The following is a 53,300-nucleotide window of genomic DNA, read 5'->3' on the forward strand; positions in this document are numbered from 1 at the left end:
TCGGCCTGCTTCAGGAAGGTGTAAAGCTCCTCGATCAGCGCGGGCACGCTGGTCTTTTCGTGCATGGATTGATCCGGCAGCGGCCCGAAATCGGACCGCAGCGCGGCGACCATCCAGCCCGAGAGATAGAGGTAGCGGCGCTTGGTGGAGCCGAAATGCTTCTTGATGGCGATCAGCTTCTGCTGGCCGATGAAGCCGTGCCAGCAGCCGAGCGACTGGGTGTATTGCGCCGGATCGGCATCATAGGCGGCCATGTCGCGGCGCATGATGGCGGCGGTGTAGCGGGCGATATCGAGGCCGGTGTTGAAGCGGTTCTGCAGCTGCATCCGGGCGACCGATTCGGCGCTGATGCCATCCCAGGTGCCGCCCTTGGAGGCGATCAGCTTCTGCGTTTCGGCGATGGCTTGCGAGTAGGTCGTCATCTTGATGGCTCCTTCGGCCCGGCTGAATTTGCCGGCTGAACTTTGACCACGCCCTTTACGGCCGCCCGACCGCCGCACTGAACCGCTGTTTCGTTCAGCTGTAAGACTTTACAAATTTGGCGTGTAATGTTGTAAGGATGCGCACCATGGCGCAGGACAGCAGATATATCGGCCCCCGCCTGCGCCGCATGCGCCGCGATCTGGGCCTCACACAGGCCAATATGGCCGCCGATCTGGACATCTCGCCCTCTTACGTCGCCCTGCTGGAGCGCAACCAGCGGCCGCTGACCGCCGATCTGCTGATCCGGCTGGCGCAGACCTATGATCTGGATATCGCCCGGCTGGCCGGCGACGGCGGGGCAGAGCAGCAATCGCGGCTGTCGGCGGTGCTGAAAGACCCGATCTTCGCCGATATCGACTTGCCCGCGATGGAAGCGGCGGACGTGGCCGCCAACTACCCCGGCTTTGCCGAAGCGCTGCTGCGCCTGCACACCGCCTGGCGCGAGGAGCAGCTGGCGCTGGCCGACCGCAGCGTCGAGCGCGAGGGGCCCACCGGCGGCGAGCCGCCGGACCCGGTGGCCGAATCCCGCCGCTTCCTTGCGGCGCGGCGCAACTGCTTCCCCGCGCTGGACGACGCGGCCGAGCGGCTGGCCGCCACCATCGCGCAGGCGGACGGACTGCAAGGCTATCTGCGCGCGCGGCATGGCTTGCGCGTGCGCCGCCTGCCGGCCGACGTGATGATGGGGGCGATCCGCCGCCTGAACCATCATGGCCGCGAAGTGCAGCTGGACGATCAGATGGACAGCGCCAGCCAGAATTTCCAGCTGGCGCTGCAACTCGCCTATCTGGAGCTGCGATCGGACATCGAGGCCCAGTTGCAGGGCGGCCAGTTCGAAACCGACAATGGGCGGCGGCTGACGCACCGCGCGCTCGCCAGCTATGCGGCGGCCGCGATCCAGATGCCCTACACGGCCTTCGCCCGCGCCGCCGACAGCCGCCATTATGATGTGGAGGCGCTGGGCCGCCAGTTCGGGGCCAGCTTCGAACAGGCCGCGCACCGGCTGACCACGCTACAAAAGCCGGGGCATGAACGGGTGCCCTTTTTCTTCCTGCGGGTGGATCAGGCGGGCAATGTCTCCAAGCGGCTGGATGGCGCGGGCTTCCCCTTCGCCCGCCATGGCGGCGGCTGTCCCCTGTGGACGGTGCATCAGGTGTTCCGCACCCCGCGCCAGATCGTCACGCAATGGATCGAACTGCCGGATGGGCAACGCTTTTTCTCCGTTGCCCGCACCGTCACGCAGGGGATCGGCGGCTTCGGCACCCCGCGCGCGGAACGCGCCATCGCGCTGGTCTGCGCGGAGGAGCATGCGGACCGGCTGATCTACACCCGCGCCGCCAACGCGCCCGGCCCCGCCATGGCGACGCCCATCGGCATCAGCTGCCGCCTGTGCCATCGCGCCGACTGCACCTCCCGCGCGGCCCCGCCCATCGGCCGTGACGTGCTGCCGGACGATTACCGCCGCACCAGCGCGCCCTTCGGCTTTTCCGACGGTTGATCCCGCGGCCATCGCCGGGGTATCGGCGAGGGAACTGGAGGCCAATACCCATGAAGACACGTGCTGCCGTCGCATTCGAAGCCAAAAAGCCGCTGGAAATCGTCGAGGTGGATCTGGAAGGTCCGAAGCCCGGCGAAGTGATGGTGGAAATCAAGGCGACGGGCGTGTGCCACACCGATGCCTACACGCTGGACGGTCTGGACAGCGAGGGCATCTTCCCCTCCATCCTTGGCCATGAAGGCGCGGGCGTGGTGGTGGAAGTGGGCGCGGGCGTCACCAGCGTGAAGCCGGGCGACCATGTGATCCCGCTCTACACGCCGGAATGCCGCCAGTGCAAAAGCTGCCTGTCTGGCAAGACCAACCTTTGCACCGCCATCCGCGCCACGCAGGGCAAGGGGCTGATGCCGGACGGCACCACGCGCTTTTCCTATAAGGGCCAGCCGATCTTCCATTATATGGGCTGCTCCACCTTTTCGAACTACACGGTGCTGCCGGAAATCGCCGTGGCGAAAATCCGCGAGGACGCGCCGTTCCAGTCCAGCTGCTATGTCGGTTGCGGCGTGACCACGGGCGTGGGCGCGGTGGTGAACACCGCCAAGGTGCAGGTGGGCAACAATGTGGTGGTGTTCGGGCTGGGCGGCATCGGCCTGAACGTGATTCAGGGCGCGAAGATGGTCGGCGCAGATCGCATCATCGGCGTGGACATCAACCCCGACCGCGAGGCGTGGGGCCGCAAGTTCGGCATGACGCATTTCCTGAACAGCAAGGGGATGTCCCGCGAAGACACGGTGGCGAAGCTGCTGGAACTGACGGACGGCGGCGCGGATTACAGCTTCGATTGCACCGGCAACACCGAAGTGATGCGCACCGCGCTGGAATGCTGCCACCGGGGCTGGGGTGAATCCATCATCATCGGCGTGGCCGAAGCGGGCAAGGAAATCTCCACCCGCCCGTTCCAGCTGGTGACGGGCCGGGTGTGGAAGGGCACGGCCTTTGGCGGCGCCAAGGGCCGGACGGACGTGCCGAAAATCATCGATTGGTATATGAACGGCAAGATCGAGATCGACCCGATGATCACCCATGTGTTGCCGCTGGACGAGATCAACAAGGCGTTCGACCTGATGCACAAGGGCGAGAGCATCCGGAGCGTGATCCTGTTCTGAAGGCTGTTCGGAAGAACGGGCGGCTGCGCGCCATCCTTCTGGCCCTTGCGCTAGCCGCGCCTTGCGTCGCGGCCGACGCGGGGCGACCGTTCGAAGCCGCCGATGTCGCCCGGCTGGTGGTGCTCGGCGAACCCGCCTTCACGGCGGACGGCGGAGAGCTGCTCTATTCCGTAACCGCCACGGACACCCCCGCCCGCGCGCAGAGCGACCTGTGGGCTGCGGGTTGGGCGGGCGGGAAGCGGCGGCTGACGAACAGCCGGGACCGCAGCGAATGGATGCCGCAGCCACTGGCGGGCGGGCGGGTCGCCTTCCTGTCGGACGGCGCGGCAGACGGCAGCGTGCAGCTATGGGCCATGCCGCTGAAAGGCGGCCGCGCCCGCCAGCTGACGCGCATCCCCGGCGGCATCGGCGACTACAGCCTCTCGCCAGACGGGCGGCAGGCGGTGGTGACGGTGGAGACCGGCGCGCCGGAATATCCCGCCGATGGCCCCGAGCCGCCGATCGTGGTGGACCGTTTCCAGAACCGGCAGGATGGCGCGGGCTGGCTGGACGCTCGCCGTTCGCATCTGGCGCTGGTGTCGCTGGCCGACGGCGCGGCACGGCTGCTGACGAGCGGCGATTACGACCATTGGCTGCCCAGCTGGTCCCCCGATGGCCACTGGATCGCCTTCGTCTCCAAGCGCTGCGCGGACGCGGACCGGCGCTATTGCTCGGACGTCTATGTGATGCCCGCCGCTGGCGGCGAAGCGCGGCGGCTGAGCCGCCACGAAGGCGCTGACGCGGACCCGGATTTCGAAGCCGGGCGACCTTCATGGTCCCCGGATTCCCGGCGGCTGGCATGGGTGCGCGCGGGCGACGAACGCCTCACATGGTACAGCCCGTTCCGGCTGGTGGTCGCCGATCTCGACAGCGGCGACCTCAGCGAACCCGGCCCGGCGGACCGCTGGGTCTATGCCCCGCGCTGGACGGCGGACGGGCAGATTCTCGCGCTGGTGGAGGAGGACAGGGCGACTCGCCTCGCCGCCATCCGCCCCGACACCGGCGACATCAGCTACCTCACGCCCGCCGACGCCACCGCCGTGGAGTTCGCCAGCCACGGGCCGCGCGTGGCGGTGCTGCTGGGGGGCAGCGCCGCACCGCCCGCGCTCTGGGCGCTGGACGCGCCGAAGCGGCTGCTCGCCAGCCACAATGAATGGCTCGCCGAGCGGCAGATCGCGGAAACCCGCCCCGTCTCGTGGGCCAGCGGAGACGCCGAAATCCACGGCCTGCTGATGCTGCCGCCCGATCACCGCGAAGGCCAGCCGCTGCCGCTGATCGTGCGGCTGCACGGCGGCCCCGTCTGGCAATGGTCCCACGAATTCATGGCCGACTGGCAGGCCTTCGCCGCGCGCGGATACGCCGTGCTGGCCCCCAACCCGCGCGGGTCCTCCGGCCGGGGCGAGGCCTTCGCCCGCGCACAGATGGCGGACTGGGGCAATGCCGACGTCAACGATGTGCGCACCGGTATCGACCATCTGATCGCCACCGGCATTGCAGACCCGGCCCGCATCGGTGTCGGCGGCTGGAGCTATGGCGGCATCCTCACCAACTATCTGATCGCCCGCGATCCACGCATCCGCGCCGCCGTCAGCGGCGCTGGAATGGGCAACTTCCTCGGCGGCTATGGTGTGGATCAGTACAGCCGCGATTACGAACTGGAACTGGGCCGCCCATGGGAAAACTCCGAGCTCTGGCGGAAACTCAGCTACCCCTTCTTCGAAGCCGACCGCATCCAGACCCCAACGCTTTACCTCTGCGCCGAAGCCGACAGCAACGTCCCCTGCTCCGGCAGCCAGCAGATGTTCCAGGCGCTGAAATCCCTGAATATCCCCACACGGCTGGTGATCTACCCCGGCGAAAACCACGGGCTGACGGTGCCTGCCTACCGCGTGGACCGGGTGGCGCGGGAACTGGATTGGTATGGGCGGTTTCTGGCAGAATAGCGGGATATGACGGTTCGCCCCGGCCGGGCCGGATCCGCTGACATTATGGCAACCGCAACATTCCGCCAATTGTTGCAAGGTTGACACGGATCAACGCCCTCCCCCATCCTTGCCGTCACTGCTGGCTCGGCGTTCCGCCATTCAAACCGGCGCTGACTGCGAGACAGGGAGACGAACATGGGCATCGAGGCCGACACGCCCTGGCATGGGCTGCCGGACTATGAGGTTCTTGCAAGGTTGCAGGCCGATATCGGCGGGTTGAGCGGCGCGGAGGCGGCGGCGCGGCTGGGTGTGCATGGGCCGAACAGTCTGCCGGTGTCGCGCGGGGTGCATCCGCTGCGGCGGTTTCTGGCGCAGTTCAACAGTGCGCTGATCTATTTCCTGCTGGCGGCCGCTGCGGGGGCGACGGTTCTGGGGCATCCGATTGATGCCGCGGTGATTCTGGCGGTGGTGCTGGTGAACGCCATTGTCGGCTTCCTGCAAGAGGGCAAGGCGGAGCGGGCGCTGAACGCCATTCGCGGGCTGATCGCGCCGCATGCGCATGTGCTGCGCGATGGCCATCGGCAATCCCTGCCGGTGGAGGGGCTGGTGCCCGGCGACATCGTGCTTCTGGAGGCGGGCGACAGGGTGCCTGCCGATGTCCGCATCCTGCATGCGCGCGGGTTGAGCATCGACGAGGCGCTGCTGACGGGGGAATCGGTTACGTCGGAGAAACAGGAGCAGGCGGTGGCGGCGGATGCGTCCATCGGCGACCGTTCCAACATGGGCTTTTCCGGCACGTTGATCGCCACCGGGCAGGCGAAGGCCGTGGTGGTGAAAACCGGCGTGCACACCGAAATCGGCCGCATCAGTGCGATGTTGCAACAGGTGGAGAGTGTTTCCACCCCGTTGTTGCGGCAGATCGACCGCTTCGCCCGGCGCTTCACATGGTTCGTGCTGGCGGGCTCTGTGTTGCTGTTCGCCTTCGCCGTGCTGGCGCGCGATTTTGAGTGGACAGAGGCGCTGATCGCCGTGGTGGCGCTGGCGGTGGGCGTGGTGCCGGAAGGCCTGCCTGCCGTGATCACCATCACGCTGGCGATCGGCGTGCAGCGCATGGCGGCGCGCAAGGCGGTGATCCGCAAGCTGCCCGCCGTGGAAACGCTGGGCGCAACCTCGGTGATCTGCACAGATAAAACAGGCACGCTCACCCGCAACGAGATGACGGCGCGGCACCTGCACTTGCCGGATCACCGGCTGGAGGTGAGCGGTTCGGGCTATGCGCCGCTGGGCAGTTTCGCAGCCATCGGCCATGACGATGATGCAGGTGCGCTGGCCGCTGCATCCGGGCTCATCCGCTGCGGCCTGTTGTGCGGCGATTCGCTGCTGCACGAACAAAACAGCCTCTGGCATGTCGATGGAGACCCGATGGAGGGCGCGCTGGTGGCGCTGGCGATGAAGGCGGGCCTCTCCCCGGATCATGTGCGCGCCGAATGGCCGCGCATCGACACCATCCCCTTCGACGCCGCCTATCGTTTCATGGCCACCCTGCACCGCGCGCCCGACGGCGGCGCGCTGCTGTTGGTGAAGGGCGCGCCCGAAGCACTGCTCGCCATGACGGGCGCAAGCGCGGATTTCTGGGAACCCCGGATCGCCGAAGCCGCCTCTCTCGGCGAGCGGGTGCTGGGCTTCGCCGCGAAGCATCTTCCCGTCGCGCCGGACCGGCTGGCCTTCACCGATCTGGATCGGGGAATCGACTTCCTCGGCCTCGTCGGCTTCATAGATCCCCCGCGTGATGAGGCTGTCGCCGCCATCGCCGAATGCCGCGCGGCGGGAATCGCGGTGAAGATGATCACCGGCGATCACAAGGCCACCGCACTCGCCATCGCCAACCAGATCGGCCTCGCGGATGACCCGCAGGTGGCGACCGGCGCGGAGATCGATGCGCTGTCAGACGAGGAGCTGATCCCCTTCGCCGCCGCCGTTTCCGTGTTCGCCCGCACCAGCCCCGAGCATAAGCTGCGCATCGTCCGCGCGTTGCAGGCGCGGGGCGCCATCGTCGCCATGACGGGCGACGGCGTGAACGACGCGCCCTCGCTGAAACAGGCCGATGTCGGCACCGCCATGGGCCACAAGGGCACCGAGGCGGCCAAGGAAGCCGCCGACATGGTGTTGCTGGACGACAATTTCGCCTCCATCGTCTCCGCCGTGCACGAAGGCCGCACCGTGCACGACAATATCCGCAAGGTGATTTCGTGGACGATCCCCACCAACGGCGGCGAGACGCTGGCCGTGGTGATCGCCATCGCCGCAGGCTTCACCTTGCCGATGACGGCGACGCAGATCCTGTGGATCAACCTTGTGCTCACCGTCACGCTGGGCCTCGTCCTCGCCTTCGAACCGCCGGAACCCGGGGTGATGAACCGGCCGCCCCGCAAGCCGGACGCGGGCCTGCTCTCCCCCTTCCTGCTGTGGCGCGTGGTGATCGTTTCCACCCTGCTCGCCGCTGCGGCGCTGGGCGTGTTCCACTGGTCGCTGAGGAACGGAGAGGATCTGCAAACGGCGCGCACCATGGTCGTCAACATGCTGATCGTGGGGGAGACCTTCTACCTGTTCAACGTCCGCTACCTGCATGCGCAATCCATCACATGGCGCGGCGTGCAGGGCACCCCCGCCGTGCTCGCCGCCATCGCCGCCGTCGTGGTCGCGCAGCTGCTGTTTACCTACTGGCCGCCCATGCACGACATCTTCGATACCCGCCCCCTCTCGCTGGCGGACGGCGCGCTGATCCTCGCCATCGGGGTGGGCATCATGCTGCTGCTGGAGGTGGAAAAGCACGCCCTGCGACGGCTGGGCTGGTTCGACGAGGTGCGGTGAGGGGGGGGGGCGCAGGTTCGTGGTTTTGAAGGGGCTCCGCCCCTTCATCCCGGCAGGGAAATGATTTCCCTGCACCCTCTAATTTTGCGTTGCGGCCCACCCGTCGCGCCGTGTGAGTGATCAGATTTCATTGCCTGCGGCGCTGCGGAGCGCTCTCCCCCGTGCCAAGGGGAGAGTAGGATAGGGGTGTCACCGCGGGGCCTAATCCGCTGATATTCCCATAAGCGCAACGAAAAGCGCCGCAGGCAACAACCATCATCCTCCCCCAACAACAGGCACCCCGGACTTGATCCGGGGTCCAGCTGTTCTTCGGCAATGCTGGAGCAGAAAAGCGGGACCCCGGATCAAGTCCGGGGCGATGTGAGGAGGTTCGTGAGGCACGCCCCAAAGCGCCGCAGGCAATCAAACCAACCGCCCGCACACCTAACCGATGAACCTACAAATGTGGGTGCAGGGAGCACGGCTCCCTGCCCGCCGGAGGCAAAAAACGCGGTGCATAAAAAAGGGGGGCACAAGGCCCCCCTTCCTCAGCGCATAGCGCCAGATATCAGTCGTCGTTCCCGGTCAGGAAGGCCGGCAGCGAGCCGTCGCCTTCCGGCTCGGAGCGTTCGCGGCGCGGGCCGCGATCACCCCGATCCCGGCCGCCATCACGGCGGGGGCCACGGTCACCGTCCCGGCGCGGGCCGCGGTCGCCATCGCGACGCGGACCACGGTCGGAGCGTTCGCCGCCTTCACGCGGTTCGCGCGGGGGGCGGGTGTCGGCCAGTTCTTCGCCGGTTTCCTGATCGACGAGGCGCATGGAGAGCTTCACCTTGCCGCGATCGTCGACGCCGATCACCTTCACCTTGACCTGCTGGCCTTCGGTGAGGACGTCGGAGACCTTCTGCACGCGCTCGTTCTTGATTTCCGAGATGTGGACGAGGCCGTCCTTGGCACCCAGGAAGTTCACGAAGGCGCCGAATTCCGGCATGCCGACGACCTTGCCGGTGTAGATCTTGCCGATTTCCGGCTCGGCGATGATGCCGATGATCCACTGGCGGGCGGCTTCGATCTTGTCGAGATCGGCGGAGGCGATCTTCACCGTGCCATCGTCTTCGATGTCCACCTTCGCGCCCGTGGTTGCCACGATTTCGCGGATCACCTTGCCGCCGGTGCCGATGATGTCGCGGATCTTGTCCTTGGGCACGCTCATCGTTTCGATGCGCGGCGCGTGGGCGGACATTTCCGTGCGGGTTTCGGTGATGGCCTTGGCCATTTCGCCCAGAATATGGGCGCGGCCGTCCTTCGCCTGAGCCAGCGCGACCTTCATGATCTCTTCGGTGATCCCGGCGATCTTGATGTCCATCTGCAGGGACGTGATGCCTTCGCTGGTGCCAGCCACCTTGAAGTCCATGTCGCCCAGATGATCTTCGTCACCCAGAATGTCGGACAGAACGGCGAAGTCCTTGCCTTCGAGGATCAGGCCCATGGCGATGCCCGCCACCGGGCGCTTCAGCGGAACGCCCGCATCCATCAGCGCCAGCGAACCGCCGCACACCGTCGCCATCGAGGACGAGCCGTTGGACTCGGTGATGTCCGACAGGAGGCGGATGGTGTAGGGGAACTCGTCCTTGCCCGGCAGCATCGGGTGGATGGCGCGCCATGCCAGCTTGCCATGGCCCACTTCGCGGCGGCCCGGCGCACCGAAGCGGCCCACTTCACCGACCGAATAGGGCGGGAAGTTGTAGTGCAGCATGAAGCGTTCATACTTCAGGCCATCCAGACCGTCGATCATCTGCTCGGCGTCGGCGGTGCCCAGCGTCGTGGTGACGATGGCCTGCGTTTCGCCGCGCGTGAACAGCGCGGACCCGTGCGTGCGCGGCAGGAAGCCGACTTCGCCGAGGATCGGGCGGATGGTCTTGGTGTCGCGGCCGTCGATGCGGCTGCCGTCCTTCAGGATCGCGCCACGGACGATTTCGCCTTCCAGCTTCTTGAACAGTTTGCCGGCCTTCTGCTGGGTGGCGGCGTCTGCATCGGCATAGAGCGGCTTGGCCTTCGCCTTGGCGTCTGCCAGCGCGGCGACGCGCGCGGCCTTTTGCGTGATCTTGTAGGCGGCGGCGATATCCTTGCCGACAGCCTTGCGGATCGTGGCGAGCATCTCGGTGTCGTCGGCGATCTTCAGGTCCCGAGGCTCTTTCGCAGCCTTTTCGGCGAGGCCGATGATGGCCTTGATCACCGGCTGGATCGACGTGTGGGCGAACATCACAGCGCCCAGCATCTCGTCTTCCGAAAGCTCCTGCGCTTCGGATTCCACCATCATCACCGCGTCATGCGTGCCGGCGACGACGAGGTCGAGGCGGCCTTCCTTAAGCTGCTCCTTGGAGGGGTTCAGCTGATATTCGCCATCCTTGAAGCCCACGCGGGCGGCGGCGATGGGGCCCATGAAGGGCACGCCGGAGAGCGTCAGCGCGGCAGAGGCGGCGATCATCGCCACGATGTCGGCTTCATTCTCGCCATCGTAGCTGAGAACCTGTGCGATCACGTTGATTTCGTTGTAGAAACCTTCCGGGAACAGCGGGCGCACCGGGCGATCGATCAGGCGGCTGGTGAGCGTTTCATGCTCGGTCGCGCCACGTTCGCGCTTGAAGAAGCCGCCCGGAATGCGACCGGCTGCGGAGAATTTCTCCTGATAATGCACGGTCAGCGGGAAGAAATCCTGGCCTTCCTTCACCGACTTCGCGGCGGTCACGGCGCACAGCACCACGGTTTCCCCGTAGGTGGCCATCACGGCCCCGTCGGCCTGACGGGCGACCTTGCCGGTTTCAAGCGTCAGCGTGCGGCCGCCCCATTCGATGGATTGCTTGGCAATGGTAAACATCAATATGCTTTCTCAAGCCCCTGACCCAGTGCCAGAGGCAGTTCGGACATGAGGCTCCTGAACCATTCAGGAGCCTCGGACTTGCCCCGGATGAAACGGGGCGGCGCATCAGCGCCGGAAATCCCGGATACGCCGGGCCGGTTACAGGAAGGGCGCCCTTTCGGGGCGCCCTTGCCGAATTACTTACGCAGGCCCAGCTTGGCGATCAGCGCCTGATAGCGGGCTGCATCCTTGCGCTTCAGATAATCGAGAAGCGAGCGGCGGTTGTTCACCAGCATCAGCAGGCCGCGACGCGAGTGGTTGTCTTTCGCGTGGGTCTTGAAATGCTCGGTCAGATTCTGGATGCGCGCGGTCAGGATGGCGACTTGCACTTCCGGGCTGCCGGTGTCGCCGGCTTCGCGGGCGTGTTCGGCAATGACGGCGGCCTTTTGTTCAACAGTGATCGACATCGTGGATCTCCTACTTACAAGTTGAATCCCCTCACGACTTTCACGTCGCCTTGCAAAATCTCGACCAGCGCAACCGGAACAGGCCCGAGGGTTGCGAGATATTGGCCGGGATTTCCACGGGGCCTCAGAATGCGCTGCCCTTGCTTCAGTGCAGCGGCTTCCTGAGGGTCGACAGCGAGGACCGGGATGTCGTCCAGTCCGGCTGTCAGCGGCAAAAGGGCCTGTTCAGGCGCGGGCCCTTGCACGAGTTCCACGCATTTGTCCAGCGAAACGGCCTGATCCAGCGTGAACGGACCGGCCGCCGTGCGACGCAACAGGCGGACATGCCCCACCGTGCCCAGCGCCAGCGCAAGATCGCGCGCGAGACTGCGCACATAGGTGCCCTTGGAGCAATGCACATCCAGCGTGGCGCTGTCCGCATCGGCTTCCACCAGCTTGAGGCTGTGGATCACAAGCTCGCGCTCTGCCAGTTCCACCGTTTCGCCCGCGCGGGCCAGCGCATAGGCCCGTTCGCCATCCACCTTCAGCGCGGAATAGGCAGGCGGGCGCTGGCGGATTGGGCCGGTGAAGCGCGGCAACATCGCCTGAATCGCCGCCGAATCGGGGCGCACCGGGCTTTCCGCCACCACTTCGCCTTCGGCATCGTCGGTGCTGGTGGCGGTGCCGAAGCGAATCGTGAAGCGATAGGCCTTCGGCCCGTTCAGCAGATAGCCGGACAGCTTGGTCGCCTCGCCCAGCGCGATGGGGAGCACGCCGGACGCCAGCGGGTCCAGCGTGCCGCCATGGCCAATTTTCAATTGGCCCGACCCGGACTGCCCGATTTTCGGCTTTCCATGGCCACCGTGGCGCAGCGCCCATTTCAGCTTGCCGACAACCTGCGCGCTGGTGGGGCCGATGGGCTTATCGACCACCAGCCAGCCGTGAAGGCCCGTCATAATAGGCGCCGGTTACTGGCCGCCGGCGCGGACCAGCATCAGCTCCACCGGTTGCTGCGGCTCGGCCGTTTCCAGCACGAAGGTCGCCGTGTCGGTGATATATTGCAGCTTGCCGTCCGGCCCCTCGATCCGGGCTTGCAGCCGATAGGTCTGGCCGCGCGGGGTCACCCGATCCACATCATAGGCGATGCGGAAATTCAGCGGCACCTGATTGCCGCTGGTCACAAGGCTGGTGGAGGCGATTTCCGTGGCGGGCGCATCCGCGCGGGCGGCATCCACCAGCAGCACGCGGGCCTTGGTGCCGGGCACCAGCGCCATACGGTCCAGCTTGGTCAGCGTGCCCCAGATCAGCCCGTTGCGCGGGGCATCGGGAATGGCGTGGCAGGTGGCCACGCGCTCGGCATTGCGGGTGACGCCGCGATAGATTGTGGCGGTTTCGCCATCCAGATCCAGCCGGCTGGCCCCCAACACGAAGCGCGGCGGCTTGTAGCCCACCTGTTCCTGCAGAACCAGCGTTTCACCGCCACGGATCACCCGCAGCACCCCGGCGGCGCGATCCCAGTCTGTCGTGGCCTTCTGCCCATCGTCGCAGATGTAGGAAACGGCGTTGTTCAGCGGCAGTACCGGGGCCTGCTGGGTGGGGCCGGGCACTGGCGCGGGCGCAGGGGCCGCCGGTTGCGCCACCGGCGGGGGGGGCGGAGGCGGCGCAGGCTCAGCCACGGGCGTTTGCGCCACAGAGGAGGAGGCGCAGCCCGCCAACAGCGCAAGCGCAAGGGGGGCGGCAATCGCGAACACAGGCTTCAATGGGCAGCTCCCCAATTGGCCCCGGTGCCGACTTCAACCCCCAGCGGAACGCTGAGCGCGAGCGCCGGACCGGCGGCGGATTCCATGACGGTGCGGATAACCCCTTTGGCCGTTTCGGCTTCCGATTCGGGGGCTTCGAACACCAGTTCGTCGTGCACCTGAAGCAGCATGCGCGTGCCCGTCAAGCCAGCCTCGGCAAGTGCCGCCTCCATGCGGATCATCGCGCGCTTGATGATGTCGGCCGCGGTGCCCTGCACCGGCGCGTTGATGGCGGCCCGCTCCGCGCCGCCGCGTTCGGATTGCACCTTGGATCGGATTCCGGGCACGTTGATGCGCCGCCCGTAGAGAGTCGTCACGAAGGCATCCTCGCGCACCTTCGCCACCGTTTCCGCCATGTAGCGGCGGATGCCGTGATAGCGATCGAGATAGCGTTCGATGAATTCCTGCGCTTCGCCGCGCGAAATCCCCAGCCGCTGGGCAAGGCCGAAGGCGGAAATGCCATAGATGATGGAGAAGTTGATGGTTTTCGCACGGCCGCGCAGGTCCCGATCGACGGGCGCGTCCGCTGCCAGCCCGAACACCTGCCGCGCCGTCAGCGCGTGGATGTCCTGCCCGCTGGCATAGGCCTCTTTCAGTTCCGGTACGTCGGCGATGTGCGCCATCAGCCGCAACTCGATCTGGTTGTAATCCGCCGAGAGGATCACATTGCCCGGCTCCGCCACGAAGGCGTCGCGGATGCGGCGGCCCATGGCGGTGCGGATGGGGATATTCTGCAAGTTGGGATCGGTGGAGGCCAGCCGCCCCGTCGCCGCCACCGCCATCGAGAAACTGGTGTGCACGCGGCCGGTTTGCGGGTTGATCTGCTGCTGCAGCGCCTCTGTGTAGGTGGAGCGCAGCTTGGAAACCTGCCGCCAGTCCAGCAGTTTGCGCGCGAGTTCGGTGCCGGGCAGGTCCAGCGCGGCCAGCCGCTCCAGCTCCGTCACGTCGGTGGAATATTGCCCGGTCTTGCCCTTCTTGCCGCCGGGCAGACCCAGCTTGTCGAACAGGATTTCCCCAAGCTGCTTGGGGCTGCCCAGCGCGAAGGGCTGCCCGGCGATGGCGTGCACCTCGCCCTCCAGCCGGGCCATCTCGCCCGCGAATTCGGTGGACATACGGGCCAGTTCCACCCGGTCCACCTTCACGCCATGGCCTTCCATGCGCGCCAGCACCGGCACCAGCGGCCGATCCTGCCATTCATAGGTGCGGGTGACTTTTTCCCGCCACAGCCGGGGCTTCAGCTTCTGCCACAGGCGGAACGTCACGTCCGCATCTTCGGCGGCATAACGGGTGGCCTTGTCCAGCGGCACCTGCGCGAAGCTCAGCTGCGCCTTGCCGCTGCCCGCCACATCCTTGAAGCTGATCGGCGTGTGGCCCAGCAGCTTTTCCGAAAGCTCGTCCATGCCATGCCCGTGCAGCCCGGCGGAGAGCGCGTAAGACAGCAGCATGGTATCGTCGAACGGGGCGATGCTGATGCCATGGCTGGCCAGCACCAGCATGTCATATTTCAGATTCTGGCCGATCTTCAGAACGCCCGCATCTTCCAGCAGCGGTTTCAGCAGCGGCAGGGCGTCTGTGGCAGAGAGCTGATCCACCGGCTCCGCCAGAAGTCCCTCGCCGGAGACATGGGCGAGCGGCACATAACAGGCCTTCCCCGGCTGCAGAGCCAGCGAAAAGCCCACCAGATCGGCGGACACGGCATCAAGGCTGCTGGTCTCGGTGTCGAACGCCACCTTGCCCAACCGCCGTGCCTCATCCAGCCACCAGTTGAGCCGCTCTGTGCTGGTCACACATTCATAGGCGTCCAGATCGAAGGGCACGTCGGGCGCGCCCTCATCCTCCTCGTCCTTCGGCTTCGCGATGGTCGCCGCTGCCGCGCGGCCCTGTTCGCCCAGCTTCGCCAGCAGGGTGCGGAAGCCGTGTTTCGCAAGGAAGGGGGCCAGCTTGTCCCGATCCTGATTGTCGTCCAGCTTCAGCGCGTCCAGCGGCGGCTCCAGCGGCAGGTCGCGCTTCAACTCCACCAGCACCCGGCTCAGCCGCGCGGCCTCGGCGTGCAGTTCCAGATTCTCGCGCAGCTTCGGGCGCTTGATCTCTGGAATCGCGGCCAGCACGCCTTCCAGATCGCCATATTGGTTCACCAGATCGGCCGCCGTTTTCGGCCCCACGCCGGGCACACCCGGCACATTGTCCACGCTGTCCCCCATCAGCGCCAGCACCTCGGCCAGCTTGGCGGGCGGGACACCCCATTTTTCCAGCACTTCCGGATCGGAAAAGCGCTTGTTCTGCATCGTATCCAGCAGCGTCAGCCCCGGACGGATCAGCTGCATCAGATCCTTGTCGGAACTCACGATCGTCACCGTCATGCCCGCGGCAATCGCGGCTTCGGCGTAAGAGGCGATCAGGTCGTCCGCCTCGTACAGCGGCTTTTCGATGCAGGGCACGCCCAGCGCGTTCACCGCATCGCGGATCAGCGGGAACTGCGGCCGCAAATCTTCCGGCGGCTCGGGCCGGTTCGCCTTATACTCGGGGTAGAGATCGTTGCGGAAACTGTGCTTCCCGGCATCCAGAATCACCGCCAGATAATCATCTTCGGGCGATTTGCGCGCCGCCTCGATCAGGTTCCACAGCATGGAGGTGAAGCCGAACACGGCCCCCACCGGCGTGCCTTCCGGGTCTGTCAGCGGCGGCAGACGGTGATAGGCGCGGAAGATGAAGCCCGATCCATCGATCAGCGTCAGGTGCGGCGGCTTCGTCATCGCCGCTCACTAGCCGTCAATTCAGGGGATTGCGAGGGGGCGCGGAGCCTGCTGGGATCAGCGCCGGAGGATTGCACATGACTGAGACTTGGCCGGCGATGAGCATCGCCCAGGCGAATGCCCTGCTGACGGCACCCGGCGCGCCGTTCGAAATGGAAGTGGTGGAGATCGAGGGACGCCCCACCCGAAGCTGGAAGAATGCGCCGCCCACACTGCAACATTGCTTTGCCGCCGGGCGCGCGCACGGCGAGCGCATCTTCCTTGTGCACGAGGAGGAACGTGTCAGTTACGAAGGCTTCGCCCGCGCTACGCTGCGGCTGGCGGATCATCTGAAATCGCTGGGTGTGGGGCGCGGCGATCGTGTCGCCATCGCCATGCGCAACGTGCCGGAATGGCCCGTCGCCTTCTATGCGGGCCAACTGCTGGGGGCCATCGTCACCCCGCTGAACGCATGGTGGACGGGCCCGGAACTGGAATATGGCCTCTCCGATTCGGGCGCTAAGCTGCTGATCGCCGACGGCGACCGGTGGGAGCGGATCGCCCCGCACCGGGCCGCGCTGCCCGATCTTCAGCATGTGCTGATCAGCCGGAGCGGCGACGGCTCGCTGGAGGCGGTGATCGGCGCGCCCGGCGCATGGGGCAGCCTGCCGGACCTGCCCACCCCCGCGCCGTTCCTGCACCCGGACGATGACGCGACCATCTTCTACACCAGCGGCACCACCGGAAAGCCCAAGGGGGCGCTGGGCACCCATCGCAACATCTGTTCCAACGTGATGTCGGGTGCCTTTTCCGGCGCGCGCAGCTTCCTGCGCCGGGGCGAAATGCCGCCGCAGCCGGACCCCGCCGCGCCTCAAAAGGCCACGCTGCTCTCCGTTCCCTTCTTCCATGCCACCGGCTGCCACGCCATCCTGAACCCCAGTCTTGTCGGCGGCGCGCGGCTGGTGATGCAGCGCAAGTTCGATGCCGGAGACGCGCTGCGCCTGATCGAAGCGGAGCGGATCACCTCGGCCGGTGGCGTGCCCACCATCGCCTGGCAGATCCTGACCCATCCGGATCGCGACAAATATGATCTCTCCAGCCTGGAAACCATTTCCTATGGCGGGGCGCCATCCGCCCCGGAACTGGTGCGGCAGATCGGCGCGGCAGGCTCCGCGCCCGGCAACGGCTGGGGGATGACGGAAACCAGCGCCACCTTCTGCCACCATATGGCGGAAGATTATCTTCACCGGCCAGACAGTTGCGGACCCGCAGTGCCCGTGTGCGACGCGGAAATCCGCGATGCCGATGGGAATGTGCTGCCGGTCGGCGAAGTGGGCGAACTGTACGGCTTCGGCCCCAACATCGTGAAGGCCTATTGGAACAAGCCGGAAGCCAGCGCCGAAACCTTCCCCGGCGGCTGGGTCCGCAGCGGAGACCTCGCCCGCATCGATTCGGAAGGCTTCGTGAGCATCGTCGATCGCGCCAAAGACATGCTGATTCGCGGCGGCGAGAATATCTATTGCGTGGAAGTGGAAGGGGTGCTGTGCGAACATCCCGCCGTGATGGACGCCGCCCTCGTCGGCCGCCCGCACCATGTGCTGGGCGAAGAACCCGTCGCATTCGTGTCCACAAAGCCGCACATGCAGGTCGGCGAAGCGGAATTGCAGGCCTTTGCGGCGGAAAGGCTTGCGCGTTTCAAGGTGCCGGTGGAAATCTTCGTCCGCCACCAGCCGCTGCCGCGCAACGCCAACGGCAAGATCTTGAAGAATGAACTGAAGAAGGAGGTCGCATGATCGCAGCCGAAGCCCTTTCCCAGCTGAAGAACCGGCTGGCGGAAGCCCTGCAATCCCCGGTGGAACTGGGCGAAGGCGATATGGGCGGAGGGCCGGGGCTGCGCATGCTGATCCACTCCATGGCCCCCGTGCCGGACGTCTCCAAAATGACGGGCCGCCACCTCGCAGACCAGACGACGAGCATGTCATGGGTGTTTCTGCTGATCCTGAAAGGCGAAGCGGAAAGCCAGCTCGCCGCCATCCGGCTGGTGGAAGCCACCGCCGGAAACATAGACGCACGCCCCGTGCTGGGCGGCGAAGGCTGGCGCGCCGACATGGCACTGGAAGACGGGCCGGAGTGGGCGCGCGGCCGGGGCGCAGCGATCGGGCTGCGGCTGCGGGTGGCGGTGGCCTGAGGCCGCTGACGGGTGGATAACGCCGGAGGGGGATTGCCCCCCTCAATCACCCTCCGCCGCTTGCCCCCGCCCATCCGATCGGCAACTCTGCGCGTATGAGCACCGCGCCCACCGGCACATTGGAAACCGCCCTTGCCCATGCAGCCCGGCTGCTGGGGGAAAACCCGGCCATGGCCGAGCAGCAGGCGCGGGAGATTCTGCGCGTGGTGCCGCACAGCGGAGCGGCGAAGCTGCTGCTGGGGCAGGCGCTGGCGGCGGGTGGGCAGCCGGATCTGGCGGTGCGGGCGCTGGGGGAGGCGGTGCGCGCCATGCCGGATTCGGCGGTGGCGTGGCGGACGCTGGCGGAGCAATTGCTGCTGCTGGGGGACGAGGCCGGGTCGGATCGGGCGCAGGCGGAGGCCATTCGCGCCTCGGTGAATGATCCGCGCTTGCGGGATGCGGCGGTCGCACTGGCGCGGGGCGACCTGCCGGTGGCGGAGAAGGCGCTGAAGGCGCATCTGAAGGCGGACCCGACCGATGTGGCCGCCATTCGCATGCTGGCGGAGTTGGCCGCGCGGATCGGCCGTTATCCGGATTCGGAGGCGCTGCTGCGCCGGGCCATTGAACTGGCCCCCGGTTTTGCGCCGGCGCGCTTCAATCTGGCGACTGTGCTGTATCGCGGCGGGCGGGCAGAGGAGGCGCTGATCGAGCTGGACCGGCTGATGGCGGAGGAGCCGGAGAATCCCGCCTATCGCAACCTCGCGGCGGTGGCGCTGACACGGACGGGCGATCTGGACGTGGCGCTGGTGCATTTCGAAAAGGCGCTGGCGCGGCAGCCGGGGCTGACGAAGGTGTGGCTGAGCTATGGCCACGCGCTGAAGACGCTGGGTCGGCAGGCGGACAGCGTGGCGGCCTATCGCCGCGCCATCGCGCTGGAGCCGGGCTTCGGAGAGGCGTGGTGGAGCCTCGCCAATCTGAAGACGGTGCGCTTCGAACCGGCTGATCTTGCCACGATGCAGCAGGCGCTTGCCGATGAGCAGGTGCAGGGCGAGGACCGCTTCCACCTGCATTTCGCACTGGGCAAGGCGCTGGAGGATGCGAAGCAGTTCGAGCCTGCCTTCCGCCACTATGAACAGGGCAACCGGCTGCGGCTGGAGGCGGTGCCGCACGATCCGGCGAAGCTGAGCGAGCGGGTGGAGCGCACGATCCGGCTGTTCACGACGGAATTCCTGCAATCCCGCGTGGGGCAAGGCTGCGCCGCGCCGGATCCGATCTTCATTCTGGGCATGCCCCGCGCCGGATCGACTCTGGTGGAGCAGATATTGGCCAGCCACCCGCAGGTAGAGGGCACGCAGGAGCTGCCGGACATCCAGATGATGGCGACGCGTCTGGGCGGCGAAGCGGATGCCTATCCGGAATTGCTGGCCAGCCTGCCCCCCGACCGGCTGCGCGCGCTGGGCGAGGAGTTTATGGAACGCACCCGGCCGCAACGCAGGACGGACAGGCCCTTTTTCATCGACAAGATGCCGAACAACTGGCTGCACACCGGCTTCATCCGGCTGATCCTGCCCAATGCGAAGATCATCGACGCCCGCCGCCATCCGCTGGCCTGCTGCTTTGCCAACTACAAGCAGCATTTCGCGCGTGGCCAGAGCTTCGCTTACAGCCTTGAGCATATGGCCGGCTACTATCGCGATTATGCGCGGCTGATGGCGCATGTCGATCGGGTCGCGCCCGGGGCTGTGCACCGGGTGATCTACGAACGGATGGTGGACGATACAGAGGCGCAGGTGCGCGCGTTGCTGGCGTATCTGGGGCTGCCGTTCGATCCCGCCTGCCTGCGCTTCCACGAAACGGAACGCGCCGTGCGCACCGCCAGTTCGGAACAGGTGCGCCGCCCGATCTACCGCGACGGGGTGGAGCAATGGCAGAATTTCGAGCCATGGCTGGGGCCGCTGAAACAGGCGCTGCAGGCGGAAATCGCGGGCTGGCCCGCCTGAGTGCTGCACCGCCGCATAACCACTTGACGCCTGTCCAACAAAGAGAGAGTTTCCCATCTTCCGGATCAATCAGAGGGCGCATCGGGGACGCCCCGCCGGGGAAAGGGGTCTATAGTGATGAAGCGGGTGACAGCTCCGTGTATCGCGCAGATTCTGCTGGCTTCAACCGCTCTTGGCTGGGCACTTCCGGCGGCGGCCGGGGAAACGGCCACAGCGGATGAAACGGGCAATGCCGACATTCTGGTGACGGCGCGGCGGCGCACCGAAAGCCTGCAGAATGTGCCGCTGAGTATTCAGGCGCTGGGCACGGAAACGCTGCAGCAGCAGAATGTCAGCTCGTTCGACGGCTATGCCCGGCTGCTGCCCAGCCTCAGCTTCCAGTCGTTCGGGCCGGGGCAGGCGCAGATCGCCTTTCGCGGCATCAACAATGCCGGAGACGGGCTGGACGCCGGTTCCACCCCCACCACCGGCACTTATATCGATGAAATCCCCATCACCACCATCGGCGGCACCCCCGATCTGCACATCTATGATATCGCCCGGGTGGAAGCGCTGGCCGGGCCGCAGGGCACGCTGTTCGGCGCCAGCTCCATGTCCGGCACGCTGCGCATCATCACCAACAAGCCCGATCCGACGAAGTTCGAAGCGGGCTATGATGTGTCGCTCACCAAATATGGCAAGGGCGATCCGGGCGGCAGCCTTGAAGGATTCGTGAACTTCCCCGTGGCCGAAAACGCCGCCATCCGCCTTGTGGGCTATTACCAGAAAGACGGCGGCTATATCGACAATGTGTTTGGTGAGCGCACCTACACGCTGGACCAGCCGGACCCGGAAATTTCCAAGACGGTGAACAACGCCAAGCTGGTGAAGGACAATTTCAACCCTGTCACCAACTATGGCGGCCGCGCCGCGCTGAAGGTGGATCTGGACGAGGATTGGGCGATCACGCCGCAGTTCATCTACCAGAAGTCGGAAGCGAAGGGGGCCTTCCTGTTCGATCCGCGCGTGGGCGACCTGAAGGTGCGGGATTTCAGCCCGTCTTACAATAATGACGAATGGTGGCAGGCGGCGCTGACGATCGAAGGCAAGATCGGCAACTGGGATCTCGTCTATTCCGGCGGCTACTTCAAACGCCACCTCGAGAATGAGATCGACTACAGCTATTACACCGTCGCCTATGACACCTATGGCTATTACGCGACCTATTTCCCCGACGGGAACGGCGGCTTCCTCGATCCCACGCAGCGGCAGAAGCTGAATTATCACTACACCAAGCACACGCAGGAAGTGCGCATCTCCTCGCCCAGCGATCAGCCGCTGCGCTTCACCGGCGGCCTGTTCTACCAGCGGCAGACCAACGATATCGACGCGCAATATTTCATCCCCGGAATCGGCTCTGTGCCGCCCGAGGGGCTGATCTGGTTCCAGCCGATCATCGACGACACCGTCTATCTGAAGCGGCTGGACCGGGTGGACAGCGATTACGCCATCTATGGCGAACTCAGCTATGACATCACCCCCGACCTCACCGTGAACGGCGGCATCCGCGGCTTCCGCGCGGAAAACTCGCTCGTCGGCTTCTCGGGCTTTTCCTATAATATCGACGAGAATTGCCTGCCGACGGACAATCCCGACATCCCCTGCGTGAACGTGCACGCCTATGGCGCGACAACGCCCATCCCGAACAAAACGCGGGAAACCGGCGAAACCCACAAGCTGAACATCAGCTGGCGGGTGGAGCCGGGCAAGATGGTTTATGCCACCTATTCCACCGGATTCCGCCCCGGCGGCGTGAATCGCAAGCCCGCATACGGGGCCTATAAATCCGATTCGCTCAGCAACTTCGAGGTCGGCTGGAAAACCGGCTGGTTCGACGGCACGCTGCGCTGGAACGGCGCGATCTTCTACCAGAAGTGGAAGGATATGCAGTTCGCCCTCGCCCGGCCGGGCGACGCAGGCGTCACCAGCCTCACGAACGTCGGCGGGGCGGAATCCAAAGGCATCGAATCCGATATCCTGCTGCGGTTCGGCGCAGTCGAACTCAGTGCCGCCGGCAGCTACACCGACGCCAAGCTGACCAGCGACTTCTGCGAGGAGGGCGGCGACGGCAGCATCAGTTGCACCCCCAAAGGCACCCGCCTGCCCATCCAGCCAAAACTGAAAGGCAATGCCAGCGTCCGCTACAATTTCCCCATCAACACGTCAGACGCCTTCGTGCAGGGGGCACTTCAGTTCCAGAGCAGCAGCCGATCCTTCCTGATGGACCGGGACGTTGCAGCCGTTGGCTACACCGGCGGCTTCGCCACTTTCGATTTTTCCGCCGGGGCCAAATTCGCCAGCGGAATCACAGCGGAACTGTTCGTGCTGAACGCCTTCGACAAACGCGGCGAACTCAGCCGCAACACCGCCTGCGCGCCATCCTATTGCGGGCCATTCTACCGCTCCTACCCGGTGCGACCGCAGTTCTTCGGCATACGCGTGGGGCAGCGTTTTTAGCGGGCTGGCGGGGTTCGGGGGGGCGTTTCTGAGGCCTCGTTGCGTGGGCGGGGCTGTGGAGGCCTCCGGCGGCTCGGGCTCTGCCCGAGACCCGGCAGGGGCGTGACGCCGCTCGCACCCCCGGAGTTTTTAGCCCCTCCCCTGGAGGGGAGGGGTTGGGGTGGGGGCCATCCGCTTGGCGCGAGGTTGGGCGTTTATTGCCTGCGGCGCTCTGGGACATGTCCCACCCACCTCTCCACACGTCACCCCGGATCAAGTCCGGGGTGACGGTTGTGGTTGTGGAGAGGGTGGTGGGTTTTCTCAGGGGCCTTCGACAAGCTCAGGCTGAGCGGGTGGGTAGGTTGGGGAGTTTGGTGGATCGGACCCGGCGTTGCTCCCCTCTCTCCAACTCTCTCCCCAGCGGGGAGAGAGAGCCTTCGTTGCGCCGCAGGCAATCAAAGCTGATCAGGTGCACGACGTGGGAGTTGCGGCGCAACGCCAACTTAGAGGGTGCAGGGAAATCATTTCCCTGCCCGCCGGAGGCAAAAAAAAGCCGCAGGCCGGGTTCCAAGGACAAAGCCCTGCCCGCGCGGCGCGCAAAAACCGCCGCCCGCCTACTCAGCTCCGAACAGCAGGTCCGCCGCCCCGGCCTTTGGTTCGCAGCCTTCGCCCGGCTTCACCGGAATTGCTGTCAACACCAGCGGCGCGCCCAGCGCTTTCAGCTGGTGGGCCACGCCGTGGCCGTCTGCGACATGGCCCCAGCCCATGATGGCGGCGACGTGGGCACCGGGGTTGTCGCGGAGCGCGGTGACGATGGCTTCGGCCATGGCGCGGTCCCACACTTGCTGGGCGTCGATGAAGCGGGCGATGGCTTCGGGGCTGGCTTCGCGCATGTGCTCGCGGAAGGTGTCGGCCAGTTTGGCGGCGTAGGCCGGGTCTGCGGCTGCGGGTTTGCTGATGGGCGATTTGCCGTCTGCGGCGGCTTTGTCGAAGCCTTCGCGGCCCACTTTGCGGACGAAGGCGCGATCCACGTTCAGGGCTTTCATGGGGATTTTGCGCGCGCGCGCCAATTCGAACACGGGGCGGTAGGCGGTGAAATCATGGCCCCAGCGCTCGGCCCATTTGCTTTCGGAGAGGAAGGCGGCTTCGTCCAGTTCGCCCGCCACCCAGCGGTCCAGCGCGGGCTGGGCTTCGCGGGGGAGCTGTTCCAGCCCGATCACCACGGGGCCTTTGGCGGCGAGCGCGGCGATAGTGTCTGCCTGCCATTGGTGGTGTGCGGGGGTGGCGTGGCGTTCGCCCAGCAGCACGGTCTGCGCGGCCAGCGCTTTGTCCAGCACGGCGCTGGCGGAAACCGGGCTTCCGGCGGCGTCGATCCACTGGCCCGGCGCGGGGCAGGTGGCCGCGAAGGCGGGGGTGGTGGCCAGCAGGGCAGCGGAAAGCGCGAGGCGATACAACATGGCAGGCCTTTTATTCCGCCGCGAGGCGCAGCGGGAGGGGGGATCGGCCGAGGCCCAGCAGCAGGGCGGCTTCGGCGGGATCGATGGCATAGACGTCTGCGACCAGCGCCGGGTCCAGCTGCTCGGGCGGCACGTCTGCCAACAGGGTGCCGCGCGCGAGCAGCAGCAGGCGCGTGGCGAGGCGGCAGGCCAGCGGCAGATCGTGCAGCGAGGCGATGATGGTGGCCCCGGCTTGCGCCTCGGCCTTCAGCACTTGCAGCAGCGCCAGCTGGTGGCGGTAATCCAGCCCGGTGGTTGGTTCGTCCAGCAGCAGCAGGCTGCGTTGCTCGCCTGCGCGCAACTGGACGAGGGAGCGGGCGATGTGCACGCGCTGGCCCTCCCCACCGGACAGGCGGGTGGCGGAACGGTCTGCGAAGGCGGACAGGTCCATATCGGCCAGCGCTTCGGCGATCAGCGCGCGGCCGTGCGGCGAATCGGCGCTGATGCCGTGCGGGTGCAGGCCCATCGCCACCACTTCGGTCACGGCGAAATCGAAGGCGATCAGCGATTGCTGACGCAGCATGGTGCGCAATTCGGCCCGGCGCGGCAGCGAGAGATCGGTGATGCGCTGGCCATCCAGCCGGATCTGCCCGGCGGTGGGCGGCAGATCGCCCGCCAGCGTTTCCAGCAGGGTGGACTTGCCCGCGCCGTTTGGCCCGGCGAGCACGGTGATGCTGCCCGGTTCAAGGCTGAGACTGAGGCGATCCAGCAGGGTGCCACCGCCGCGCGTGACGCAGAGATTTTCGACGGAGAGGATCATAGCCACGCCCGCCGGGTGCGAATTAGCATGGAGAGGAACACTGGCGCGCCCACCAGCGCCATGATGACGCCGACCGGCGCTTCGGCGGGGAGCGCCACCAGCCGGGCGGCAAGGTCTGCGGTGGCGAGCAACGCCGCGCCACCCATGGCGCACAGCGGCAGCAGCGCCCGGTGCGCCGGCCCCACGGCCATGCGCAGCATGTGCGGCACCACCAGCCCCACGAAGCCGATCACGCCGGACAGGGAGACCGCCGCACCCACCGCCACCGCCGTGAGTAAACCGAGTTTCAGCCGCAACCTGTCTGTATCGATGCCCAGATGCCGGGCGGGGGCTTCGCCCAGCGCCAGCAGGTCCAGCGCGCGGTGGGTGCGGATGAGGGCGGTCGTGGCCAGCGCGATCAGCAGCAGCGCGGGCGCGAGCACGGCCCATTCCGTTTGCGCGAACGAACCGAGCATCCACATGGAGAGCGCGCGCATTTCGGTATCGGTGGAGATATAGGTGGCCAAGCCGATCAGCGCCGCGCCGATGGCGTTCACGCCGATCCCCACCAGCAGCATGAGCACGGTGGCCCCCGGCCCGCCGGATCGGCCGAGCCACAGCACCAGCGCAACCGAGGCGAGCGCGCCCGCGAAGCTGAGCAGCGGCAGGATGAAGGGGCGCAGCAAGTCCAGCGAGGCGAGGCCCGCGAACAGCCCGGCCCCGAATACGAACCAGATCGCCGCACCCAGCGCCGCCCCGGTGGAAACGCCCAGCAGCCCGGGTTCCGCCAGCGGGTTGCGGAACAGCGCCTGCAACGCCGCGCCGGAAACGCCCAGCGTGGCCCCCACCGCCAGCGCCGCCAGCAGCCGGGGCAGGCGGATGCCTGTGAGCACCGTCAGCGCACCGGGGTCGCCTTCACCGATGCCGATCAGCGCCAGCAGGTCGCGCCATTCGATGGGCACCGCCCCCAGCCGCAGATTGGCGACGATGGAGACGAACAGGGCAAGCGCCAGCAGCAGCGCCGTGCGACCCACGCGGCCAAGCCGGGCGGGCGCGCTGGAAGCCGCCGCGACGGCCGCCGTCATTTCGCCAGCCCGAGCCCGCCGCGCAGCTTCGCCACCGCTTCGGGCAGGCGCGGGCCGAAGTTCAGCGCCATCAGGCTGTCCACCACGAACACACGGCCGTTGCGCACGGCGGGCGTGCGGGCCAGCACCGGGTCTTTCGTCAACGCCTCCAGCCCGCCTGCGATGCCCAGCACATGGCTGGGTATCAGCAGCACCTCGGGTGCGGCGACCACGGCGGCTTCGGCGGAGAGCGGCTTATAACCTTCGGCCGTGAAGCTGTTTCGCCCGCCGGAAAGGCGGATGAAACTGTCGCCAGCCGTCCCTTGCCCCGCCGCCATGATACGGCCCGGCGCGCTTGCCAGCACCAGCATCATGGACGGGCCTTTATCCGGCTGGGTCTTCGGCAACCGGGCGATGATCGAGGCGGCGAGCTTCTCGCCCTCGGCCGGTTTGCCCAGCGCGGCGGCGATGGTGCGAATCTTCGCTGCCAGCCCGGCGGCGCTTGCCTCGTCTGGCACCATCACCGGTTTCAGGCCGCTGCGCTCCAGCTGGCGCAGCACAGCTTCAGGCCCGGCCCCGGCGCTGACGAGCAGCAGGTCCGGCCGCTGCGCCAGCACCGGTTCGGGTGCGAGCTGGCGCAGATAACCCAGCTTCGGCAGCTTGCCGGTTTCCGCCGGGTACATGGAGGTGTCGTCCACCGCGACGACCTTGCCGCCTTCGCCCAGCGCGAAGACGATTTCGGTGACATCGCTGCCAACGGAGACGATCCGCTCCGCCGCATGGGTAGCCGTGGCCCCCAGAATCAGCGCCAGCAGCGCCAGCAGTCGGGCGATCATGCGGCGGGCACTTCCTCGACGATCTGCTTCCAGCCTTCCAGTTCCGGCTGGCCGGGCTTCCGCTCGCCGAAGAACTGGGCGATCAGCAGGCCGTCCTTGTCGAACAGCTCGATGGAATGCACCGCGCTGTCTGTCTGCGGCTTCCACACGGCATAGGCCTCTGCGATCAGGTCCGCGCGCAGGTGCAGGTTGAAGCCGGGATCGAGGATGTTCAGCCACGGACCCATCGGCACCACCCGCCTGATCGGGCCGCTGTGAATCTGGATGCAGCCATTGTTGCCCACGAAGCACATGATCGGCACGTCGCGGGCGACGGCCTGTTCCAGAATCGCCTGCAGCGAATCCGTGGGGATCGCACGGGAGAAGGGGCCCCCGGCCAGCCGCATCGCCTGCCGCCGCCCCACACCCTGCTTGCGCAGCAGCGCGAAGAAATCATGCACGTCGGCCAGCTTCCACCAGCCGTCGCGAAGCGCTTCCACGTCGATTTCGGCATCCGGGCGGTCGGCTGCCGGGGGCGCGATGGGTTCGGCCAAGATCGGCTGCAACGGGCCTTCCACCGCGAAGCGCGACACAAGGTCGCGCCAGGCGGCCATGTCCGTTTGCGGGCGGGCGAAAATCTTGTGGATGGCCACGCCCGCCTTGTCGAAGAACTGCAGGCTGTGGCGGATCGCGCCATCGTCCAGCGGCGTTTCCACCGCAAAGGCATGCGCCCACTGGCCCATGAACAGCCTCAGGTCGATCTCGTGGTTCAGCACCAGCCCCATGCCGCCGTTGATCTCGATATTGGCGTAGGCGCCGTCCTTCTCATGCACGCAGGCATGGTTCCGCGTGAGCGCCATCACTGTGCCCAGCGGCGGCAGCGCTTCGATGATGGCGGCGGCCGGGAGAGCGAGGCGGATGACGCGCGCGTCTGACTGGTGCGCGGTGAGCCACACCCCTTCGGACACACCAAGCGCAGCGGCCTGATCGATGGGGCGTTTTGGGGCCGGGCGGGGTGCGTCGGCGGGGGTGCCGGAAGCGGCAGGGGCGAGGTTTGTCATGTCGGTTGAATAGATTTGAATGCGAGTCACTTGCAATATCAAAATTGTCACGGCATTGCATTTGCGAGTCATTCGCAACCCAAAAACAGGGACACATCAGGGATCGTCATGCCGAGCAATCTTTCAACACCCGCTAAAATCATCGCCGCCGCCCTCGCCGGCAGCTTCCTCTCTGCCGTCGCCGTCGCTGCGGAGGCGGACGACTCGGACGCCGCGCTGGGCGGCGGCGCGCCTGCCATCGTGGTAACCGCCACGCGCACGCCGCTGTCGATCCTTGAAGCGCCCGCCACCGTCACCCTGTTCGATGCCGACAGCATCGCCGACAATCTGGTGACGGACATCCGAGACCTCGTGCGCTTCGAACCCGGCGTCAGCGTGCGGCGTGCGCCCACCCGCTTTGGCGCGGCATCCGGCAGCACCGGGCGCGACGGCAATGCGGGCTTCAACATCCGCGGCCTTGAAGGCAATCGCGTGCTGATGCTGGTGGATGGCGTGCGCGTGCCGGACGGCTTCGATTTCGGCGCGCAAGCGGCCGGGCGCGGCGATTATGTCGATCTGGGCCTTGTGAAATCGGTGGAAATCCTGCGTGGCCCGGCCTCTGCCCTTTATGGCAGCGACGGGCTGGCGGGCGTCGTCAGCTTTGTGACGGCAGACCCGGAAGATCTGCTGCGCGGGCAGGCTTTCTCCGTGCTGGGCCGCGCGGGCTATGCCTCTGCGGATCAGGAGTGGAGCGGCACCGGCATCGTCAGCGGCAAGGCAGGGGCCTTTTCCGCCATGGGCGCAGTGACGATCCGCCGCGGCCATGAGCTGGACAATCAGGGCACGAACGATGCCCCCAACAGCACGCGCACCCGCCCCAACCCGCAGGACACGCGCACCGACAGCTTCCTTGGCAAGCTGGTCTATGATCTGGGCGGCGGCCACCGGCTGCGGTTGACAGGCGAACATCTGGAAGACCGGGTGGATACCGACGTGCTGAGCGGAATCGCGCCCGTGCCCAGCGCTGCCACCAGCGTGATCGGGCTGACAGCGCAAGACAAGATCAAGCGCGACCGGGTGGCGCTAGACTGGCGCTATGACGGCAGCGGGCTGGTGCAACACGCCAGCGTGACCGGCTTCTGGCAGCAATCGAAGAACCGGCAATCCTCGTTTGAGGATCGCAACACCGCCGCAGACCGTATCCGCATCAACAGCTTCGACAACCGGGTGTGGGGGGCCGCCGCAGACGCGACGCTGGGCTTCGAAACCGGCCCTGCAAAGCACCGGCTGACGGCGGGCGGAGACGTCTCTATCACCCGGCAGGAAGGCCTGCGCGACGGCACCGTGCCGACTGCGCCCGAAGTCTTCCCCACCCGCCCCTTCCCCATCACGGATTACACGCTGGCCGGGCTGTTCGCCGGAGACGAAATCCGCTTCGCCGACGGGCGCTTCATCCTGTTCCCGGCGCTGCGCTTCGATCATTATTCGCTGCGCCCGAAGCAGGATGCGGCGCTGCCCTCGTTCGAAGGCGCGCGCTCGTCCGGCTCGCGCGTGTCGCCCAAGCTGGGCGCGACCTTCCGCGTGACGGAAGGCGTCAGCCTCGTCGCCGGTTACGCGCAGGGCTTCAAGGCCCCCGCGCCGGGGCAGGTGAACCAGTTCTTCGAAAATCTGACCTCGCCCTTCTTCGCCTACCGGTCGATCCCGAACCCCGACCTGAAGCCGGAGACGAGCGAGAGTCTGGAAGGCGGTGTGCGCATCGCCAGCGGACCGGTGCAGGCGGCTTTCACCGCCTTCACCGGCCGCTACCGCAACTTCATCAGCCAGGAGCAGATCGGCGGCATCGGCACTGTCGCCAACCCGATCATCTTCCAGTTCGTGAACCTCGCCCATGTGGATATCGACGGGCTGGAAGCGAAATTCGCGGTGGAACCCGTGGCGGGGCTGACGCTGGACGGTGCCATGGCATGGTCGAAAGGCCGGGTGGACCGCGACGGCGTGCGCGGGCCGCTGCTGACCATCGATCCGCTGAAGTTCGTGGCGGGCGCGGGCTACCGCGCGCCGGACGGCCGCTTTGGCGGGCAGCTGATCGCCACCTTCGGCAGCCAGAAGGAACGGCGCGAGACGGAAGGGCTGTGCACGCCCAGCTGCTATATCCCCGGCGGCTATACCGTGCTGGACGCCACCGTCTTCTTCCGCATCAACGACAATTTCACCGTCCGCGCCGGGCTGTTCAACCTGCTGGACGCCACCTACACCGAATGGGCCGATGTGCGCGGCCTTGCCGACACGACGGCGAACCGCGCCATTGCCGACGCATGGACGCAGCCGGGGCGCAACGTCAGCGTTTCGCTGACCGCTCGCTTCTAACCGCCCGATTCTGACAGCCTGCCTTCCGCCCCGCCTTTGAGGAATACTCATCGGCGGGGAGGACAGGTTATGCGCACGAATGGGATCAACCATATCGCGCTGGTTGCGCGCGACATGGCGGAAACGGTGAAATTCTACACCGAAGTCCTGCAAATGCCGCTGGTGAAAACGGTGGAGTTGCCGGGTGGCGGGCAGCATTTCTTCTTCGATTGCGGCGGCGGATCGGCGGTCGCCTTCTTCTGGTGGGCGGATGCCCCACCGCCCGCGCCGGGCATCGCCTCTGTGCGGAAATTCCCCGGAGACGACCGCACCGCCATCGGATCGATGAACCATCTGGCCTTCCATATGGATCAGGATGAATTGCAGGCCGTCATCGCCCGGTTGCAGGCGGCGGGCGTAGAGGTGCTGCCGATCGTGGTGAACCATGACGACAGCGAGGCGACCGTGAGTGCGAAAATGCACCCCGGCGTGTTCGTCCGCTCCGTTTATTTCACCGATCCCAATGGAATCATGCTGGAATTCGCCGCCAGCACCCGCGAATTCGGGCCTGCGGACGTGCGTCACGTGCCAGCCGGGGTGGCGGCCTGATGCCACGCCTGCGCCCCGTCCCGCGCGCCGAAGCCACGGATGAAACCGTGCTTCATGCCTATCGGCTGCTGTTCGGGGATCGCGATCCGGTTGCCGAACCCGGCACCGCCACCGGCACGCGGGGGGACTGGTGGCCGGTGTTCGCCAATTCGCCCGACACGCTGCGCCACGCCATGCAGGGCTTCGGCTATTACCGATCCCCCAACCGCAAGCTGGACCCGGTGCTGCGCGAACTGGCGCAGACATGGGCCGGGTGGGCGGTGGGCAGCCAGTTCGTCTTTTCCCAGCATTGCAAATCGCTGCGCGGCGCAGGCGTGAGCGAAGCGAAGATCGCCGCCATCCCCACATGGCAGACGGCGGATTGCTTCGACGTGAAAGAGCGGCTGGTGCTGGCCTATGCCGACCGGCTGGTGACACATCGCGGCCGCGTGCCGGATGCGTTGTTCGCGGAACTGAAGGCCAGCTTCAGTGACGAGGAAATATTGGAGCTGACCTACATCAGCTGCCTGTACGACATGCACGCAGTGATGAGCAAAGCGCTGCGCACCGAGTTCGACGACCGCGACGACCCGGTGGTGGAAGTGGCCGCACCGGAGGCGTTCTCCGCAAGGGATTTCATGGACACAGGCCGAACGTAAAACCAGCGCCGCAGGCCATCAAACCCGATTACACCTGTGTCGCACCGGCTGACTTCCACCCGCTCAGGCTGAGCCTGTCGAAGCCCCATGCAGCAATCCACCATCGGCCCAGTCATGGTGCCGCCACGTCCGGGGCTTCGACAGGCTCAGCCTGAGCGGGATGAGAGGGCAGGCAAGCCATGCCTGTTTGCAGAGGGTGCAGGGAAATCATTTCCCTGCCGGGTGCAGGGCAGAGCCCTGCCCACGCGGCGCGCAAAAAACGCCCGCGCGCTACCCCAACCGCGCCGCGTGCCACTCCAGATGCGAGGTCATGAAGCTGGAGATGAAGTAATAGCTATGGTCATAGCCGGGCCGCAGGTTCAGCGTCAGCGGGATACCAGCGGTGTCGCAGGCGGCGCGCAGCAGCTCCGGCTTCAGTTGCGGCTGCAGAAACGAGTCTGCGTCGCCCACGTCCACCAGCAGATCGGGCAGGCGCGCGCCGGCGTCGATCAGCGCGACGGCGTCGTGGGCGGCCCACAAGGTTTTGTCCGGCCCCAGATAGGCCGCCAGCGCTTTCTCGCCCCATGGCACTTGCGAGGGCGCGACGATGGGAGCGAAGGCTGAGACAGCGCGATAGCGGCCAGGGTGGCGCAGCGCCATGGTGAGCGCGCCATGTCCGCCCATGGAGTGGCCGGTGATCCCCTGCCGCGCCATATCCAGCGGGAAGTGCGCGGCGGCCAGCGCGGGCAGTTCCTCGGTGATATAGCTCCACATGCGGAAGTGCGGAGCCCATGGGGCCTCGGTCGCGTCGACGTAGAAGCCTGCGCCCTGCCCCAGATCATAGGCGGGATCGTCGGCCACGTCCGAACCGCGCGGGGAGGTGTCGGGCGCGAGGATGGCGAGGCCCAGCCGGGCGGCGGCTTCGCGGAACTCGCCCTTTTCGGTCACATTGGCGTGGGTGCAGGTGAGGCCGGAGAGATAGGTGATCAGCGGGAACGGCCCCTCGCCTTCGGGCAGGAAGATCGAGAATGTCATGTCGGTGCCGGTCGCGCTGCTGGCGTGCGTCCACACTTGCTGCCGCCCGCCGTGGCTGCGCCATTCCGATTTCTGTTCCATCGCCTGCCCGTCCTTGCATCCAGCCTGATCGGCCCGCCATAGAGCGGGGCAACAGCCCGGCACAAGCAGGGCGAACAGGGGGAGGGAACATGCCCGCGATCAGCCACCACAACGGAATGGACGAGGCCAGCTTCACGGCCTTCGCCGATCAGTTGGACCGTTATGTGCGCGACAGGTTGATCCCGGCCGAACCGCGCATGATCGAGGCGAATGCGGTGCCCGCCGACATCCTGACCGAAATGCGCGACATGGGCCTGTTCGGCATCACCATTCCCGAAGACTATGGCGGCGCGGGGCTGAACGTCTCGCAATATGTGGAGACGATCCGCCGCCTCGCCTATGCCGCGCCCGCCTATCGCTCCACCATTTCCATCGGTGTCGGCATGGTCACCTCCGCGCTGAAAACGGGCGGCACGGCGGCGCAGAAGCAACGCTGGCTGCCGCAGCTGGCGGCAGGGATGATCGCCAGCTTCGGCCTGACGGAACCCGGCTCCGGATCAGATAGCGCAGCGCTGCAGACGCGGGCAGTGCGCACGGCGGAGGGCTATGTGCTGAACGGCACCAAGCGCTACATCACCAACGCCCCCAACGCCGGACTGGCGCTGATCATGGCGCGCACCAGCGCGGAGAACCTGCCGCGCAACGCCCATATCTCGGCGTTTCTGGTGCCGCTGGACACGCCCGGAGTCACGGTGGGCAAGCCCGACCGCAAGATGGGGCAGGCAGGTGCCACCATCGCCGACATCATCATGGACGACGCGACCATCCCGGCCGACGCACTGCTAGGCGAGGTGGAGGGCAAGGGCTTCGAACATGCCATGCGCAGCCTCGACAACGGTCGCCTTTCCGTCGCGGCGGCCTCGGTAGGCTATGCCAGACGCGCGCTGGATACGGCGCTCAGCTATGCCACCGAACGCAAGGCGTTCGGCGAACCCATCGCCAGCTTCCAGCTGATCCAGGCCATGCTGGCAGACAGTCGCGCCGAACTCTACGCAGCCGAATGCATGATCGCAGACGCCTGCCGGCTGGCCGACGAAGGCCGCCGCACCACCATCGAAGCCTCCGCCGCGAAAATGTTCGCCTCCGAAATGTGCGGCCGCGTGGTGGACCGCTGCGTGCAGATCCACGGCGGGGCCGGATACCTCAGCGAATATGAAGCCGAACGCTTCTTCCGCGACGCCCGGCTCTACCGCATCTACGAAGGCACCACGCAAATCCTGCAATTGCTGATCGCGCGTAACATGCTGAAGGAGTTTGCGGCGGGGGTGTGAGTGGGGGCGGTATGGTTGGAGGCCTCCGGCGGCCAAGGGCTCTGCCCTTGGAACCCGGCAGGGAAATGATTTCCCTGCACCCTCTGACTTTGCGTTGTGCGGCCACTCCAGCGCCGTGTGAGTGATCAGATTCGATTGCCTGCGGCGCTACGAGGCTCTCTCTCCCCGCCGGGGAGAGAGGTGGAGAGAGGGGAGCAACGCCGGGCGTAACCCACCAACCCTCCCACACCCCGAACCGTCACCCCGGACTTGATCCGGGGTGACGTGGGGAGAGGCGGGTGGGACATGCCCCAAAAGCGCCGCAGGCATTAAACCCCCAACCTCGCGCTAAGAGGATGGCCCCCACCCCAACCCCTCCCCTAAAGGAGGAGGGGCTAAAAGTCCGGGGGTGCAGGGGCGTCACGCCCCTGCCGGGTGCCGGGCAGAGCCCTGCCCGCCGGAGGCAACACCCGCTCCCCAAGACACCCCTCCACCGCCCCTTCCTCGCGATTCGCACAGTAGAGGGATCGGCTGCACAGCCTATCGCTCTCCGGCGAAGGAGATCACCGATGGCAGACGCTTATATCATCGACGCAGTCCGTACCCCGCGCGGCGGGGGCAAGCCCGGCAAGGGCGCGCTGTCGCACCTGCACCCGCAGCATCTGGCCGCAACCGTGCTGAAGGCGCTTGCCGAGCGGAACAAGCTGGACACCGCCACGGTGGACGACATCATCTGGTCCACCAGCACGCAGAAGGGCAAGCAGGGCGGCGATCTGGGCCGCATGGCGGCGCTGGATGCCGGTTATGACATCCGTTCTTCGGGGATGACGCTGGACCGTTTTTGCGGCGGCGGCATCACGGCGGTGAATCTGGCGGCGGGCATGGTGATGTCCGGCCTTGAAGATTGCGTGATCGCGGGCGGCACGGAAATGATGAGCCTGACGACGACGATGGCCAATGAGGAGCGCGCGGCGGGCATGGCCCCGATGATGATGGGCTCTGGCAACGCGCATCTGCAGAAGATTCACCCGCAGTCGCATCAGGGCATTTGCGGTGACGCGATTGCCTCGATGGAGGGGATCACCCGCGCCGATGTCGATGCGCTGGGTCTGGAAAGCCAGAAGCGCGCTGCGGTGGCGATTGCGGAAGGCCGTTTCAACAAGTCTCTGGTGACGGTGTTCAACGAGGACGGCTCCGTCGCGCTGGATCATGAGGAATTCCCCCGCCCGCAGACGACCGCCGAGGGCCTTGCGGGGCTGGAAGCCAGCTTCACCAAGATCGCCGACATGCCGCTGGATGAACGCGGCACCACCTTCCGCGGCCTGATCAACCAGAAATATCCCGATCTGAAGATCGAGCATGTGCACCACGCGGGCAACTCGTCCGGCGTAGTGGATGGCGCGGCCGCGGTGCTGGTGACGAGTAAGGCCTATGCCGAGAAGAACGGCCTGAAGCCGCGTGCGAAGATCGTGGCCATGACGAACATGGGCGATTGCCCCACGCTGATGCTGAACGCCCCGGTTCCGGCCGCGAAGAAGGTGCTGGAAAAGGCCGGCCTCACGGTGGACGACATCGACCTGTGGGAAATCAACGAAGCCTTCGCCGTGGTGGCGGAAAAGTTCATCCGCGATCTGAAGCTGGATCGCGACAAGGTGAATGTGAATGGCGGTGCGATCGCGCTGGGCCACCCGATCGGGGCGACGGGCTCCATCCTGATCGGCACCATCCTTGACGAACTGGAGCGCCGCGACCTGAAGCGCGGGCTGGTGACGATGTGCGCCGCCGGCGGCATGGCGCCTGCCATCATCATCGAGCGGGTTTAGGGCCACAGCGGTGAGGGGGCTTTGCCCCTTCACCGATGGGGTTAGCACGCTGATACGTGCGGAGGTAATTGAGCAATCCGATCGCTTCCGCATCGAACAGCGGAAGCTGCGCTGACTTGCAACGAACGGATATCCCGGTATTTTCGAGAAATGCTGAAGCTGTTCGAACGTGGTGATCGCGTGGCCCGAAAGCTCTATCGATCTTCACCTTCCCCAGGTGCGGGGCTGCATGGTCTGCTTATGGTGGTTCCACTGATTACACTGATTGGCGTCGGTGTAGCCACTGGAACCGAGTGGAAGTATCGGATGTGGTTGGTGTGGCCAGCGATACTATGGATAACTGTGATAACAGCATTTTGGTTTTATGGCATGGCAGTGGTTGGGGCCCAAGGAGGCCGCTACAACCCCAGATTTCGCAAAATGCTCTCTAAAGATTATCAGAAGCAAGGCAAACCAGCCCGCTTCCAGACCGATACAACGACGCCTGACGCATAACGAATCCGGACAGCACTGCGAAATCACATGCAAAACGGCCCCGCCTCTCACAGCTATATTTCGCAGCGGCTGAAGCTGCATTATGCGGATTGGGGCAACCCGGATGCGTCGCCGTTGCTGTTGCTGCACGGCGGCCGCGACCATTGCCGCAACTGGGACTGGACGGCCGAGGCGCTGCGCCACAAATGGCATATCCTGACGCCGGACTGGCGCGGCCATGGCGACAGCCAATGGTCTGCCGATGGCGAGTATAAGATGCTCCCCTACATTTATGATCTGGCACAGCTGATCCACCAGCAGGGGCTGGCCCCTGTGACCATCGTCGCCCATTCGATGGGCGGCAATATCGCCCTGCGCTATTCGGGGCTGTTTCCGGAGCATGTGCGCAAGATCGTCGTGATCGAGGGACTCGGCATGAGCCCGACGATGCAGGAGGAGCGCAACAGGATCGATTTTGCCGAACGCACGCGTGAGTGGATCGACAAGAAGCGCGCCGCAGCCGGCCGCACGCCGCGCCGCTATCCCACGCTGGAGGCCGCGCTGGCCCGGATGATGGAGGAGAACAAGCATCTGAGCGAAGCGCAGGCGCGACATCTGACGATCCATGGCGTGAACCGCAACGAAGACGGCAGCTTCAGCTGGAAGTTCGACCCCTATCTGAACATCTGGGGCGATTCCGACATGACTCAGGAGCAGGTCGAAACGCTGTGGTCCCGCATCACCGCCCCGGCGTTGTTGCTGTATGGCGCGAACAGCTGGGCCTCCAACCCGGCGGTGGACGGCCGCATCCGCCATTTCCAGAACGCGGAGGTGAAGCTGTATGAAAACGCCGGACACTGGCTGCACCATGACCAGTTCGAACGCTTCATCGGGGATCTTGAGAGGTTTCTGTAGACGCGGCCCGCCGCGCAGGCCCGGTATCGTTCAACGACCGGCAGATCGCCGATATCATCGGCTGGAGCGAATTAAGCGTGTCTCGAATCCGCAAGCGCTACGTCGACCAGGCCCGCGGTAACGTTGCCCTCGGGGAACGTCTGGCGAACAGGAATGTAAATGATCCGGTAAATAATACCCCGTGAAACGGGGCTAAGTGCTGGAGCGGGTGAAGGGAATCGAACCCTCGTATTCAGCTTGGGAAGCTGCTGCTCTACCATTGAGCTACACCCGCGGAACCAAGCGGCGGCGTCCCTGCCACGACCTTGGGTTGCCGGTCAACTATATGGTCAGCCGGGAATGACGATCTGGCGGATGGCGCTGCCGTCTGCCAGCCTGTCCATCAGGTTGTTGATCTCGCCCAGCGGGCTTACGGAGGACAGCAGCCGCTCCACCGGCAGGCGGCCTGCTTTCCACAGGGCGATGTAGCGCGGGATGTCCCGCGCAGGGATGGAGGAACCCATGTAGCTGCCCGTCAGCGTCTTGGCGTCCGCCACAAGAGAGACGGCCGGGATGCTCAGCATCTCCGCCGGGTTGGGCAGGCCAACCGTGATCACCCGGCCGCCGCGCCGGGCTGCTGCATAGGCTTGCGCCAGCACGGCCGCGCGGCCCACCGTTTCGATCACCACATCCGCCTTGGGAAGCGCCCCGGCTTCAGATGGGTCCACGGCCTGCGCCGCGCCCAGTTCCAGAGCCAGCGCGCGCTTCTCAGGCGACGGATCCACCGCCATCACCGGCTGCGCGCCGCCCGCAACGGCGCCCAGCACGGCCGACAGCCCCACCCCGCCAAGGCCATAAACCAGCAGCGATTCGCCTGCGCGAAGCGCCGCCGTGTTCAGCACCGCGCCAACGCCGGTCAGCACGGCGCAGCCGAACAGCGCGGCGATTTCCGGCGGCACGTCCGGGTCGATCTTCACAGCGGATCGCCTGTCGACCACGGCATGGCTGGCGAACGCGGACACCCCCAGATGGTGTCGCACCGGCGCGCCATCGTCGTGCAGCCGCACGCCACCGCTCAGCATCCGCCCTTCGCCGTTCGCCGCCGCGCCATTGGGGCAGAGATAGCCTTGCCCCGACTGGCAGGGGACGCATTCGCCGCAGGCCGGAAGGAAGGCGAGCACCACTTTGTCCCCCACGGCGAACAGACGGTCTGCGCCGTCGCCCAGCGCCAGCACGGTGGCGGCCGCTTCATGCCCCAGCGCCATGGGCATGGGGCGGGGGCGGTCCCCGTTGATCACGGAGAGATCGGAATGGCACAGCCCGGCCGCGTCGATCCGCACCAGCAATTCGCCCGCGCGCGGCGGGTCCAGCTCCAGCGGTTGAACCGCCAGCGGCGCGCCCGCGCCATAGGGCCGCTGATGCCCGCCGCAGCTGTGTAGCACCGCCGCCATGATCTTCATCCGCGCCGCCCTCCCCGAAATGCGATTCCCGCTTGCGTTCCGGGGCTGTCTTTCTCCAAGCTGCGGCGGGCGTCAAATGTCGCGAAACTGACATGCCTGTGGACAAAGCGAAGCTCCCGCTTGCGCTCCACCAGATATGGTATCACTAGGGAATGTCGCGACAATAAATTGTGATTGCAGTGGCAATTTGCCATTCGCCCCGGGGGATTGGGGGCAGTCCGGCAGGAGCGAAGTCAGGGATGAGCCAGTCAGGGTTGGAAGCGAAGCGGCAATGGCCCTTGTGGGTTCTTGCGGTCGCCGGCCTTGCCTGGCTGCTGATCGCCGTGGCGGCAGGGGCGAACCTGCCGGTTGCGCCATCCGGCCTGCTGCAACAGTTGGCGAGTCTCGCCGCGATGATCGCGCCGCCGCTGATCATTCTGCTGCTGTTCCTCGCCTTCGCGCCGCTTGGCCCCCGCCGCATGGATCTGGACGAGGTGGAAGCGCGGGTGGAAGGCGCGACACGTGCCACCGCCGAGCTGGAAGAGCAGCTGGGCCGCATCCGCGGCACCCTGTCCGATTGCGTGGAGCGGGTGGAGACGCTGCGCCTGTCTGCCTCTGCGGAGGGTGAGGGGCTGGCCGCGCGGGCGCAGGCGCTGGAAGTGGCGGCGGGCACCATGGCGCTTTCCACCGCAGACATGGGCCGCGCTGCCGGGCAATTGCAGGATGTGATCCCTGCGCTGTCCCGGCAGGCGCAGGAGGCGGAAGCCGCGCTGAAGATCGCGGGCGGCGACGCGCGCCGCCATATCGAGACGGTGGAAACCGCCCTGTCGCAGATCGCCTCGCACGGGCGTGATGCGGGCCGCGAGGCCGAAGCGATGGTGTCCACAATGCAGGGGCTGATCGCGCAGATCGACCAGAGCGCGGCGGAAACCACGAAAACCATCGCCGGGCGCGCCTATACGCTGGACGCCGCCGTGACCGGGGTGCTGGATCGTTCGGCCGAGGCCTTTGCCTCCATCGGCGAAACGCTGGCGGCGCAATCGCGCAGCGTGGAGCAGATGGTGGCGGCGGCGCGTGCCGATCTGGACGGCTTCGGCTCCGAAGGCACCCGCCTCGTCGGCCAGCGGCTGGACGTGCTGATGAGCGCGGCCAGCCAGCTGAAGGGCCAGTTCGCGGATCAGATCGCGCTCTCTGCCCAGTTGCAGCAGTCGGCGGCTGGCGTGATCGCCGATATCGAAACCCGGCTGGCGGCGCTGGCAGAAGCACAGCGGCAGGCCTCTGAGGGGATCGCCAGCGAAACCGACGCGCGCGCGCGCCAGTTCGAAAGCCGGCTCGCCGATCTGGCGGAGCGGCAGCGCGTGGCCGACATTACCCAGCAGGAACGCATGGCCGGGGGCATCACCGCGCTGGAAAACCAGCTGGTGGAACTGGGCATGCGGCAGGCCGATGCGGCGGCGCGGATGCAGGATGCGCTGTCCACCGCGATCGCCGAAGTCGAATCGCGGCTGGACGCGCTGAAGGCTCGGCAATCCGCCATGGGGCTGGAGATGGAGCAGGAAGCCGGGCGGCTGGTGGAGGGCGTGGAACTGCGGCTGGGCGAACTGCGCGTGCGCCAGCAGGAACTGGCCGCCAGCATGGCCGCCGAGGCCTCGCAGAGCCTCGATCAGGTCGAAGGCCGTTTCGTGGACCTTGGCGCGCGCGCGGCGGAAAGCCATGCCGAAACAAGCGAACTGCTGGGCCGTACCCTCTCCGCCATCGCCACGCTGGGCGAGGCGCTGGATGAAAAGGCCTCTGCCATCGGCGGGCTGGAGCAGCGAATCGCAGGGCTGACCCCGGCGTTCGACAGCTTCGCCGACAGCAGCGAAGCCCGTGTGCCCGATCTGGCGCGCGGCTTCGACAGCATCAGCGAGCGCGGGCGCGGGATGCAACAGCAGCTGGACGCACTGGCAGACAGGATCGAAAGTCAGGTTGCCCTGCTGCGCGACAGCGCCGCCCAGTTCGAACGTGACCATGGCGCGGTCGTGGGCCTCAGCCAATCTCTTGCGGGCGAGTTCGAAACCGCGCGCGGCGTGGTGAACGAAATTCGCGACACCACCGAACAGACCGCCATCGCCGCTGCCGCGCGCATGGTGGAAAATGTGATGCAGGTGCGCGCCAGCGTGAACGCCACCGCCAGCGAAGTGCAGTCGCTGCTCTCCTCCGTCGTCGCCGAGGCGGAGCAAAGTCTGAACGAATTCGCCACCACCCGCGCCGAAGCCGCCTTCGGCGCGCCGATCCGGCTGCAGATCGCCGCGCTGGAAGATGTCTCGGTGAAAGCCGCGGACGCCGCGGGCGAGGCCTCGGAAAAGCTCACCGGGCGGCTCGTCGAGCTGATGAAGGTGATCTCCGAAACGGAAGCCCGGGTGGACGAGGTGGACACCCGCATGGACATCCGCGCCCGCGACACGCTGGCCGCCCGCTCCGTCCGGCTGGTGGAGAGCCTGAACACCGCGTCCATCGACGTCGCCCGCCTGCTTTCCGTCGACGTGGGCGAGAATGCGTGGAAACGCTACCTCGACGGCGACCGCACCCTGTTCGCCCGCGCCACCGTGCGGCTCGCCGACAAGGAAACCGCGCGCAAGATCGCCCGCCATTATGTGCATGACGCCGAATTCGAAGCCGAAGCCTCGCGCTACCTCGACCAGTTCGAACAACTGATCCGTCGCATCCTGAAAGACCCGGATGGCGAAAGTTTCGCACTCGTGCTGCTCTCCTCCGACATCGGCAAGCTGTATGTGATGCTCGCCGAGGCCATCGGCCGGCCGATCGCCCGTAAGGACGATTAGCCGCGCCGGGGAGGCCGCAAGGCGGAGCCCTGCGAATAGGCGCCTTTCGTCACAGCTTCGGCCGGGTTTACCCGACGGTGTGAACAAGCGCGCCTTTGCTGCACCCATGCTGCGCAGGAAATGTGGCGCAAAAGCCTCGGCCGCAAAAATTTCTTTCTATTGTATGACAAGCCATGGACAGTCGAAAATGTCAGTGATAACGCTACCAGAAAGGACGAAGGGGTCTGGCGGATGCCGGTCTGAACCTTCGGGAGCAATTTGGGGATGGAAAACGGATGGGCCGTTGCGCCTCCCCTGAATCATATGCGCGTGAAGCGTGAAGGGGAGAGATGCAGATGATCCGCGAGCCTCGGTTCGGTTCTGATTCCAGCGCCATGTGGCGCAATATGCTGCTGGGCGGCACGTCTTTGCTGGTGCTGGGGGCGGGCTTTGCTGCGCCGGTTCGTGCGCAGGCCGCGCCGGCAGCGGAAGCGCCGGCCGACGAATCGGAAATTGTGGTGACGGGCCTTCGCGAATCCGCGACTCAGGCGCGCAACATCAAGAAGAATGCGGAAGTGATCGTCGATTCGATCACCGCCGCCGATATCGGCGCATTGCCGGACCGCTCCGTTTCGGAAGCTCTGCAGCGGATCCCGGGCGTCACGCTCCAGCGCACCAACGAAGCGCGCGATCCGGCGCGGCTTGCGGCGGAAGGCGGCGGCATCTTCGTTCGCGGCCTGAGCTGGGTGCGCTCGGAACTGAACGGGCGCGACGTGTTTTCGGCCAGCAACGGCCGGGGCCTCAGCTTCGAGGATATCTCCGCCGACCTGATGGCGGGCGTGGACGTCTATAAGAACCCGTCTGCCGACATGATCGAAGGCGGCGTGGGCGGACTTGTGAACCTGCGCACCCGCAAGCCGCTGTCTGAGCCGGGGCAGATCATCGCGGCGTCGGGCGACTATAATTATGCCGATCTGCGCAAGAAGGGCTTCTGGTCTGCCAGCGGCCTGTACACCAACAAATGGGACGTTGCCGGCGGCGAGTTCGGCGTTCTGTTCTCGGGCAGCATCAACAACATCGGCAACCGCACCGATTCGATCCAGCTTGGCCGCTATGATCCAATCACCCCGACCGGCGGTGAAGGCGGCAACGCGCTGCCGAATATGCCGGCCGGAGAGACCTTCTATATCCCCAACACCGTCGGCTATCGCCGAATCGATTGGGAGCAGCGCCGGATTGCGCTGAACGGTGTCGTCCAGGCCAGCCCGACGCCCGGCATGACCTTCACCTTCGAGGGCGTCTATGCCCGCGCCACCCCGCGCGATCTCGAATATGGCGTCGGTGCCGTCACCAATCCCGCCACCGGCACCAGCCCCAGCTATGTGTTCGATGACCGCAACGTGCTGGTGGGCGGCGAGCTGACGGCGGAGCCGCTGGTGTTCAACACCCGCAACACACGGCAGACGAAGGTCACGCAGGACTATTCGATCAACTGGCACTACGAAGTGGATGATCGCTGGACGCTCAGCGCGGATTTCCAGCGTGTTTATTCCACAGCGAAGATCATGAGCATGACAGCCTTCACCCAGTTCGGGGTGCAGGAAGGCTGGTACAACGGATCGCGTCCGAACCTCAGCTGGGACACCTCCGGCAACAGCCCGAGCATGAGCATCACCGAGAACGGCGCGTCGCTGTCTGACAAGAGCAATTATTGGTGGTACGCCGCGATGGACCACCTTGAAGACAATGAAGCGGGCTCCTGGGCGCAGCGCGCCGATGTGGAATATAAGTTCGACGACAATAGTTTCCTGAAAAGCTTCCGCGCGGGGGTTCGAGCCACGCAGAAAAACGCCATCACTCGCCAGACCGGCTGGAACTGGGGCCTGCTGAGCCAGGCGCAGTGGGGCGGCGGTCCGAATGCCGTGTTCCTCGATCAGACTGGGAACCCGTCCAACGCAGGACTTCCCGATCAGGCAGCATGGGTTGGCTATAGCAATTTCTTCCGTGGCAAGATTGCCGCGCCCACCGGCGGCTGGTTCGCCACGCCGGGGCTCACCTCCAACAACATCTCCGCCTATGACTATCTGAAGAGCACGCGGACGGTGGACTGGAGCTGGCGCCCGCTGACGGAAGACAGCTACACCAACGCGACACCGGCGGTCGACAACGTCAGCGCCGGCATCACCAGCCAGAACGAAAAGACCAAGGCAGCCTATGCGCTGCTTCGCTTCGGCTCCCCCGATTCCGGCGGCGCCGGCTCGTTCGACGGCAACATCGGTGTGCGCGTCGTCCGCACGGAGAACGACACGTCGGGCGTGCTGCTGCTGAACCGGCCGACTGTTACGATGCAGACCTGCCTCGACAACCACCCCGGGAACGCGGCTGCCTGTGCGCCGCTGGCGCAGGCCTATGCCTTCACCGATGGTCAGTTGCGTTTCCCGGATCAGAAATTCTCCAACACCTATACCAACTGGTTGCCGACCTTCAATTTCCGCTACTTCGCAACCGACGAGGTGCAGCTTCGTTTTGCGGCCGGTCAGGCGATGGTGCGGCCCAGCTTCGCGCAGATGGTGCCGTTCAACTCGCTCAGCTTCACCTTCCTGGCCGATGGCACGCCGGACCCGACGCTTCCGCGTGTGGGCGTTGGCGGCAACCCCTATCTGAAGCCGACCATCTCGACGCAGGTCGACCTCAGCGCTGAATGGTATCACGGCACCAGCAACAGCGTGACGCTTGCACTGTTCTATAAGGATATCAAAGACTTCGTATACGCCGGATCGGTCGAGGAAACCTTCGTCAACAACGGCGTGTCGATGGTGTTCGATGTCACCCGCAACATGAACGGGCCGAGCGGCAAGGTGAAGGGTCTGGAACTTGCAGTCCAGCAGTTCGCCGACTTCCTGCCGGGCGGCTGGTCGGGCCTTGCGGTGCAGGCCAACTACACCTTCGTCGACTCGTCGGGCGGCGCGAACCTCGCGGTCAACTCGCTCGACCCGAACCAGACAACGGCTTCGAACAAGCCGCTGCCGCTGGAGGGCATGTCGAAGCACAGCTACAATCTTGCACTGATGTATGAGAAGTTCGGTGTGTCGGCGCGCCTCGCCTACAACTGGCGGTCAAAGTATCTGCTGACCACGTCGGCGGCGAACCTCAACGCGCCGGTCTGGTTCGAAGATTATGGCCAGCTCGACGGATCGTTCATTTATTCGATCAATGACAATATCAAGGTCGGCGTCCAGGGGACGAACCTGTTGAACTCCAGAACCTATCTGCAGATCGGCAACGTCGGCCTTACGCCACGCTACAGCTGGACGGATACGGATCGCCGGATCGCCTTCCTGGTCCGGACCCGCTTCTAAGCTTTCCTCCCTGCGGCAGCCGGGCCAATCTTGCCCCGGCCCGGCTGCCTGCTTTTCCAGCTTCGCGTTCCGATTGCTGAAGGTTAGACAGGGATGATGGAAGACACTGCAATCCGGTCCATCCTCGTGGTGGGCGGCGGCACCTCGGGCTGGATCAGCGCGGCGGTGCTGGCGCGCTTTCTGGATCCGCGCAAAACACGCATCACCGTGGTCGAATCCGAGGAGATCGGCATCGTCGGCGTGGGCGAAGCGACGGTGCCCATCATCCGCAACCTGAACGGGCTGCTGGGGATCGACGAGAATGACTTCGTTGCCGCCACCAACGGCAGCTTCAAGCTGGGAATCGAGTTTCGCGACTGGGGCGAAACCGGCAATGTGCATTTCCACGGCTTTGGCGATTTCGGCGACGATATCGGCGGCGTGGCCCCGCACCATCATTGGCTGAAGCTGAGGCGGCTGGGCGATAAGCGGCGCATCGAGGATTACAGCCTGCCTTATGCGCTGGGCCAGCGCGGCCGCTTCACGCCGCCGAACCCCGAAAGCGGCCGCGGCGATTCCGACTACCGCTATGCCTTCCACTTCGATGCGGCGCTGTATGCGCAATATCTGCGGCGAATGTGCGAGGCGCGCGGGGTGGTGCGGGTGGAAGGTCGCATCACCAATGTTGCGCAGCATGCAGAGAGCGGGGACATCGCTTCGGTGACGTTGGCCGATGGCCGGGTGCTGGAGGCGGACTTCTTCATCGACTGTTCCGGTTTTCGCGGGCTGCTGATCGAGCAGACACTGAAGACCGGCTATGAAAGCTGGCAGCACTGGCTGCCCTGCGACCGCGCCCTGGCGGTGCCCAGCAGCAGCGAGGGGGAGCCGCCGCCCTTCACCACCTCCACCGCACTGGAGGCGGGCTGGCAGTGGCGGATTCCGCTGCAACATCGCGACGGCAACGGCTATGTGTTCTCCAGCCGCTTCACCGATGAAGACCGCGCGCGGGAATTGCTGCTTGCGAACATCAAGGGCGAGGCGCTGGCGGAACCGCGGCTGTTGCAGTTCGAGGGCGGGCGGCGCAGGCTGGCGTGGGCCCACAATTGCGTGGCGATCGGGCTGGCGAGCGGCTTTCTGGAGCCGCTGGAATCGACCAGCATCCAGCTGATCCAGACTGCGATTGCCCGGCTGATCGATTATTTCCCCGAACGCCGCACCAATCCGGCGATCCGCGATGAGTATAACCGGCTGTGCGCGAACGAGGTGGAGCGGGTGCGGGACTTCATCATCCTGCACTATTGCCTGACGCGGCGGACGGAGCCGATGTGGGAATTTGTGCGCAGCATGGAGCTACCGGAAACGCTGGCGGCGAAGATCGATCTGTGGAAGGCGATGGGGCGGGTGCCGATGATGACCGAGGAAAGTTATCAGGAACCAAGCTGGGCGGCCATCTTCCTTGGCAATGACGTGCTGCCGGATCGCTACGATCCGCTGGTGGACCGCATCGACCCTGACATGCTGGCGCGTGGCATGGCCGCGCGGCGTGCGGATTATGCCGCATGGGCGGAGCGGATGCCGACGCAGGCGGCCTATATCCGCCGCCATTGCGCGATGCCGGCATAAGCAGCGCGGCGGCTCGGGTTTCCCCCTATGGCTGCGTGCCGTCCGCTTGAACGCCCGCCCGGCGTTGCAGCAGACGCACGGCCGGAATGGTGAGCATGGTGCTGCCCACCGCCATCAGCAGTAAGGCGGTGAAGGCGGCGCTGGAGATGATCTGCCGATCCAGCAGCACCTGCGCGAAGATGATCATGATGAGCGCCTTCGTCTGCAGCAGCCAGCCGATGAAGCTGGCTTCCCCGCGCGCCCAGCCGAGAATACGCCCGGCCAGATGAACCCCGGCGAGCTTGCCCGCGACGGACGCAAACAGCAGCAGCGCGGCCGCACCGATCACGGCGACGCCGCCCATTTCCCAGCTGGTGCGCAGCCCGGTGGAGAGGAAGAAAACCGGCATCAGCGCGAACAGGATGGTGGCGCGGAACTGCTCCATCCGCCTGCTGTCGAACCAGTGACCATCCAGCGCCGCGCCCGCGAGGAAGGCGCCGACCATATAGTGCAGCCCCGACCAATCCGCCGCGAGGGCGATGGCGATCAGCCAGATCAGCGCGACATGCCAGCGATCTGCCTGCGGGATGCGGGCGACGAGGCGCCGGATGGCGAAGGCAGCCAGAGCGAAGCAAATGAGGAAGGCCAGTTGCCGGGCCATGCGTTCGGTGTCGACGAGGATGATGGCGAGCACACCCCAGATGGCGATGTCATCGAGGCTGGCGTAGCGCAGGATGCGTTGGCCAAGCGGCTGGCGCAGAATTTCCAGTTTTTCCATGAACAGGATGAGGATGGGGAGCGCGGTGACGGCGGCCGCCATGGCGATTCCGGCGACGGCCTGAAGCGGCGTTCCCTCCGCCCCGATCCAGCCTTCGCTGCGCAGCAAAAACGCAGCCGCCGCCATACCGAACAACAGCGGCACCAGCAAGGCGCAGGCGGCGGTGATCCCGGTTTCGCGGCGATTCAGCCATGCTGCCTTCAGATCCAGTTCCAGCCCGGCGGTGAACACGAATATCATCACCCCCCACCATGCGATGCCGTTCAGCGCGGCGATAACCTGCGGGTTGAACAGGGCGGCATGCGCTTCCGGAAAGGCGACGCCTGCGACGCCGGGGCCGAGCAGTACGCCGCAGAGGATCTGAACCACCACCAGCGGGGCGAAACTGTCTGTGCGGAACAGCCGCCAGACAAGCCATGGCAGGCTGAAGATGATCAGCATCGCGGCGAGGAACAGCTCGGTCGTCGTCATGTCGGCGCGAGTGCTCAGCGGGCCGGGCAATTATTGTCAAGCGCGAACGGGGGCTCGGCATCGCGCTCGCCTGTCCGGGTAAACAGGGAGGCGCTGGCGAAGGGCAGCCGGGGGTCGGCCGAGGCGGCGTTGGCGGGATCGGCCAGTGCTTCGCTGAGGCTGGTGTTGGTGAAGCCTTCCGCGCGCAGCATCTCCAGCGCCTGCGGCAGCATGTGCGCGGTGAAGGCGCTGCTGTGCAGCAGCAGCACATAGGGGATGTCGCGGCCATAATGCGTTTTTGCTGCGGCGCGTGCGCGGGCGGCTGAGTCCTTCAGTTGGGCGAGGAAGGCAGCCTCCAACCGGGCCAGCGCGGGGGTGTCGCCTGCGGCGCGGCAGCGGACCCATGCCTGATTATAGGCCCAGTCCGGCGCGCCGAAATCGTCTGGCGCGACGGCATAGCCTTGCTCGGCGAGGATGGTGCGGGCTGCGTCGCGGAGCGCCGTGTCCCGCGCGGTATCGAGATAGGGGAAGCGGAACACTTTGGGCGCGCCCGCCGGGATGAAGGCTTCGTTGCGCAGCAGTTCGTCGCGGAAGCGCGCGGCGTCCAGCGTGTCCAGCGCCTGATGCGACCAGCCGTGGTTGCGCAGCTCATAGCCTGCCGCTGTCCAGTCTTTCAGGATCTGCGCCAGTGCCGGATCGCGGGCGGCGGACGCGCCATTGATGAAGCCATAGGCGTGGCGGATATGCGCCGCCTTCAGCGCGGCGAGCAGGCGGTTGCTAACGGTTTCGGGCGTTTCGCCGACGGGCCATGGGCCGTGACTGGGCAGATCATCGAAGGTGAGGACGAACTGCGGCTGTGACTTTGCTGCAAGCGACGGGCTGCACAAAAAGCTGAGCAGCAGGGCCATGCAGAGTGCGATGCGGCGCATCCATTCCCCCCAAAAAGCTGTTGCGCGACGTTGGTCGTCGCTGCAAGATAGCGCTAACATCCGAAACATCGCGTATTCGGGGGAGGAGTGCAACATGGATTTCAGGCGACTGCTGATGGCAGCCGCGGGCGTGTGCGCCCTCTGGTCGGCCGCGCCGTCTGTGGCGGCGGACGCGAACTTCCGCTGGTTCCACTACAAGGGATCGGACCCGGTGGACGCCGTGGCGAAGCCGGGCGCGGGCGAGTTCCGCAACCCGGTGCTGGCGGGCTTCTATCCCGATCCCTCCATCGTGCGGGTGGGGCCGGATTATTATCTGGTGAACTCCAGCTTCAGCTGGTTCCCCGGCGTGCCGGTGTGGCACAGCCGCGATCTGGTGAGCTGGCGGCAGATCGGCAACGCCATTGATCGGCCGGGGATGGTGGATTTCAAGGGCAAGGAGCTGTCGCAAGGGCTGTTCGCGCCCACCATCAGCTGGCACGATGGCATTTTCTATATCGCCAACACCTGCTTTGCCTGCGGCGGTAATTATATCGTCACCGCGACGAATCCGGCCGGGCCGTGGAGCCAGCCGCACTGGTTCCCCGAACTGGGCTGGGGCATCGACCCGTCTTTGTTCTTCGATGAGGATGGCTCGGCCTGGCTGCTGAACAATGATGTGCCGCCGGGTGGGGAAACCTATCCGGGGCATCGGGCGGTGTTTCTGCAGCGGCTGGACTTGCCGAGCATGAAGCTGGTGGGGCCGCGCCGCATGATCCTGAACGGCGGCGTGAAGATCGAGGAGAAGCCGGAATATGTGGAGGGGCCGCACATCTTCCGCAAAGACGGCTTCTATTATCTGACGGTCGCCGAGGGCGGCACGGGCGAGAAGCATGCGCAGGTGGTGCTGCGCGCCCGCGAACTGGAGGGGCCGTATGAACCCTTCGCGGGCAATCCGATCCTGACGCAGCGCGGGATGGACCCGAAGCGGCCGTTCCCGGTCAGTTCGGCCGGCCACGCCGATCTGGTGCAGACGCAGGCTGGTGACTGGTGGGCGGTGTTTCTGGCGACCCGGCCCTATCGCGACGACATCTACAACACGGGCCGCGAAACCTTCCTGTTGCCGGTGCAATGGACGGCGGACGGCTGGCCGACGATCCTGAAGCCGGACGTGCCGATCCCGCATGTGGTGAAGCGCCCGTCGCTGCCGCGCGATCCCGCGCCGCCGCTGCCCACCAGCGGCCCGTTCGAGGTGCGCGACGAGTTCGACGGCAGTGCGCCGGGCCTGCACTGGATGACGATGCGCGGCCCGGCCGATGGCTGGATGAAGCTGGGCGGCGGCACGTTGACGCTGACCCCGCGCGCCGAGGGGCTGGGCGATCTTGCCAGCCCCAGCTTCGTGGCGCGGCGGCAGCAGCATATGAATATGGAGGCTTCCACCCTGCTGTCGTTCAAGCCCGGCGCGGGCGAGGCGGCGGGGCTGGGGATCATCCAGCGCGACGAATATTGGTTTGCGCTGCTGCTGGCCGATGCAGGCGGCGGCAAGCGGGAGGTCCGGCTGCTGCTGCGCGATGGGGCGGCGACGCCTGCGGCGGGCAAACTGCTGGCGCGTGCCCCGGTGCCCGATGGCGATATCCGGCTGCGGATCGTGGCGGAGGGCGAGCGGTATCGCTTTGACTGGGCGCCTGCGCGTGGCGAGTGGCGGACGCTGCTGGCCGACACGGACGGCACGGTGCTGAGCACATGGCGCGCGCAGGGCTTCGTGGGGGCGATGGTGGGGCCTTATGCCGTGAAGGTGGTGCCATGAGGGCGGCGCTGATCGCGCTGCTGCTGGCGGCTCCGGCGGCGGCGGAAGTCTCCATCGATCTGAACCAGACCGGGTTCGAGCCGGGGGAGCCGCGCATGGCGTTGCTGCGCGGCGCGGGTGACGCGCCGCTGGCGTGGGAGCTGATCGACGAAGCGGGGCAGGTGCGGTTGTCTGGCAAAAGCCTGCCGTTGGGCGCGGATGCGGCGGCGGGGCAGCGCTTGCAGCGGATCGAGTTCGGCGGCGCGGTGCCGGACGGGCGCTATCGGCTGCGGGCGGGCGGGGCGAGCAGCCCGGCCTTTGCCATCGCGCCGGGGCTGAATGGGCCGCTGGCGCGCGATGCCTTGCGCTATTTCTATCACAACCGTTCCGCCGAGCCGATTGAAGCGCGTTTTGCCGGGGGTGAGCGCTGGGCGCGACCCGCCGGGCATCCGCGCGAACTGGTGGGTTGCTTCGCCGGAACGGACGGGCGCGGCAACAAATGGCCGGGCTGCAACTGGACTCTGGACGCCACAGGCGGCTGGTATGACGCGGGCGACCACGGGAAATATGTGGTGAACGGCGGCATCAGCCTGTGGACGTTGCTGAACCTGCACGAACTGCTGCCCGCCGCCTTTGCCGATGGCTCCATTCCGATTCCCGAGGCCGGGAATGGGGTGAATGATCTGCTGGACGAAGCCCGCGTGCAGATGGAGTGGATGCTGCGCATGCAGGTGCCGGACGGCAAGCGCATGCAGCTGCCTGTGAACCAGCGCGATGGCACCAAGCCGCTGAAGTTCGAGATGGTCGATGCGGGCGGCATGGCGCATCACAAGCTGGCCGATGAGCGTTGGACGAAGCTGCCGCTGCGGCCGGATCAGGATCGGGAGAAGCGCTTTCTCTATCCGCCCTCCACGGCGGCGACGCTGAATCTGGCGGCGACGGCAGCGCAGTGCGCGCGGGTGTGGAAAGACATCGATCCGGCCTTCAGCGCCCGTTGCCTGAGCGCGGCCGAACGGGCGTGGGACGCCGCCCGCCGCAACCCGGCCATTTACGCGATGTGGGATTTCCCCGGCAGCGGCGGCTATGACGACGATGATGTGTCGGACGAATTCTACTGGGCGGCGGCCGAGCTGTTCACCACGACCGGCGCGGCGCGCTATCGGCAGGCGCTGCTGCATTCGCCGCATGTCGCGCGCATCACCGAAGCGCCGGGCTGGCCGGACACCGCGCCGCTGGGCACGATGACGCTGGCGTTGATCCCGAACGGGCTGGATGCAGCGCAGACGGGCCGGATGCGAGCGGCAATCGTGCAGGCAGCGGACCGTTTCGCCGCCGAGCGCGCGTCCAACGGCTATGCAGTTCCGTTCAAGGGCACGCGTTACAGCTGGGGCTCCAACGCGGTGCTGCTGAACCGGGCGCTGCTGATGGGGGCAGCGAACCGGATCGACGGAGACCCGCGGCGTCTGGCCCCCATGCGCGACGTGCTGGATTATCTGCTGGGCCGCAACCCGATGGGAACCTCCTATGTCAGCGGTTATGGTGAGCGGGCGATGCGCAACCCGCACCACCGCTTTTGGGCGCACAGCCTCGATCCGGCCTTTCCGCCGCCGCCGCCCGGCGTGCTCTCCGGCGGGCCGAACAACCGGGCGATGTCGGACGATGTGGCGAAGCCGATGCAGGGCCATTGCGCCGCGCAGACCTGCTGGGCCGATGATGCGCAGGCCTTCACCCTGAACGAAGTGACGATCAACTGGAACGCGCCGCTCGTCTGGGTGTCGGCCTATGTCGACACGGCGGGCCGGAGGCCATAGGGTTGCAACGATGAGCCGACCCACCCGCCGCAAATCCGGAAGCGCCACCATTCAGGACGTCGCACGTGAGGCGGGCGTTTCGGCGATGACGGTGTCCCGCGTGGTGAACGGCGGATCGCAGGTGCGGGCGGAAACCCGCGACGCCGTGCTGGAGGCGATCGACAAGCTGAGCTACCAGCCGAACAGCGCGGCGCGCACGCTGGCGGCCGGCCGCGCGGCGCAGATCGGCCTGCTCTATTCCAACCCCTCGGCCTCCTATCTCAGCCAGTTTCTGATCGGTGCGCTGGAGGGCGCGCGGTTGAGCGGGGGGCATCTGCTGCTGCAACCCTGCAACGATTCCAGCCCGACAGCGCAGGCGGACGCGGCGCGGCATTTCGTGGGGCCGGATATTCAGGGCGTGATCCTGCCGCCGCCGCTGTCGGAATCCGAAGCGGTGAAGGCTGAATTGAAGGCGGCGGGCGTGCCATGGGTGGCGATCGCGCTGGGGCGGATGGAGCCGGGCGCGCTGAACGTGCGGATCGACGATCATGGCGCGGCGCTGGCGATGACGCGGCACCTGCTGCAACTGGGGCACCGGCGGATCGGCTTCATCAAGGGCCACCCGAACCAGATCGCCAGCGCCGAACGCTATCGCGGCTTTGCCGATGCGCTGGCGGAAGCCGGGCTGGAGGTGAAATCCATGGCGGTGGAGCAGGGCTATTTCACCTACTCCTCCGGGCTGGACGCGGCTGAGCGGCTGCTGGCGGGGCCGGACCGGCCCACCGCCATCTTCGCCAGCAACGATGACATGGCCGCCGCCGCCGTGGGGGTGGCGCATCGGCTGGGGCTGCACATTCCGGACGATCTCAGCATCGTCGGCTTCGATGACACCCAGCTGGCCACCAACATCTGGCCGGAGCTGACAACCATCCGCCAGCCCATTGCCGAGATGGCGCGATCCGCCGTCGCCCTGTTGCAGGAGCGGCTGCGCGGCGACGGCATGCCCGATGAACCGGAGCGGGTGCTGCCCTATCAGCTGGTGGTGCGCGGATCGAGCGGGCCGCCGCCCGCCTGACGCGGGGGGTTTCCCCTTTCAATTACCCACAAGTGGTCGCGAGCGTGATTCCGTTGGCCGCATGAGCATTGCCCGTCTGGAATCAAGCATGATTCATTCCCTGGCACCTGAATCGGTTGGCGGGGTGCAACGTGGAGACGTCCGTTTTCGATGCGGCAGGATGGGCTGACGGGGAAGTCGATCCCGCCGCCTTTCGTGATAAGCGACTGGGCGAACGGCTTCGAACGATGCTTAAGCAGATGGCAGGAGCGATTGGCGCACCGATACCGATGGCGTGTCAAGACTGGGCCAATACAAAGGCGGCCTACCGTTTTTTGTCTAATGGCTCGGTGAACGAGGGAGACATACTTGCCGGGCATTTTCAGGCGACACGGACACGCGCGGCGGCGCTTGAGGGGTTCATCCTGGTTTTACAGGACACCACCGAATTCTCCTATCAAAGGCGCAATCCTGAAACGATTGGCGCCATCGGGCTTGCGCCGAGCCGGCGTGATGAGAATGGTCGGCTTCGGCTTCATACGGTCTGCGGCCTGCTCATGCACTCCAGCCTTGCGATCACGACTGAGGGATTGCCACTGGGTCTGACAGCGGCGAAATTCTGGACCCGCACCAAGTT

Annotated in this window: 37 protein-coding genes and 1 tRNA gene (1 of these 38 running past the window's edge); 22 read left to right on the forward strand and 16 right to left on the reverse strand. The window is 66.1% G+C overall.

Annotated features, from left to right (window positions below):
• Positions 1-422 carry the start of an isocitrate lyase gene (locus FJQ54_RS05675; protein WP_140927446.1) on the reverse strand. The gene continues 1,174 nt to the left of window position 1, outside the view, so 422 of the gene's 1,596 nt are visible here — the first part of the coding sequence; the start codon lies at positions 420-422; its stop codon lies beyond the left edge, outside the window.
• Between the two features lie 146 nt (positions 423-568).
• On the opposite strand from FJQ54_RS05675, the gene FJQ54_RS05680 reads away from it, so the two are divergent.
• The 4 genes from FJQ54_RS05680 (at position 569) to FJQ54_RS05695 (ending at position 7,976) form a co-directional block, all read left to right on the forward strand.
• Positions 569-1,978 (forward strand): helix-turn-helix domain-containing protein, encoded by a 1,410-nt coding sequence (locus tag FJQ54_RS05680; RefSeq protein WP_140927447.1) that lies wholly within the window; start codon positions 569-571, stop codon positions 1,976-1,978.
• 50 nt (positions 1,979-2,028) lie between these two features.
• Positions 2,029-3,141 carry an S-(hydroxymethyl)glutathione dehydrogenase/class III alcohol dehydrogenase gene (locus FJQ54_RS05685; RefSeq protein WP_140927448.1) on the forward strand — a complete coding sequence of 371 codons (1,113 nt, stop codon included), beginning with the start codon at positions 2,029-2,031 and terminating at the stop codon, positions 3,139-3,141.
• Between the two features lie 119 nt (positions 3,142-3,260).
• Positions 3,261-5,123, forward strand: coding sequence for a S9 family peptidase (locus FJQ54_RS05690; protein WP_207790372.1), 1,863 nt, complete (start codon positions 3,261-3,263; stop codon positions 5,121-5,123).
• Positions 5,124-5,300: 177 nt separating this feature from the next.
• Positions 5,301-7,976, forward strand: a complete 2,676-nt coding sequence (locus tag FJQ54_RS05695) for an HAD-IC family P-type ATPase (RefSeq protein WP_140927449.1) — start codon at positions 5,301-5,303, stop codon at positions 7,974-7,976.
• A 547-nt stretch (positions 7,977-8,523) separates the two neighbouring features.
• On the opposite strand, the gene pnp is transcribed toward FJQ54_RS05695, so the two are convergent.
• The 5 genes from pnp to polA all read right to left on the reverse strand — a co-directional run bounded on the left by pnp (position 8,524) and on the right by polA (position 15,813).
• Positions 8,524-10,833, reverse strand: a complete 2,310-nt coding sequence (pnp, locus tag FJQ54_RS05700) for a polyribonucleotide nucleotidyltransferase (protein ID WP_140927450.1) — start codon at positions 10,831-10,833, stop codon at positions 8,524-8,526.
• 179 nt (positions 10,834-11,012) lie between these two features.
• Positions 11,013-11,282 (reverse strand): 30S ribosomal protein S15, encoded by a 270-nt coding sequence (gene rpsO, locus FJQ54_RS05705; protein ID WP_140927451.1) that lies wholly within the window; start codon positions 11,280-11,282, stop codon positions 11,013-11,015.
• 14 nt (positions 11,283-11,296) lie between these two features.
• Complete coding sequence (gene truB, locus FJQ54_RS05710; protein ID WP_140927452.1) at positions 11,297-12,217, reverse strand: tRNA pseudouridine(55) synthase TruB; 921 nt, start codon at positions 12,215-12,217, stop codon at positions 11,297-11,299.
• A gap of 12 nt (positions 12,218-12,229) precedes the next feature.
• Positions 12,230-13,012: a YbaY family lipoprotein gene (locus FJQ54_RS05715; protein WP_235890335.1), complete on the reverse strand. Its 783-nt coding sequence runs from the start codon at positions 13,010-13,012 to the stop codon at positions 12,230-12,232.
• A 5-nt stretch (positions 13,013-13,017) separates the two neighbouring features.
• Entirely contained in the window at positions 13,018-15,813 is a 2,796-nt protein-coding gene (gene polA, locus FJQ54_RS05720; RefSeq protein WP_140927454.1) for a DNA polymerase I, read from the reverse strand.
• A 77-nt stretch (positions 15,814-15,890) separates the two neighbouring features.
• On the opposite strand from polA, the gene FJQ54_RS05725 reads away from it, so the two are divergent.
• The 4 genes from FJQ54_RS05725 (at position 15,891) to FJQ54_RS05740 (ending at position 22,455) form a co-directional block, all read left to right on the forward strand.
• Entirely contained in the window at positions 15,891-17,585 is a 1,695-nt protein-coding gene (locus tag FJQ54_RS05725; RefSeq protein ID WP_140927455.1) for a class I adenylate-forming enzyme family protein, read from the forward strand.
• Entirely contained in the window at positions 17,582-17,980 is a 399-nt protein-coding gene (locus tag FJQ54_RS05730; RefSeq protein ID WP_140927456.1) for a hypothetical protein, read from the forward strand. Before FJQ54_RS05725 ends, FJQ54_RS05730 begins: the two co-directional genes overlap by 4 nt.
• Before the next feature lie 95 nt (positions 17,981-18,075).
• On the forward strand, positions 18,076-19,959 hold the full coding sequence (locus FJQ54_RS05735; RefSeq protein ID WP_140927457.1) for a tetratricopeptide repeat-containing sulfotransferase family protein: 1,884 nt from the start codon (positions 18,076-18,078) through the stop codon (positions 19,957-19,959).
• Positions 19,960-20,076: 117 nt separating this feature from the next.
• The gene (locus tag FJQ54_RS05740) at positions 20,077-22,455 is read left to right on the forward strand and encodes a TonB-dependent receptor (RefSeq protein ID WP_235890328.1); all 2,379 of its coding nucleotides are present in this window, start codon (positions 20,077-20,079) and stop codon (positions 22,453-22,455) included.
• A gap of 593 nt (positions 22,456-23,048) precedes the next feature.
• Here the strand turns inward: FJQ54_RS05740 and FJQ54_RS05745 are convergent.
• Genes FJQ54_RS05745 through FJQ54_RS05765 form a run of 5 tightly spaced genes read right to left on the reverse strand, consistent with a single transcriptional unit; the run spans position 23,049 to position 27,609 of the window.
• The gene (locus FJQ54_RS05745) at positions 23,049-23,891 is read right to left on the reverse strand and encodes a ChaN family lipoprotein (RefSeq protein WP_181159994.1); all 843 of its coding nucleotides are present in this window, start codon (positions 23,889-23,891) and stop codon (positions 23,049-23,051) included.
• 10 nt (positions 23,892-23,901) lie between these two features.
• Positions 23,902-24,690: an ATP-binding cassette domain-containing protein gene (locus FJQ54_RS05750; RefSeq protein WP_140927459.1), complete on the reverse strand. Its 789-nt coding sequence runs from the start codon at positions 24,688-24,690 to the stop codon at positions 23,902-23,904.
• The gene (locus FJQ54_RS05755) at positions 24,687-25,754 is read right to left on the reverse strand and encodes a FecCD family ABC transporter permease (protein WP_140927460.1); all 1,068 of its coding nucleotides are present in this window, start codon (positions 25,752-25,754) and stop codon (positions 24,687-24,689) included. The genes FJQ54_RS05750 and FJQ54_RS05755 overlap by 4 nt, the downstream gene beginning before the upstream one ends.
• Positions 25,751-26,569, reverse strand: a complete 819-nt coding sequence (locus tag FJQ54_RS05760; RefSeq protein ID WP_140927461.1) for a heme/hemin ABC transporter substrate-binding protein — start codon at positions 26,567-26,569, stop codon at positions 25,751-25,753. Before FJQ54_RS05760 ends, FJQ54_RS05755 begins: the two co-directional genes overlap by 4 nt.
• Entirely contained in the window at positions 26,566-27,609 is a 1,044-nt protein-coding gene (locus FJQ54_RS05765) for a hemin-degrading factor (protein WP_181159996.1), read from the reverse strand. The genes FJQ54_RS05760 and FJQ54_RS05765 overlap by 4 nt, the downstream gene beginning before the upstream one ends.
• 108 nt (positions 27,610-27,717) lie before the next feature.
• On the opposite strand from FJQ54_RS05765, the gene FJQ54_RS05770 reads away from it, so the two are divergent.
• The 3 genes from FJQ54_RS05770 to FJQ54_RS05780 all read left to right on the forward strand — a co-directional run bounded on the left by FJQ54_RS05770 (position 27,718) and on the right by FJQ54_RS05780 (position 31,181).
• On the forward strand, positions 27,718-29,955 hold the full coding sequence (locus FJQ54_RS05770; RefSeq protein ID WP_140927463.1) for a TonB-dependent hemoglobin/transferrin/lactoferrin family receptor: 2,238 nt from the start codon (positions 27,718-27,720) through the stop codon (positions 29,953-29,955).
• Between the two features lie 69 nt (positions 29,956-30,024).
• Positions 30,025-30,543, forward strand: coding sequence for a VOC family protein (locus tag FJQ54_RS05775; RefSeq protein ID WP_140927464.1), 519 nt, complete (start codon positions 30,025-30,027; stop codon positions 30,541-30,543).
• The gene (locus FJQ54_RS05780) at positions 30,543-31,181 is read left to right on the forward strand and encodes a carboxymuconolactone decarboxylase family protein (RefSeq protein ID WP_140927465.1); all 639 of its coding nucleotides are present in this window, start codon (positions 30,543-30,545) and stop codon (positions 31,179-31,181) included. Before FJQ54_RS05775 ends, FJQ54_RS05780 begins: the two co-directional genes overlap by 1 nt.
• 270 nt (positions 31,182-31,451) lie before the next feature.
• Here FJQ54_RS05780 and fghA read toward each other — a convergent pair whose 3' ends face one another.
• Positions 31,452-32,276: an S-formylglutathione hydrolase gene (fghA, locus tag FJQ54_RS05785; RefSeq protein ID WP_140927466.1), complete on the reverse strand. Its 825-nt coding sequence runs from the start codon at positions 32,274-32,276 to the stop codon at positions 31,452-31,454.
• 89 nt (positions 32,277-32,365) lie between these two features.
• On the opposite strand from fghA, the gene FJQ54_RS05790 reads away from it, so the two are divergent.
• The 4 genes from FJQ54_RS05790 (at position 32,366) to FJQ54_RS05805 (ending at position 36,738) form a co-directional block, all read left to right on the forward strand.
• Complete coding sequence (locus tag FJQ54_RS05790; RefSeq protein WP_235890329.1) at positions 32,366-33,547, forward strand: acyl-CoA dehydrogenase family protein; 1,182 nt, start codon at positions 32,366-32,368, stop codon at positions 33,545-33,547.
• A 548-nt stretch (positions 33,548-34,095) separates the two neighbouring features.
• Positions 34,096-35,349: an acetyl-CoA C-acetyltransferase gene (locus FJQ54_RS05795; RefSeq protein WP_140927467.1), complete on the forward strand. Its 1,254-nt coding sequence runs from the start codon at positions 34,096-34,098 to the stop codon at positions 35,347-35,349.
• 150 nt (positions 35,350-35,499) lie between these two features.
• On the forward strand, positions 35,500-35,844 hold the full coding sequence (locus FJQ54_RS05800; RefSeq protein ID WP_140927468.1) for a hypothetical protein: 345 nt from the start codon (positions 35,500-35,502) through the stop codon (positions 35,842-35,844).
• 27 nt (positions 35,845-35,871) lie between these two features.
• The gene (locus tag FJQ54_RS05805) at positions 35,872-36,738 is read left to right on the forward strand and encodes an alpha/beta fold hydrolase (RefSeq protein WP_140927469.1); all 867 of its coding nucleotides are present in this window, start codon (positions 35,872-35,874) and stop codon (positions 36,736-36,738) included.
• Between the two features lie 200 nt (positions 36,739-36,938).
• Here the strand turns inward: FJQ54_RS05805 and FJQ54_RS05810 are convergent.
• A tRNA-Gly gene (locus FJQ54_RS05810) sits at positions 36,939-37,012 on the reverse strand.
• A 55-nt stretch (positions 37,013-37,067) separates the two neighbouring features.
• Positions 37,068-38,177, reverse strand: a complete 1,110-nt coding sequence (locus tag FJQ54_RS05815) for a zinc-binding dehydrogenase (protein ID WP_140927470.1) — start codon at positions 38,175-38,177, stop codon at positions 37,068-37,070.
• Between the two features lie 239 nt (positions 38,178-38,416).
• On the opposite strand from FJQ54_RS05815, the gene FJQ54_RS05820 reads away from it, so the two are divergent.
• From FJQ54_RS05820 to FJQ54_RS05830, 3 genes are all read left to right on the forward strand, one after another.
• A complete protein-coding gene (locus tag FJQ54_RS05820; protein ID WP_140927471.1) occupies positions 38,417-40,981 on the forward strand; it encodes a coiled-coil domain-containing protein in 2,565 nt (854 codons plus the stop codon).
• A gap of 335 nt (positions 40,982-41,316) precedes the next feature.
• Complete coding sequence (locus tag FJQ54_RS05825; protein WP_235890330.1) at positions 41,317-44,319, forward strand: TonB-dependent receptor; 3,003 nt, start codon at positions 41,317-41,319, stop codon at positions 44,317-44,319.
• A gap of 93 nt (positions 44,320-44,412) precedes the next feature.
• Positions 44,413-45,921: a tryptophan halogenase family protein gene (locus tag FJQ54_RS05830; protein WP_235890331.1), complete on the forward strand. Its 1,509-nt coding sequence runs from the start codon at positions 44,413-44,415 to the stop codon at positions 45,919-45,921.
• Between the two features lie 25 nt (positions 45,922-45,946).
• Here the strand turns inward: FJQ54_RS05830 and FJQ54_RS05835 are convergent, their stop codons facing one another.
• Together FJQ54_RS05835 and FJQ54_RS05840 are read right to left on the reverse strand one after the other, a co-directional pair.
• On the reverse strand, positions 45,947-47,149 hold the full coding sequence (locus FJQ54_RS05835) for a cation:proton antiporter (RefSeq protein ID WP_140927472.1): 1,203 nt from the start codon (positions 47,147-47,149) through the stop codon (positions 45,947-45,949).
• Between the two features lie 14 nt (positions 47,150-47,163).
• Positions 47,164-48,057, reverse strand: a complete 894-nt coding sequence (locus FJQ54_RS05840) for a polysaccharide deacetylase family protein (RefSeq protein ID WP_181159997.1) — start codon at positions 48,055-48,057, stop codon at positions 47,164-47,166.
• Between the two features lie 94 nt (positions 48,058-48,151).
• Between FJQ54_RS05840 and FJQ54_RS05845 the strand changes: the two genes are divergently transcribed.
• The 4 genes from FJQ54_RS05845 to FJQ54_RS05860 form a co-directional block, all read left to right on the forward strand.
• Positions 48,152-49,840, forward strand: a complete 1,689-nt coding sequence (locus FJQ54_RS05845) for a glycoside hydrolase family 43 protein (RefSeq protein ID WP_235890332.1) — start codon at positions 48,152-48,154, stop codon at positions 49,838-49,840.
• A complete protein-coding gene (locus tag FJQ54_RS05850) occupies positions 49,837-51,630 on the forward strand; it encodes a glycoside hydrolase family 9 protein (protein ID WP_140927474.1) in 1,794 nt (597 codons plus the stop codon). Before FJQ54_RS05845 ends, FJQ54_RS05850 begins: the two co-directional genes overlap by 4 nt.
• 10 nt (positions 51,631-51,640) lie before the next feature.
• Entirely contained in the window at positions 51,641-52,684 is a 1,044-nt protein-coding gene (locus FJQ54_RS05855; RefSeq protein ID WP_140927475.1) for a LacI family DNA-binding transcriptional regulator, read from the forward strand.
• 131 nt (positions 52,685-52,815) lie between these two features.
• The coding region (locus FJQ54_RS05860; RefSeq protein ID WP_181159998.1) for an IS4/Tn5 family transposase DNA-binding protein at positions 52,816-53,300 on the forward strand (485 nt) is incomplete at its 3' end.

Origin of the sequence: Sandaracinobacter neustonicus (genome assembly GCF_006385875.1) — a bacterium.
GTDB lineage: Bacteria > Pseudomonadota > Alphaproteobacteria > Sphingomonadales > Sphingomonadaceae > Sandaracinobacteroides > Sandaracinobacteroides neustonicus.

What these genes read in the sequence shown, in the direction of transcription:
- FJQ54_RS05685 (WP_140927448.1), top strand. Translation starts at nt 2,029, where the DNA reads ATGAAGACACGTGCTGCCGTCGCATTCGAAGCCAAAAAGCCGCTGGAA.
- FJQ54_RS05790 (WP_235890329.1), top strand. Translation starts at nt 32,366, where the DNA reads ATGCCCGCGATCAGCCACCACAACGGAATGGACGAGGCCAGCTTCACG.
- FJQ54_RS05800 (WP_140927468.1), top strand. Translation starts at nt 35,500, where the DNA reads ATGCTGAAGCTGTTCGAACGTGGTGATCGCGTGGCCCGAAAGCTCTAT.
- polA (WP_140927454.1), bottom strand. Translation starts at nt 15,813, where the DNA reads ATGACGAAGCCGCCGCACCTGACGCTGATCGATGGATCGGGCTTCATC.
- FJQ54_RS05760 (WP_140927461.1), bottom strand. Translation starts at nt 26,569, where the DNA reads ATGATCGCCCGACTGCTGGCGCTGCTGGCGCTGATTCTGGGGGCCACG.
- FJQ54_RS05845 (WP_235890332.1), top strand. Translation starts at nt 48,152, where the DNA reads ATGGATTTCAGGCGACTGCTGATGGCAGCCGCGGGCGTGTGCGCCCTC.
- FJQ54_RS05850 (WP_140927474.1), top strand. Translation starts at nt 49,837, where the DNA reads ATGAGGGCGGCGCTGATCGCGCTGCTGCTGGCGGCTCCGGCGGCGGCG.
- FJQ54_RS05795 (WP_140927467.1), top strand. Translation starts at nt 34,096, where the DNA reads ATGGCAGACGCTTATATCATCGACGCAGTCCGTACCCCGCGCGGCGGG.
- FJQ54_RS05755 (WP_140927460.1), bottom strand. Translation starts at nt 25,754, where the DNA reads ATGACGGCGGCCGTCGCGGCGGCTTCCAGCGCGCCCGCCCGGCTTGGC.
- FJQ54_RS05770 (WP_140927463.1), top strand. Translation starts at nt 27,718, where the DNA reads ATGCCGAGCAATCTTTCAACACCCGCTAAAATCATCGCCGCCGCCCTC.
- FJQ54_RS05745 (WP_181159994.1), bottom strand. Translation starts at nt 23,891, where the DNA reads ATGTTGTATCGCCTCGCGCTTTCCGCTGCCCTGCTGGCCACCACCCCC.
- FJQ54_RS05855 (WP_140927475.1), top strand. Translation starts at nt 51,641, where the DNA reads ATGAGCCGACCCACCCGCCGCAAATCCGGAAGCGCCACCATTCAGGAC.
- fghA (WP_140927466.1), bottom strand. Translation starts at nt 32,276, where the DNA reads ATGGAACAGAAATCGGAATGGCGCAGCCACGGCGGGCGGCAGCAAGTG.
- pnp (WP_140927450.1), bottom strand. Translation starts at nt 10,833, where the DNA reads ATGTTTACCATTGCCAAGCAATCCATCGAATGGGGCGGCCGCACGCTG.
- FJQ54_RS05805 (WP_140927469.1), top strand. Translation starts at nt 35,872, where the DNA reads ATGCAAAACGGCCCCGCCTCTCACAGCTATATTTCGCAGCGGCTGAAG.
- FJQ54_RS05750 (WP_140927459.1), bottom strand. Translation starts at nt 24,690, where the DNA reads ATGATCCTCTCCGTCGAAAATCTCTGCGTCACGCGCGGCGGTGGCACC.
- truB (WP_140927452.1), bottom strand. Translation starts at nt 12,217, where the DNA reads ATGACGGGCCTTCACGGCTGGCTGGTGGTCGATAAGCCCATCGGCCCC.
- FJQ54_RS05840 (WP_181159997.1), bottom strand. Translation starts at nt 48,057, where the DNA reads ATGCGCCGCATCGCACTCTGCATGGCCCTGCTGCTCAGCTTTTTGTGC.
- FJQ54_RS05695 (WP_140927449.1), top strand. Translation starts at nt 5,301, where the DNA reads ATGGGCATCGAGGCCGACACGCCCTGGCATGGGCTGCCGGACTATGAG.
- FJQ54_RS05775 (WP_140927464.1), top strand. Translation starts at nt 30,025, where the DNA reads ATGCGCACGAATGGGATCAACCATATCGCGCTGGTTGCGCGCGACATG.
- FJQ54_RS05735 (WP_140927457.1), top strand. Translation starts at nt 18,076, where the DNA reads ATGAGCACCGCGCCCACCGGCACATTGGAAACCGCCCTTGCCCATGCA.
- FJQ54_RS05825 (WP_235890330.1), top strand. Translation starts at nt 41,317, where the DNA reads ATGATCCGCGAGCCTCGGTTCGGTTCTGATTCCAGCGCCATGTGGCGC.
- FJQ54_RS05835 (WP_140927472.1), bottom strand. Translation starts at nt 47,149, where the DNA reads ATGACGACGACCGAGCTGTTCCTCGCCGCGATGCTGATCATCTTCAGC.
- FJQ54_RS05780 (WP_140927465.1), top strand. Translation starts at nt 30,543, where the DNA reads ATGCCACGCCTGCGCCCCGTCCCGCGCGCCGAAGCCACGGATGAAACC.
- FJQ54_RS05725 (WP_140927455.1), top strand. Translation starts at nt 15,891, where the DNA reads ATGACTGAGACTTGGCCGGCGATGAGCATCGCCCAGGCGAATGCCCTG.
- rpsO (WP_140927451.1), bottom strand. Translation starts at nt 11,282, where the DNA reads ATGTCGATCACTGTTGAACAAAAGGCCGCCGTCATTGCCGAACACGCC.
- FJQ54_RS05815 (WP_140927470.1), bottom strand. Translation starts at nt 38,177, where the DNA reads ATGAAGATCATGGCGGCGGTGCTACACAGCTGCGGCGGGCATCAGCGG.
- FJQ54_RS05830 (WP_235890331.1), top strand. Translation starts at nt 44,413, where the DNA reads ATGATGGAAGACACTGCAATCCGGTCCATCCTCGTGGTGGGCGGCGGC.
- FJQ54_RS05730 (WP_140927456.1), top strand. Translation starts at nt 17,582, where the DNA reads ATGATCGCAGCCGAAGCCCTTTCCCAGCTGAAGAACCGGCTGGCGGAA.
- FJQ54_RS05820 (WP_140927471.1), top strand. Translation starts at nt 38,417, where the DNA reads ATGAGCCAGTCAGGGTTGGAAGCGAAGCGGCAATGGCCCTTGTGGGTT.
- FJQ54_RS05680 (WP_140927447.1), top strand. Translation starts at nt 569, where the DNA reads ATGGCGCAGGACAGCAGATATATCGGCCCCCGCCTGCGCCGCATGCGC.
- FJQ54_RS05765 (WP_181159996.1), bottom strand. Translation starts at nt 27,609, where the DNA reads ATGACAAACCTCGCCCCTGCCGCTTCCGGCACCCCCGCCGACGCACCC.
- FJQ54_RS05740 (WP_235890328.1), top strand. Translation starts at nt 20,077, where the DNA reads ATGAAGCGGGTGACAGCTCCGTGTATCGCGCAGATTCTGCTGGCTTCA.